This window comes from Thermofilum uzonense (genome assembly GCF_000993805.1).
Classification (GTDB): Archaea; Thermoproteota; Thermoprotei; order Thermofilales; family Thermofilaceae; genus Thermofilum; species Thermofilum uzonense.
This window is the reverse complement of sequence record NZ_CP009961.1, coordinates 111,709-169,379: the sequence shown is the minus strand read 5'-3', so window position 1 is coordinate 169,379 and position 57,671 is coordinate 111,709. Positions and strand designations below refer to the sequence as shown.

Below are 57,671 nucleotides of genomic sequence, written 5' to 3'. Positions count from 1 at the left end.
ATAAATTTTTAGTTTCACTTTACAACGAGCCTAGCTTATAGTGTTTGAATATACCTATGCCCGGGTAGGTGGCTCGAGAGCCTAGCTCCTCCTCAATCCTTAAGAGCTCATTATACTTAGCTGTTCTCTCCCCCCTAGCGGGCGCCCCAGTTTTTATCTGCCCAGCATTTAGAGCAACTGCTATATGCGAGATTGTTACGTCCTCGCTTTCACCACTCCTATGACTTATTATAAGAGAGTAGTTGTTCATAGTTACAAGCCTCGCAGCATTTAATGATTCCGTCAGTGTTCCTATCTGGTTCACCTTCAAGAGAAGCGCATTTGCAGCCCTTGAGGCAATGCCCTTTGATATCCTCTTAACATTAGTGACAAAGAGATCATCCCCTACGATTTGTATCTTTAACTCTTGCGTCGCTATGGCGAAACCTTCGAAGTCTTCCTCGTGGAGAGGATCCTCTATTGAAACAATGGGATACTCTTGCACTAATTCTTTATAGTAATTGATGAGGTTCTCACGAGAATATTCCTTGCCATCAAGATAATAAACATTCCTCTTATCGTCGTAGAATTCTGAGGCTGCAGCATCGAGAGCAAGGGCGATGTCTTTGCCGGGAGAATAACCCGAGTCCTTTATGGCTGCTATCAAGGCATCTAACGCTTCACGTGTGTTTTTCATTGGAGGGGCAAAACCTCCCTCGTCGCCCACATTTATGGCTGAGCTGCCGTATTTTTCCTTCAAAATTTTTCTTAATGAATTATATGTCTCGCTGCCCATTTTCAAGGCTTCACGGAAAGTTTTAGCGCCCACCGGGACTATCATGAATTCTTGTATCTTCAGCTCGTTACCAGCGTGCTTCCCGCCGTTAATTATATTCATTAGGGGAACTGGAAGTAGATAGGCCTGCATTCCTCCTAGGTAAAAGTATAGAGGAACACCATAAGTGCTTGAGGCTGCGTGGGCTACCGCTAGGGAAACAGATAGGATTGCGTTAGCCCCTAGTCTTGATTTGTTTGGTGTCCCGTCAATATCTAACATTTTCTTATCAATGTCTTCTTGGCGGCGTGAATCCATTCCTATTATCTCTCGCGCTATTACCGTATTCACGTTCTCGACTGCTTTTAAAACACCCCGACCGTGAAATTCGCGGGATCCATCTCTCAACTCTAGTGCTTCGTGGGAACCTGTAGATGCTCCTGAAGGTACTATAGCCCTTCCAAAACCACCTGCGAGCGTATAAACCTCTGTTTCAACGGTAGGATTAGAGCGTGAATCAAGAACCCATCGGGATCTAATCTTTGTTATATCAAAGTCATCTTCCCACAAGTAACTTTTGCTTTGCACATGGTATTAAGGAAACCCCTTTTTAACAATTATCCTTCTTAACCTTTATTATTAATCATTGATTTCGTAAAATCACGATGTGACCAATAAAAACAAATAATTTGTTGACGTCACTAAAACCGTATGGGCGAACTAGGAAATACCGTTGGTGTCATTCTTTGCGGGGGTGAGGGAAAAAGGCTGCGACCTTTAACCTATTACTTTCAGAAAGCTATGATACCTATAGGCACGCAGCAAAAACCGCTCTTAGAATACATTGTACGTTTGATGAAGTATCATGGGATTAGAGACATTGTAATGCTTGTGGGGTACAAAGGTCAACAAATAGTCAATTACTTCAATAAAGGAGAGAGATATGGTGTAAGCATTTCTTATGTGTGGGATGACCCTAACTATGGAGGTAACGGTGGAGCCCTCTATAATGCTTACTTGAAGGGCGTCTTAGATAACGCGGAGAACGTTCTAATATATTATGGAGATATTCTCTCGGACATTAATCTCGCTGATATGATCAAGTTCCATGAGGAGAAAAACTTCACTTCAACGCTTGCATTGTCTCCAAATTATCGTGTTGCTGTCGGAGTAGCCGAGCTCGAAGGAGACAGAGTGACAAAACTTGTCGAAAAGCCATTCCTCGGCAAGCCGGTAACAATAGGAGTGCTAGTCGTAAGGAGGCGTGCGCTGGACTATCTGAGTGAGATAGCTGAGAACAAAAAGGATATTGACATTATGGGCGACTTAATAGGAATGTTCCTTCAACGGAATTTACGAGTAGGAGGCTATATAACTTCTAGCTTTTGGTTCGACTTAGGGACTACTGAAGCTTATGAGAAGCTCGAACCCGCAGAGGTCGATCAAAGGTTTAGCTTCTTGTTCCAAGAGTAAGTAGAGGATAAAGGAGTGTTTTTTCACCTTTTATTATCCTTGTGATTAATGTATTCGGCAACAAAGAGATAATTTTCGCGTAACTCCAGTTTTCGAAAAACCAGTCAACTAGTTTTCGGTAAGCTCTACCGATTTCAAGGATGCTTCCTATTTCATTCCAGGCCCTCTGTTCATAAACAGTTGGATTATCGAGCCAGACTGCATCAGCGGCGAGTATTCCTAGACTCATAGAGGTAAATATACCACCTCCGTTGATTGGATTAGTGGCTCCTAAAGAATCACCGGCAAAGAGGACGTGGCCACAGACAGGCGACCCGTAAAACCCTGAAACGGGAATCCATCTTGAACGCGGCGCTTCAAGTAGGCTATAATCGGTGAGAAAGCCCTTCGGATTAAGTCGTATAAACTCCTCGAGTAAATATGAGATGTTTTCACCCTTTTTTACAAAGTTATACCTTATACCTACACCTACGTTTGAAACCGACCCATTGTATGGTATTATCCAGGCATAACCACCGGGTGTTTTGGGCGAGGCATACATGTAAACTATTTTTTTGTCCATATTGGGGGTTTCGGCTTTGACGTTAATGCCTAGAGCCAAATCCACTTCGCTGAGTCGGGCAGGACAGTTCACGATTCTCCGAGTCGTAGATGGAAAACCATCTGCCGCTATTATGTACTCGGATTCTATAGATACACCTTTACGCGTCTTGATTAGATATCCATCGGGAGTTTTTAAAACGGAAACGATGTCATCTCCAAGAATCAACTCGGAGTTGCCGGCTAGTTTCTCGACTAGTTCCTTACGGTTTACTGTGAAGCCAGGAATCTTCATCTTGAAAGTCTTTATTCCTTCTATCTCAAGGTGAACTTCCCTAAAGGTGTTTAGCTTACGGGCAAGAGCGATATACTGATAGGCTTTCTTAACAGACGGCTTGTTAGAGATGAAAGATATTGCAGTTGGCTCAGGTAGAAACTCACCGCACACAGTTGGTGTTTCCAGACTTTTTTTCCTCTCTATTCCTATGGCTTTCACACCAAGTTCTTCTAGACGTCTTAACGCAGCGGCGCCTGCTGGTCCAACGCCTATGACTACAACCCTGAGCATCAGCACCCTTAGAGACTATCATTTATTTAAGGATTGATTGTGAATTTTTCAGCTCCTAAGGTAAGCACACTTTTTCTCTCCCGATAACCTTAACAGCGGCCTGGATAACCGAAAGAGAACGTTCCAAAACATCTCTTACGAACTCCACACCTTCTCGGGTAAGCTTGTAAGATCTTTTATCCCGTGACCCCACTTCTCTTGATTTGACTAATCCTGCTTCTTCAAGCTTCCTTAAATAAGGATATATTTGTGAGGGACCTACAGGCGCTCCAATCATTTTCTCAAGGGTTCGCATGAGCTCGTATCCGTGTTTTTCCCCTTCTGCTAGGAGGATTAAGGTGTAAAGTTTTATAGTTGTATTTACTCGGAGTGCCCCCACATCGCTTGAAGATTGTTTCCTAGACATAGGATCCTGAAATATTTCTTGTTTGGGATATATATAAATTTATTGAAATATTGTACGAATCCTTAGACACCTTTTCTCAAAAATAAGGAGGCAAGTACACAATAGCAACCAAACCATATGCCTTTTTTAACATGATCTTTCCTCCTATTCTTTCGAAAAAGGTTGACCTAGGCATTAGCAAGATGGTGGGTAAGATTAGCTCCCACCGTCCTTTCTTACACCCTGTTGCCAGGCAACCCATAGCAGGAGCAACAACACCGAAATATAGCACTAAGAGAGGACGAAGGATGTAGGACGGCGAGAAAAGATCTAGGATTAGCGCGCCTCTTTTAACGACACGCCTCAGATTGTATATGCCCTTAGCTTTATCGAAAAAGTCCCGAAAACTAAACATGGCAGTAGCAAAGTAGAAAGCCCCATCTCTGAAGGGTAGGTACTCGGCAACACCTACAGCCCTATCCATTTTTGGATGCTTCGAGTTAAACCTGGGTAGGATTGGATCGAGGCACACGAGAAAGTCGGATTTTTTTGCAAGATAAGGTATATACTCCCCCTTACCGCATCCGACGTCTAAGATTGTATTAGTAACCATACTCAAAACATATTCTCTTAAAAGCTTGTGGAGACCAAGGCTCATCGCAGTGTTAGCTCTCTCGTAGATATCCTCATCAAAGAGATATCTTAAAACCTCCTCAACTTGAAGCCAAAGCTTTACCGATAATCCGGTAGTCCCCAATAAGTCCACCTCGAATTTATAATCCCAAGGATTTTTTGGTGAGTCTCGTCACTAGTCTCCTGTAGAAATGTTTCCAGAGAATATCTTGCATAATATGCTAGTTTGATTGAAAGCTCTGCTGCATTCTTTAGAATTTTATCTAGTTCCTCTTTAAACAGATTTAGAGCATAAGGATATACCTCTCCACCAGATTCTTCAAGTAGTTTTAAAACGCTTCCACTGCTCTTTTCTCCCTTCTCGATATCGGAAAGATCATCCAAGATCTGGTACGCTGAACCGAGAGATAGACCGAACTTTTTAGCTGTACTTATGATTCCTCCATCTAATCCTAAAGCGTAGAGTGGAAGAACGGAGGAAGCCTCGAATACAGCGCCCGTTTTATAAGCTACTATGTCGATGTAACTGGCGACGCCCCTTTCTCCTTTAAGGATTTCCATATCCCAAATCTGGCCAATAGCTGCCTTCCTCCAAGCATCCATGCTCTCCCGAACCGCTTCTATCCCCGCTTTTGAAACATATTTAATGGCGGTGGCCATAAGGACGTGTGGGTATATTATAGACTTCTCTAAACCATACTTTTTCCAGAAACTTTCCCTCCCTCGTCTGACTTCCGACTTGTCAATTATATCATCGTGTATCAGGGAGGCAGAATGCATGAGTTCTAAGGCAAATGCAATCGGGAGAGCAATCGATGGATCACCTCCAAGACACTCAGCCATAAAAAGAGCCAGTGTACCCCTAAGTGCTTTACCTCCTTTAAGAGCATAGAAAACCTCCTCGTAAGGGATTTCTTTTGAGAGGGTATCCTGAATATATGCTTCAAGCATTTCTCGAAGCACACTCATCCGGGAGTACACTGTGACAGCGTTCAGCATGAAATACCTTTTTCATCACTTTACATAAGCAATATAAGGCTATCCACAAACACCGATTTGTGTTCGATGCGCACTGCCATTTAACGTATCCGGGTTTAAAGGAAATCTTGGATAGGGTTCTTCCCGAGGCAGCAACTGTCCTAACGGGAATAGTGACTTCAGCATTCCCTTTCGACCGTGAGAAAAAGGAGGATTTCATAGATGCCAGAATAGCTCTTGAACTCACTCAAAGATATAATGGGCGAGTTTTCGTCAGCCTCGGCTTACACCCAACCCAAGTGGTTGAAATGAGTGATCTAGAAATTCAGAAATACAAGGAGTTCATTTTCGAGAATAAAGATAGGATAGTGGCTATAGGGGAAATAGGGCTCGACAGGTTCTGGATAAAAAACGAGGAGGAATACAGGCGCTCCGAAAGAGTCTTCTTGGAGATGCTCGAGGTTGCTGAGAAAATTGGAAAACCCGTGGTCATTCATAGTAGAAAAGCAGAGGAGGAGGCTGTAGAGATTCTCTCTAGCTATAAACTAGACGAGAAGGTCTTAATGCACTCTTTCACAGGCAACATGACCACAGCTAGAAAAGCCCTCGACATGGGCTTTTATTTCTCAGTCAATTTAAAAGTCCGAGACACTAAGAACATGCGTAAAATAGCTAAGGGCTTTCCCTTGGAACACATACTTACCGAGACGGACTCACCTTTCCTTGGACCCGATGGGGGCGTAAACACTCCACTCGGAGTGCAATATGTGATAGAAGAGATAGCCAGATTGAGAGAGATCAATTTTGAGGAGATAGACAAAATAACGACTGAAAACGCACTAATATTCTACGGGTTAAGATAGGGGATGTGTAATGGGAGAATACTTTGACAAAATCCTAATAGCAAATAGGGGAGAAATAGCAGTTCGCATAATAAGAACTGCTAAGGAGCTTGGAATAAAAACTGTAGCTGTGTATAGCGAGGCAGATGAAAATTCCCTTCATGTAAAGCTTGCTGATGAGAAAGTCTTTATAGGGCCTTCCGAACCTAGGGAGAGCTACCTGAACATGGAAAAAATTATTCGTGCTGCATCATCTTCAGGGGCGGAAGCGATACATCCTGGATACGGATTCTTATCACAAAATCCTGTTTTTGCGGAAAAGGTTAAGGAGGCCGGTCTCACTTGGATAGGCCCCACACCTGACGTTCTAAAGCTGGCTGGAGACAAGATCTCCTCCCGTAGATTTTTTGCCAAGGCTGGAATACCTATTGTTCCCGGTACACTTGATCCGGTTGGTCTGGAGGAGGCAGAGGCTAAAGCAGAAGAAATTGGATATCCTGTGGTCGTGAAGCCTTCAGGTGGTGGCGGCGGTATTGGCATGTTTGTGGCTTTCAGCCCCGAGGAACTGAAAGAAAAAATCGCCAAAGCCTCTAGACTAGCTAAAGCATACTTCGCGAGAACCGAGGTCTACCTTGAGAAATATTTTCCCAGGGCTAAACATATAGAGGTTCAGATTCTCGGGGATATGCACGGGAAAGTAATTCATCTTTTCGAGAGAGAGTGCAGTGTGCAAAGAAGATTCCAGAAGGTCATAGAGGAAGCGCCTTCCCCTTCGATAACATCTGAGGAGAGAGAAAAGCTCCTTACATTGGCTGTTAAAGCTGCTCAGAGCTGCAATTATGTGAACGCGGGAACCTTTGAGTTCCTCTTCGATTTAAATGAAAGGAGATTTTACTTACTCGAGGTGAACACGCGGATACAGGTAGAACATCCCGTAACTGAGATGATTACTGGTGTGGATATCGTTGAGCAACAGCTAGCCATAGCTTCAGGGGAACATTTACCTTCATCTCTCTCCGACCCCTCCTTCAGGGGTCATGCTATTGAGGCCAGGATCTACGCCGAGGATCCCGCATCGGATTTCGCTCCTTCACCCGGCTCAATAACACGTTTAAGCCTTCCTGCTGGACCATGGATAAGAGTAGATAGCGGCGTCTATGAAGGCTTCAGAGTGCCTGAGTTTTATGATTCACTCCTTATGAAGGTAATAGCTTGGGGCCATGATAGAGAGTCAGCAACAAGAAGGCTGAAACGTGCATTAGGCGAACTTGAGATTAGAGGGTTAAAAACAAATCGTTTATTTCTGATTAGGATACTGGAAGATGAGGATTTCGTTAAAGGCTCCTACACCACCCAAATTCTAGAAAAAAGAGAACTCTTCAAAAACCTGGAGGAGCCTGTGACTACAACAATGATCCAAGAAAGAGCTGAGACGAAGGCGGAACAGACGTCGAAGTCTATCAGTTATTGGAGACTACTTGCAAGAGCTCACGTCTGATGATTCCAAGGGGCCAACTCTAAGGGGTTTTCTAGAGTCGATACTTGAGTGTATTTTTTCATTTTTTCCAGCATATAGCGTGGAATGTGGAATAGAAACGCGTAGGCTTCTGGATCTAAGTACTTAAGATCCATAGCTTTTAGACGCCTTTTAACCTCTTCCTGAGGGATGGACAATGGATCCCTGGAAATCGTGCCTATTGCGAATCCCCACTCGCTATAAAAGGCGGGAACGAATACTTTGTATAGTCTCACATATGGGAAAACTTCCCGTAGAGTGTTTCCAATTATTGTAAACGCATTTATATAATATCTTGTCGAGGTAGCCTGAGTAACCATTACGCCCTCCTTGTTTAGAATCTTCTTGACCGCTTCGTAGAACTCGCGTGTGTAAAGTAAGACTCCGGGTGTATCCTTTATGGGGTCTGTCAAGTCTAGTATTACTACGTCAAATTTTTCCCGTGTTTTTTCGATATACTCTTTTCCATCCATAAAAAGTAGCTCTACACGAGGATCATCGAAAGCGCCCTTATGCCATTCGGGGAGGTATTTCTTAGCCAGCTCTACCAGCTCCTGGTCTATATCAACCATAACCACGTGTTCCACAGTGTCGTGCTTTAATACCTCCCGCAATGTCGCCCCCTCGCCTCCTCCGACAATGAGGACTTTTCTCGGGGTGGGATGAGTAATCATCGCAGGATGTACTAATGATTCATGATAAATGAACTCGTCATATTCGGAGCTTTGGGCATATCCGTCTAGGAAGAGTACTTTTCCAAATGACCCGGTCTTCGCAATTGTTACCCGCTGATATTTAGTCCAGCCGTCAAAGATAACCTCCTTGATTCCGTGAACATGAGCCTCTAGTGGGCTAAGCCACTCGGTATACCATAATACTCCTATTTTCTCAGAACTACTATTGTTCATATCGCTTTTACTCATGCCATACAGGCTTTTATATCTCATCTTTGATCGGAAGTTTTCTGAGTCTAGTGGATGACAGTTCTAAACTGAGGAGACACTTCCTGGGCCATGCCCCAACACTCTTTCGAGACTCAGAGAGTAATCATTATTAACCTTCTCGTTTTTTTCGAATGATTGTTGAACGCCAGTTTGAGGGGTGAGGTGATAGCTTCTCAAGTCAAGGCTAGGGAGTGGGGGGATGATCTTCCTGTTCCTCGAGGAGGCCTTCAAGCATGCTCCTTTGCTCCTCGAGCTCCCTGAGCATTGCATCCATGCTGTCAAGCGCCTTACTGTAGTCTGGCAGGATGTCAGCGTAGGCCCTCAGCGAGGCTATGCACGTGCAAGAACTGCGGCCTAGAAGTAAACGCCGACATAAATGCTGCACTAAACATCGCTGAGAAGACAGGGTACAGCCCGCCAACACCCAGCAAGATCGAAGCCTAAATCCCAACACACAGCGGAGTTACACACCCACCGAGAAGAGAGACAAGAAGTAAAAGATACGCCCATTAGGAGCCAGAGAATAACCCCTAAGAAGGGTAACCGGAAGCCATGCCCCGGTGACGCATGGCGGGCAAGTGTAGATGAATTTGGAGAAGCGATTGAGAAGTATCAGAGTGTTGTAGCCTACATCATAGAGAATCCTCAGCAGTTCCAGCGCTCCTCATCCGGAATTAAACTTAGATAGTATGAGAAAAACTTTTCTTTTACTCATTTCCTCAATATTTTAAAGAATTTAGAATCTTTACGACTTCATTTATCTTACTCAGTGTGCTCTGAGGAGAGATGGGACTGGGTATAACAATGTACTTTACCTTGTATTTTCCAGAGAGCTCGAGGGCTTTCTGTGCAAGCGGAGTACTTGTACTACCTACAATCACTATTAGCTTGCACTCCCCGCTGGCAAGGCTCTGTTCAATGGATGCTATGTCCTGTGGGGTTGCTGGGAGGTCTTCTTCTTTTTGAAGCAAGTACTTTACTTTGACGCCGGTCCACTCTACCGCGTACTGTACAGGCGGTGAGGTAGCGACCGCGCATACCGATATAGGCGTGAGAGAGTCCTGGATCCTTGTTATGTTGTTCAAAATTAGCGTTAAGTGACTCTTGTAGGTTGACTTACAGTTTGGCCTTAGGCCCTCTAATTTACTCTCGACATAGGAAAGGTATACCTTGTAATTGTCCGGGTCATAAATTGGCCAGTGATAGTTCGGCTGACCAGTCATCGGGTTATTCCTAATCTTAATTTGTGGAATTCCGGGAATCTCTATAAGAACTGCTTTTAATTCACCGCGTGTTACAAGCTCGTGTATTTGTGTCTCGAAAGGCGTATGAGCGGTTGATACTATGAGGTCGGCTTGTTTTAGCTTCTCAATATCCGCGGGAGACAATTGATATTCATGGGGGTCTACGCCTGCAGGTGTTATTGAGAAAACATTGTCTCCCTCGCATACGAGTAGATCTAAATCGGGCTTTAGAGAGTAAAACGTTACCGCTATGTTTAAACCACTCTTGGTCTCAGATGTCCTTTCACCCTGTGTTAGAAGATACACCGAGAAAACAAGAAATAACAAAGCTACGAGTATTATAAACACCAGTCTTTCTCTGCTTATGTGCACATTACCTTTTGCATCAATCATAGTTTTATGCACCCACTGTAACCATTACTGGGACAAAGTATATATTTGTGCACATTTATTTAAAATTATCGGGAAGTTTATGCACGAGACCTTATCACTGGAAATCAGGGACTTAACCTTTAGTTATAACTCAGAGCAGATACTGGAAAACGAGAACATAAGACTGGAGGGCTTCGGGCTGTTTACGGTTCTTGGTCCCAATGGAGCTGGAAAAACCACTTTTTTCAAAGTAATCCTAGGTCTTTTGAAGCCATTATCGGGAAGGGTTCTTGTTAACGGCGAAGAAATAACAGGAAACCCCTCTAAGGCTGGAAGATACATGGCTTATGTTCCACAGTTATCGAATATCGATTACAATTATCCCATGACTGGACGAGAGTTTATAGAGGCCGGTTTGAGAGCTAGAGGCACTTGTAAAAAGAGAGACTGTAAGATGATCGTAGACGATTATTTGGCTTTGGTGGGTGCCCAGGAGTTCGCGGATAAGAGAATGAGTTCGCTAAGTGGTGGACAAGTTCAAAGAATATTAGTTGCCAGAGCCCTCTCAATGGAAACTCCGATACTGTTGTTGGATGAGCCTTTCTCGGGAATAGATCCTAGAGGCAAGGATGATATTCTTTCATTTATCAGGAAGGTGAAGCAAAACAAGATGATACTACTGACAACACATGACCCGGTCTTAACAGTCAACCTTAGCGAGAAAATAATAGTGTTTAACAGGGGCGTTAAGGCCGCTGGCCCGCCTGCAGAGATCTTCAGGCTTGACCTGTTGCGTAAGGCTTATGGTGAGAATGTATTGTATATCGAGAAGTGTCTCCATATAATACACTAGGCTCAGGGGGTGGAAGCACAAATGTACCTCGATCTGAATTGGGTTATTGTCATTATGTCAACATCTCTAGCATTTAGTGCGTTAAGTCCCATAATATCCGCGAGGAGACTTAACTTCTTTGCCTCCTCCCTGCCTCACGCTGCACTTTTGTCAATCGCTCTCGGCTACATGATGTCCATTTTTCTTGCTGGGGATCCTACCTTATGGGCGGTGATTGTCAGTATTCCTCTATCATATCTTCAAATGTACCTTGTCCACAGAGGGGTCAATGAGAATACAGCAACCTCTGTATTTGTGGCTTTTACAACATCTGCAAGTGTGGCAGCCCTCTACTATATTTTAACTATGTTCCCTGCCAAAGTTAGCCTGTGGTCATATATTCTTGGCGACCCCCTCTTAGCCTCTTGGGAGGATACTGTCAATGCTGCCGTTACCTCTATAGCTTTAATCTTGTTGACCCTGGCATTTTATGAGAAAGAAGTACTGATTGGTGTTGACAGAGATTACGCTATACTTAACGGAATAAATGCTAAGCTTCACGACTACTTCGTTATAACCCTGTTGACTGTTGCAAGCGTTGGATTGCTGAGAGTAGTCGGTTTTGTGATCGAGCATGTAGTTATGCTGCTGCCCGCAGCCATAGCTGCTACTTCGGCAAGAAACTCGCGAGAGGTCTTGTTGATCAGCATGCTGTCCTCGGCTTTTTCGGGATTCATGGGACTTCTTCTAGCCATTTACTTGAATATTGCTCCCTCTGCTGCTTTCGGGTTAATACTATTCACGCTTTACCTGATTTTTCTCGTTATCAAGGGTGAGAAGTGATGAGTACGAAGGCTAGGTTTGGAGTAAGTATAGATGAGAGGCTGGCCCAAGAGATTGAGAAGCTGGTCCAGGCCACTGAGACAAACAGGTCTCATATAGTAAACTTGGCTTTAAGGGAATTCCTTAATGGAAAATTCCACTTCATGACACCACATACATGTGAGGGTGTATTAATATTATCTTATGAACCACAAATGAGTGACAAGATAGACCACACATTAGAAGACAACAAGGATATGATATTGAGCAGATTGCACATACACTCCTCTGAGGGAAAATGCATTGAAGTCATTTATACGAGGGCCCAGAGCGAGAGAATCCTAGAGCTCGAGAATGGACTACAGAAAAGTGGATGCAAGACCTGTAAATTTGTTCCATGCCACTCATGATGTTTTATCTCTACTGTAGAATACTTCGGCCAGACGTGAAAGCCTTCTCTTACCACGTAATAAAGCTTGATTAGCAGCCTCAACTAGTAAGACTAAAGAGTCATAGCCAACTATCTGTATGCCATGTAATCTCAGTGGTGTCTCAATCTTCTCCATAGACATTATCTCGACAATTATACGCTTTCCTAAGCCTTGAATACCACTGTGCTTGAATCCCGAGTTTCTAGCCGCAACGAGAAGACGTTTAGCTGCTCGCAGATCCCTTGCAACTACATGGAAGATCGGGGGATGAACAGAAAACCAAACGTTGTCTTCATTCGTGGAGGACAATACAAGGGTTAGCTCCTCTGGTTGGATAATGCGATGCCACTTTGCAATTACACGAAGTTTGCCCTTATCGCCTGGATGTGCCCCCGCTGCCACCTGGATTCTACCGCTACAACTGCTAGTTGTGTAGTAATCAGGCGAGGAATTTATTAGATCTAGTAACCACACTATATCCTGGTCGACGCGTCCTTGAAGCTTGTGTTCTTCTAGCTGTTTTAATGCTAGATCCCTAAGTTCATTCCACTTATTTGTGCTCAAGACCCTCCCATCTTAAAGGATGTGATTGCCTCTAAGACTGTTTTTATCATTGAAAGCTCTAATTGTGTTTTGTTTTCGGTTAGTTCTTGTCCCGTAGACATGTTGTCCACGACTAGTGCCACGGCTCCAGCCTTAAAGCCTCGTAGCCTTGCAAGTGCATAGAGAATAGCAGATTCCATCTCTAGGAAATCGATCCCGAGCTGAGCCCACTCATGGGCCTTTCGCTCAACCATGTGGAATGCATCATGCGAAAGCGCTACGCCTCTGAAATATGGTGTGTTAAGGCGCTTAGCCGCGTTTTCTAGTTCAAGGACGACTTCAGGCGTCGCGTAGGCTGGATATGAAACACCTGGGAAATACATCCCTAAGGTGCCCCCTGGAGTATAAGCTGAAGCCTCTATTATTGCCAGCGTGCCCAATCCAGCCTCTTTCCTAATAGCCCCACAGGTACCAGCCCTAATGATAACCTTAGCGCCCAGCATAACTAATTCTTCAAAGACAATGGCAGCCGAAGGAGCACCTATGCCGTGAGTGGCCAGCGTCACCTCCGTACCCTTGTATTTGCCGGTAACCACAAGGTATCCTCTATGAGTGTTAACCACACGTGGATTTTCAAGCAGCTTTGAGGCCCTCTCGACGCGTTGGGGATCTCCTGAGACCACAACTCGTTCGGCAATATCACCTGGCTTCGCCAATATATGGTAAGGTTTTTTCGAGAGAGGATGATAATATGTCATATCGTTTTTAGAGGATAAACCAACCTAAAACTTTTACCGTCATAGAATATCAGGCTATATGTGGGTTTACGCCAGTAGGGAAGCCATTTTCCCCAGGCTGATTTCCAGGAACCAGGATTCCCAATTCTACGAGTTGTGTCAAGTCCGGGGATATGTGTGTGACCCATGATAAGCCATTGATTCCTGAGGTTTAACTTCTCTTTGACCTTTTCCTCCACGAGTAACTTCCTTCCAACCAGGCTGCCAACTCTATCAACTAAGTGGGCGATAGCCCCGTTTGCGATGCCGATATCACCGTGAGTCACCACAACTTCATCGTCCCCCAATTGTATATGGGCCACTCTACGTATATAGATTCTAGATCTTCCCAGATTGATGGAGCCTTCATCGACAATCGGGTCATGTGAGGAAAAACTAGGTGTGTAGATAATGAGGGGTGGAAGCTCGGTTGGGAGGCCGAGCTTTAAAATTTCAAACTTCAGCTGGTATGTGCTGATTCTATAATGAAGATCCTCGAACAGATCGCCCGCCACCACCAGACAGCTTGCCTGCAACAGATGAGACACTTTAATGATCATTGCCAACTGGTGGCAAATCCTCCCGGATCTACAGTGAAGGTCAGACACAAATACTGTTTTCTCACAATTGATCGTTGAGGTCAAATTTTTAACCCCCATTAGAGCATACTTGAGAGTTAATAATTTCTCATTTGACTCAATAAGCTAATTAAGGTGTCATTCCAAGTCAACGACAGATAATATGCCATCACGACACGAAATTAAAGAAACATCGACAGGTATTATTCTACTTATCATTCTGTCATTTCTCATCCTCAATAATATCCATGTATTTAAAGCTGAGCCTTTACCTACAATCAAAGCCGTTATAAACGTAGATGACACAGGTAATGCCACCGTGAAGATCACATTCAAGACACTGGGTAAAACAAAGATTCTTTTTACTCTTCCAAGATTCGAAAACTACACAATATGCGAGAGCTACGGTACTCCACAAATAGTAAACGCTCCCTCATCCGCTTATTTCTACTATAACTCTACGATCAATCTTAATCCTGGAGAAAACGGTACGGCAATTCTCTCCATATGCTATAAATTCCCCTATGCTAGCCTGCTTGCCGACAACCAAGGCTGGTTTATGAGCCCTATGCTTGTATCTACACCTCCTGTCAACATAGAGGTTTATGTCAAAATACCAAACGTTGGCAAAATAACCCTTGAGTCCCCGATCTCAACGGGGATCAATGTAAATGGATATAGAAGATATGTTCTCGCTCCCGGCACTCCTACCGTGATCTCTGGTAGGGTCGTAATAGAATACCTGACACTCTCTAACGTCACTACAGTTGATTTTAATACGAGTGTACGCGACACCACAATTAGAGTCCAGTCGCCACCTTTTTACAAGTCCTTAGCTCAAAGGGTTCTAACCGTGGCCTCAAAGGCCTACGCTAATCTAACTAGCATGACAGGAGTATCCTTACAGGAGCTTGTATTCAGATTCTATCTACCCAAACAGAGCTTGGGAGGTATAACGACTCTAGGATTCGTAATGGGAGAAGACATCAATGCGGGGGGAAGAGGCCCCATTATGTTAAACCTTGGGCTTATAAGGTATGCTCCAGGTTACCTTGAAACTACGATAATACACGAGATGGTTCACGCTTTTCTTGGTAAGGCAGGCGTCGAAGCAAATGACGAAACACGATGGTTCCACGAGGGGCTAGCACAGTACATTTCGATCAGTGTGGCTGAAGGCCTAGGATATAATGTCGCCGAGCTCAGAAACGACATGATAAATGCCTCTCGTACACTTTACAAATACTACGAGGGTAATCTATCCCTGATTCAACACTGGCCAACTGTTCCAGAACTAGTGGGAGACGCATACTTGGCTAGCTTCTATATAATTGAAAATCTAAGCGCAACCTATAATGGCGAAGCGTTTATAAAAAGCCTTTTTCAAGCCATAAGGGATTACGGAAAGGTCAAGACAACCAATGACATTGTAGCTGTCCTAAGTATTGCCGCAGGTAAAAACCTTGCACCCCTATTCCGATCTTGGGGGTTCAAGGATATAAAAGACTGGAACCCTCCAGCAACAAGCAAAGACACGACCTCTGCTCCTAGTTCTAGTACGACTTTCGAGACAGTCGTGCTTGGTATAGGCATCGCGATTGGAGTGATAACTTACTTTCTAAATGAGAAGGTTCAAAAGGAGATAGATATAGCGAGAAGCAAAAGTGTTTTTGAAAAAATTGAGAAAAACGCAGAAAATCACTCGATTTTCTGGACGTGAATTATGGATACTGGACAAGCTTCGGCTGCACTCTTCACACATTCTTCAAGCTCTACGGGTACCTCACCCTCACCGGGGTTACCTCCAACTCTGTACTTGGCAACGATCTGGCTCTTTCCGTCTTCCTCGCTCATCTCGAAAACTTCAGGGCATAAGCTGACACAAGCCATGTCGCTTATGCATTGATCCCTGTCGATAATGACCTTAAGTTTTGCCAACCTTTTTCACCGTGTTTAAGACGTATGGAATAATATAAATTTAACTTGTACCTTTCATTGTACAAAGGATTATGTCAGAGCTGCCTGAGAAACCTTTACTCGAACACGTATATGAGCTACTGGAAACAATGCGTAAGATACTCATTGTTTGGGTAGGAGTTATCGCTTCCCTGTTAGTGCTCCCAGCTCCTCATCTTCTTCCTAGCTATACTCCTTTGGCCTTTTATTTTATGAACCTTACTAAAAGAGTGATGCTTTCTCACGATGAACACCCCATAACACGTCAATTGTCTCTGACACTGGGACTGAACGACTCCAAAGTTATTCTTATTTCACATGGGTGGTTTGATAGTCTCACGGCAGCTGTTATAATGTCCGGGCTCATTGCCGTCACTGTATCAACCCCGATCACGCTTTATTACATCTACAGGTTCTTGGAACCCGGCCTTTATTCCCATGAGAAGAAGATTATAAAAAAAGTACCTATTCGCGGTTAACTTCCTCTTTATAATGGGAGTGGCGTACGGCTTCTTTATTGTAACTCCCCTAACCTTTCTAGTAGCTCTATGGATTGCAAAGCTTGGAGGAGCCTCTCCATACTTTGCAATTCATGACTTCTACCAGAATGTTTTCTTAGGTTCTGTAGCGATAGGATTATTCTTCACGTTTCCGCTAGTTATTCTCGCTCTAAATAAAGTGGGTCTTGTAAATCACGAGACATTGGAAAAGAATTGGCGCTATGTGATTCTACTGACCCTGTCAATTCTAGTTGTAATCACGCCGGATCCAACACTGACCAGTGCGTTGGCAATAGGTTTGCCCTTCATAGTTCTCTATCTACTTTCAATAAGACTGATTAAGAAAAACTCTCAAAAGTTAGTTTAAGTGTCATTGCTTCTCCTTAGAAAGAAATGCGGCATTCGTTACTATTTTTAAGTGGAGCGTTAAACGTTATAAAATAAATTACAATCCCGTGTAAAGGGTAGACTTATACAAAGGAAAAATAAATATATAGGTATGTTCTTAGACTCAAGGGTAGGTGAAATGCACCGCCAAATTTGAGAATTAAGGTTTTTTCGGCTTTACACCCGTTATTATTGCTCAATGGTAGACCAACATTAGATTTTAATGTTATTCGTGACTTCAGGTGGTTTGTATGGGCATAGTTAGAGCTCTCTCGCAAGAATTCAATCCCAAGAAATACGAGGGCGAGATTTTAAACTACTGGTACGAGAACAAAATATATGACCTTATACGGGAAAAGGCTAGGGGAAAACCAAAGTTTTACTTCTTGGACGGTCCACCCTATGCTTCAAGCGGTGTTCCACACGTTGGTACATTATGGAATAAGGTTCTCAAAGATGCTGTTATCCGTTATTATAGGGCTCTGGGCTATAGCGTAAATGACCAACCGGGGTATGATTGTCATGGACTCCCAATTGAGGTTCAGATAGAGAGAAGGCTGGGCTTCAAGTCAAAGAAGGATATAGAAGATTATGGAGTCGATAGATTCATCGAAGAGTGCAAGGGGTTTGTCAAGCAGAACATTTCGTCCTTGAATTCCTACTTCAAAGAGTTCGGAGTCTCCATGGACTGGGAGAGACCATACACGACAATGGACGCTAGATATATAGAGGGGGCATGGTGGCTTGTAAAGAAGGCTGAGGAGAAAAGGCTTCTTGACTATGGATTGAAAGTTGTACATTGGTGCCCCAGATGTGAAACAACGCTAGCAGACTATGAGGTTACAGAGTACACAGAGCTAGAAGACCCCTCAATATACGTCAAGTTCCCCGTTGCTAATGAAAAGAATAGATACATACTAATTTGGACTACTACTCCGTGGACCCTCCCTGCAAACGTAGCAGTGATGGCTAACCCTAAGCTTGTATACGTATGGGTTGAAGTTAGGGGAGATATACTTCTCATAGCTAAAGATAGGTTAGAAGCTGTTTTGAAGGAGGCCGGGATTACGGAATATAAGGTCTTGGAGGAGGTAAAAGGTGTTGAGCTTGAGGGGCTAAGATATCTGCACCCTCTCGCCGACGAAGTAGATGCCCAAAAAGGGCTGGCGGATGCACACAGGGTTGTCCTATCAGAGGAATTTGTCTCGGCTCAAGAGGGGACAGGTCTGGTTCATAGCGCTCCCGGACATGGAGAAGAGGATTACATAGTGGGTCTTAGGTACTCCCTACCCATCGTAGTACTTGTCGATGAGAAGGGGCGCCTCACAAAGGAGGCCGGAAAGTATTCTGGATTAAACGTTAGGGATGCAAACGGAGTGATTATCGAGGACCTGAAAAGAAAAGGATATCTCTTCCACTCTGGAGTCATCAGGCACAGATACCCCATATGCTGGCGCTGTAAAACTCCCCTTGTTCTTAGAGGGACTAAACAGTGGTTTATTCGCGTAACTCATCTAAAGAATAGGTTATTAGAAGAGGCTGAGAAAGTTGAATGGGTTCCGGAATGGGCGGGGTACTCGCGCTTCAAGAACTGGCTTGCCGGTCTTAGAGACTGGATAATCTCACGTCAGAGATATTGGGGTACTCCAGCCCCCATCTGGGTGTGTGAGAAATGCGGGGAGAGGGTTGTAGTTGGCTCCAAGAAGGAATTAGAGGAGCTTGCCGGAGGGAAACTAGAAATCCCAGACTTGCACCGTCCTTGGATAGACAAGGTCACACTTAGGTGCCCCAAATGTGGTGGCATTATGAAGAGGGTGCCCGACGTGCTGGACGTGTGGTTAGACTCCGGAGTTGCTTTTTATGCCAGTCTTGGCTATCCTCAAATCCGTGAAAAATTCAAGGAACTTTACCCCGCAGATTTGATCATAGAAGGGCATGACCAGATAGCGGGCTGGTTTTTCTCACTCCTGCGTAGTGGAATAATAACCTTCGATGAAGCCCCCTATCGTCGAGTCTTGATGCATGGTTTCGCCCTGGATGAGCAAGGAAGAGAAATGCACAAATCGCTGGGGAACTATGTAGAGCCCCGCCAAGTCCTAGAGTATAAGTATGGAAGCAGGGATGTTTTCAGATGGTTTGTCCTGCGAACTACGACCTGGGAGGACATGAAGTTCTCGTGGAAAGGATTGGAGGAAGTATACTCTGATTTGAACATCTTTTGGAACGTCTATTACTTTGCGACCCTATACATGAGCTTAGACAAGTTTAACCCTGAGGAATATCCGGTTGACGCTCTCCTTGACAAACTGTCAATAGAGGATAAGTGGTTATTGTCCAGATTTGAGACTGTTGCTCGTGAAGTTAAAAACGCATTTGACACATTGAACATACATCGTGCTGTAAAACTCATAAGAGATTTCGTGGTTGAAGATCTTAGCCATTGGTACATCAGGCTTATAAGACCCAGAGTTTGGATCGAAGAAGCATCGTATGAAAAAATAGCTGCATACGCTACGTTAAGCTATGTTTTGAAACGCTTACTCGTGATAGCATCTCCTATAATACCCTTTACAACAGAGCGAATCTATCTTGAATCCTTCAGGTATGAGGAAGCGCCTCCTAGCATCCACATGTTATCCTGGCCTGAGCCTCGTGACGACTTCTTAGACCCTGAGTTAGAAAAGAAGATGAGCCTTGCCAGGGAGATTGTTGAAAAAGCCTTAGCATTAAGAATGAAAAATGGAATCAAGATAAGGCAGCCTCTCCCAGCTCTGTATATTTTCACAAGTGATCCAAAGATAACTGAGAGCGTACGGATGATGGATCGTATAATAGCTTCACAAGTCAACGTAAAGAAGGTTGAAGTTCGTCCAGCCGAGGAACTCGTATCCTACAAATCAGTCAAGGTTGAACCAGTTTATCGTCTCCTGGGACCTACGTTGAGAGAGTATACTAGCCTGGTCATCGAGGAGGTAAATAAGAAAAAAGAGGAAGTTGCAAGAAGTTTAGCTGAGAAAGGCTCAATCGACCTAGAGGTGGCGGGAAGAGTCTTCCACCTAGAGAAGAGTATGTTCGAGATCCTGGAGTCTTGGAGGGAACATTACGATGGAGATACGACTACATGGGGGACTATAGTGCTTGACACCAACATTAGCGAGAAAGAACTTGCCGAGGGGCTCGCCCGAGATACTCTCAGGAGAATACAGTTCATGAGAAAGCAGCTCAGCCTTTCCATAGATGAGTATATTGAGACAACAATCTACATACCTGGCGAGTTCATTGAACTCGTTAAAGGCTATGAAGATTACTTGAGAACTGAAAGCAGATCCAAGGCTCTCTTCCTGGTTTCACATGAAGAAGACGTCAAAGGGGATCTTGTCGCTGATTGGGAGATAGGCGATATAAAGATTAAGATTGGGATAAGACGATTCAAGAACCAGTAAGATTTATCAGTAAATTTCTCTTATAACACGTCGACCAAGCCTTGGAGGAGAAGAGAAAAGATTTTCCCATAAAGTTGATAATCCTAGGTTTTGTCCTACTGGCTATAGGTTCTTCCTTGGCGTGGAGTGTTAATTATCATCTTGCAATGCATGAGAAAATCCCTGTTATGATAAGGCTTCCACTGAAAAACTCAACAAGAATTGAGCTCCCCTCGAGTCTTTCCTTAAAGACTTACTATAACCTTACATATGATGGTGATCGCTATGTGAACCTCAGCCTAGTCTTCTTGAACTCTAACTCCACAGAGGTTGGCAGGCTGATAATAAGAGATGCCCAGAAAAATACTTCAGGATTTATTTATTTCGAAGATAAGCCGGCCGCCTTGCTAGTTAATCGAAGCTGCAGTAGCTGTAGCTCTACAGTATTCTTAACTTTTTATTTTGCGAAATACAATGAGGAACTTGTTCTCCTAGAAAGCATTATTTCAGCATTTCTTTCACTAATTGGAGGTGTCTCTCTATTATTCGGCGGCTATCTCTACGTGGCATATAAAAATCGAGATGAGACTACTCCTTCTCAATTTTTCCAAGAAGAACCCGAGCAGCAACAATAACGGGGTCCCAGACGGGAGCAAATGGAGGAGCGTAAGCTAAGTCGCTGAAGAAGAGGTCTCGAACATTTCCTCCTTTACCGATTAAAGCGGCCAAGGCGTCTATTCGGGCTAGAACTCCATCGCCACCAACAATTTGGGCTCCTAGAAGTCTTCCCGTGTTCCTATCAGCTATCAGCTTAACAGTCATGGGTGAGCCACCCGGGTAGTAACTAGCCCGAGAGTTTGCCTTTATAACGACAGAGGCTGGGTTAAATCCCTCTTTTATAGCTCTCTCCTCAGTTAAGCCGGTTCTTGCCACTTCAAGATCAAACACTTTAGTTATTGCTGTTCCAAGAGCACCGGGAAAAGTTGCTTCTATTCCTGATATCGAGGCTCCGGCAACATAACCCATCTTGTTGGCTACAGGTGCAAGAGGGAACCAGTCAGGCTTCCCAGTCACAAGGTTTATTGCCTCAGCGTTGTCTCCCGCAGCATACACGTTTTCAAGATTTGTTCGCATAGAGGGATCCGTGCTTATGGCTCCTGTATTTCCTTTTCGTACCCCGAGCATCTCGGCTATATGCGTTTCCGGCGTTACGCCAGTAGCAAGGAAAACCAAATCAACCTTGTATTCACCTTTGTCCGTTACTATCTTTTCGACCTTCTTATGGCCTTCTAGTGCTTGCAGAGCTTCGCCGAGATGCAGATCTACACCATTTCTGATAAGTTCTGCTTCAATTAGCTGCGCGATATCGGCGTCAAGCGTCGGCATAACGTGTGGCAGCATTTCAAAAAGCATCACGGACTTACCTATACGTCTTAGGTTATCAGCCAGCTCGAGACCTATGTAGCCGCCTCCAATGATAGCAATTCTTTTAGCTTCATCTACAGCTCTGCGTGCCTCTTCGCCACTCTCAAGAGTACGTATTGTAAGAACCCCGCTTAATTCGACTCCAGGAATGGGAGGGATTCTAGGCCGGGCTCCTGTTGCTATTAGAAGCTTTTCCCAACTGAAGGTGTTCTCCGATCCATCATGGAACCTCGCGCGAATGAAACCATTGCCAGCTTCCACGACCTCTGTCTCTGTATATACCTCTATTCCTCTCTCCTCCTTGAATACTCTGAGGGGATAATGAACCAGTTCCTCGATGTCTTTAGCATAGCCTCCTAGAAAGTAAGGTATGCCGCATGGAGCGTAGCTCACGTACTTGCTCCTCTCAAACACCATGACCCTCCACTCAGGGTGTATTCTCTTTATCCTGGAAGCAGCAGTCATGCCGGCAGGTCCTCCACCTATTACGACAACGTTAGCCTTGTCGCCCATACATATCCCTCTGTATACCGTTGTCATTCTTCTCTTAGCCTATTAAAATTTTGGTTAACCATTCCGTTTTTACTGTCGAAATGAAACTCAAGGGTGTTACCGTAGCGTACCCCTCCTTTACGAGGCAGACATCACTCCCTGGCGTTACACAAGAATATGCCTGCTCTAAAGTCCATCGACTCATGTCGCATTCGTCTTGGTGACAAGTGTATACTTCTGTGTGCATTCCCTGCTCTAAAATCGCAACAGCTACCCCCCTAAGGGTCCAGGCGGGAACATTGACGTTGAGGAGGGGGGCTTCCCACTTAGCCTCCGAAAGCTTCTCGAGTATACCGACAGCTACTCTAGCAGCTCTATAGTAAACATCATAATCAAAGTTTTTATAGTCTGACCAAGCACGTGCAACTAAGGAGACAGCTATTCCTTTAAACCCTCTGATAGCCGCCTCTAAAACTGCTCCCACTGTTCCAGAGGATAAAACATCCCATAGTCCTAGGTTTGGGCCGCTGTTCACCCCGCTTAGTATGAAGTCGAATGATTTATCAAATGAGTCGAGTACAACTCCTACAGCTGTAGCAGGCGTCGAGTCTACTATTACAGCACTGTATCTGCCGAAGAGTTCGACTAACTTGTATTTGGTTCTGAAGGAGATAGATTTGCTACTTCCACTTGAATGATTAGCTGTAGTTGCTATGAAAACCTCATGGCCCTGATTGGAGACGGCATCGGCGAGTGCCTGTAGACCCACACTGACTCCATCATCGTTAGTCACAAGTATCCTGAGTTTCTTCACAGCCTCTTTCTGCGGTAAAATAATTTAATGTTTTCCACAAGCGTAGTCTTGTGAGTTCTCGTTACGAGCTTGGAGACGTGATATTGGATAAACTGAGCAGGACCTTCCAGATAAGTCCCGACGATTTTGCTGCTTTAAAAGCGGCCCTTGGCAGAGACTATTTTAAGGTACTCATAGCTACCATCCTGTCACAAAACACAAACGAAAAAAATACCTTTAAGGCAATTAAGAAACTAGAGGAAAGCATTGGGATAAAGCCCCATTTACTAGCCAGCGTTGATGAAAATTATCTTGAAGAAGCCATCTCGCCTGCAGGTCTTCAGTCGACTAAGTCTAAGGCTATAAAAGAGGCTGCAAAGCTTATAGTTGAGAGATACGACGGAGATATAACAAATCTTTTAAAAAAGGGGGAAAAGAGAGTTAGAGAGGAACTTGGGAAGATCAGGGGTATAGGGGACAAAACTATTGATGTTCTCCTTGCAAATTATGGTTACCCGATCGTTGCAATAGATACCCATGTCAGGCGAGTTGCTAGAAGGCTCGGATTAACGCATGCAAAAACATATATGGCAATTCGAGAAGATCTCGAGAAAGTTTTTCGCCCAGAGAAGAGGCTCACTGCCCATTTGCTCCTTATACTTTTAGGTAGAAATATCTGCAAAGCTAAAAGACCTGCATGTCTCGAGTGCCCGCTAAAGGATATCTGTGAATATTATAATTCGCTTAAAGCTAAACATTAAACCCATTAACCCCTGAGATCTTACCTAATTTATGCTGTCAGGTGCTGAATTACTTCGACTAGTAAAGGAGGGAAAACTCGTCATCGAGCCTTTCTCAGAGGAGATAATAAGGGAAAATGGAATAGATCTGAGAATAGGTGAGGAAGTAGCCGTTCTCCTCAATAACCCTGAACCATTAGATCCTGACAAGCTTAAAGAAATAAAGCTAAGCGATTACTACAAGGTTTTCAAGACTGACAGCTTTGTACTTCAACCATACATGAAGGTATTGGTGACAACATTAGAATATATAAAAATGCCTCCCGATGTGGCTGGTCTAATAGGAGTTAGAAGCACTTTTGCCCGTCTGGGCGTATCAATACCTCCCACCTTAATCGATGCAGGATTTGAGGGCGAGATAACAATAGAAATCCACGGTGGAGCCTTTCCAATCATTCTGCGGAAGGGTATGCGGTTTGCCCACGTAGCTTTTTATAGAATCCAGGGCGACGTGATAACCTATAAGGGTAAATACCAGGGACAACGTGGTGTCACCTTGCCGCGCTAGCCATGCTGTATGCAGGAATAGACCTTACTGCATCAAAATCAAGACCATCCTGTATAGCATTTTTAGACAATGAGAAAAACGTTAGAGTATGCAGAGCCTTTGATGACCTTGAGATACTCCATATAATGTTTAGCCTAGAGCCCGACATAGTCGGCATAGATTCTCCTTTGACTTATCCTAAACAAGGTAGACTTAGAGGTTGCGAGAGGATTATGAGAGAGCTTGGAATAAAGTTTTTTCCACCTAGCTTGCCGGCCATGAAGAAGTTGATGTACAGGGGGTCAAGACTCGCTGAGGCGTTGTCTCGAAGGGGTATAAAAGTTCTTGAAGTATATCCGGGTGGAACTCAAGATGTTCTTTGTCTGCCCAGGAAAAGAAGATCACTAGACGAGTTGAGGAAGGGGTTGGAAAAGCTTGGACTGCATATTAAGGATCAAGAAAAGGATGGAGATGTGCTGGACGCGGTAACCGCTGCCTACACTGTGTACGTCTTCGCAAGGGGAGACTACCTTAGACTGATATCGGAAGACTGTGAACTTATTCTCCCTGTTCCGATTTGTCTGCCACGAACTCCCAATCATCCATATTGGTTATAATGTCTTCTAAAATTTTCAGGGCAAGGTCTCGAGGAATAACTAGAAAGAACTTGACCATGTGTTTACAGAAACGTTTGCCCTCTAGAGATTTTCGCCAATCCTCGCAGTTATGCCTAATTATGCATGAGTCTAAGTCTATGTATACATCGTATTCCTTAACCTTACCGATAACCCGGTCTCCAGCCACCGTGTATGTGACAGCCTCATCCTTGATCTCAAGCCCCCTCTCGTACCTTTTATCACCAGCCAACGCCTTGAGAACCTCGTCTACATTCCCCTCTAAAGCAGCCGTTCTAGCCTTACTAGCCGACTTTTCTGGGAGCTTCTGGAAGTATTCGTCCATTTCCTTTAACAGTTGCCGCCTCTCGCGATCAAGCATACCTAGGAGGGATAACATCTGCAGAGCGTTATGCGGCGCAAACCCCCTGAAATGGTTGTTGAAGTACCCTAACAGAAGAGACACGTTTCCTATCAGCTGGTTTATTCTTAGAGCCCACTCCTTGAGCTCTTGCTCGGTGTAGTGATAATAATACCAGGGTCTTTCTCCTCGCCCATGCCATCTAATGTAGGTGAAGTCTGCAGTCACAACGGCCTCTGGGGGTAGGAGTGGCTCGTCAACTATCACGTAGGCGACGTTATGCTCTCGTAATAGTTTAAATGTCCCGTCGTTGAGCCAGCTCGGATGCCTGAACTCGACCGCGAAGCGGTATTCTCTGGGAAGCATTTCAAGGAAATCCTTGAACCAGGGAACATCATTTTTAGGTCTGGGTGGAAGTTGTATGAGAATAGCTCCCAGCTTTCCGCTGCCGCCCAGCTGGTTTATAAGCTTGAAAAACAAGTCTAATTCTTCTGTGATTAGTTTCGGGTTTAAGAGCTTTTTATGTGTTATCCCACGATACATCTTTAGGGAAAAAACGAATCCTCTAGGCGCACTGCGCAGCAATCCTTCGATGAAGCCCTTCCCTGGTAACGAGTAAAAGGTGGAATTTATTTCAACAGTATTGAATACACGTGTATACTGGCTGAAAAGACCCCTCTCTGTTTTATAAAAAGGTCCTATCCAGTCATCATAGTCCCATCCCGATGTTCCTATGAGGATCCGCCCAAACAACATATCCATTTACTTATCGTCGATGTATAGCTAAATCTGTAGCGGCCATCATTACCATCACTTTCGTTCTACATCTAGCGAGAGGCAGACTTAATAGTCTGTCTTGAATCCTAGGAATGTTGACGGAAATTGAGCTACCCTGCTGAGGAGGACAGCGGGCCAGTTGAGTACAAATCGATCTTAGTTGATTTGGGAGATGATAGGGTCGAGAAGCTTGCTTCACAGATGAAGTACAGGCTGTTTGAAGGCGGTGGAGAAGCCATATATGTTTTAGGCATAAATGACGACGGCACTGTACGGGGTCTTACCCCTGAGGAGGAGAGAGCATCCCTAGAGATATTAGAGAAGGTTGCAAATAAGGTCGGTGCAAGTACGAGAATACTTGAAAGAAGGGAACATGGTGGCAGAATTGTTACTCGTGTACTCGTGAGGATTTCACGCGAGGAAAATCCTCCTTCTCAAGTGAACATTATAGTTGTCGGGAACGTCGACGCTGGCAAGAGCACGACTGTTGGTACGCTCTGTTATGGGTCTCTAGACGACGGTAGAGGAAGTAACATGAGAAAGGTAGCCAGGTATGCCCATGAAATATTAACAGGGAGGACATCCTCTGTGGTCATAAGATTGCTAGGGTTTGATCTCAACAATAGACCTGTCAACTGGAGCCTTCCCAACCCACTTGATGAGGCACAAATATATCTTTCCTCAAAAAAGATTGTTTCTCTCGTTGATGTTGGAGGTCATGAGAGATATCTTCGTACGGCTCTGAGAGGATTACTGTCAAAGTTCCCTGATTATGCAATGCTCGTTGTTGCTGCGAACACGGGACTACAAGTAATGGGGCGAGAGCACCTTGGAGTTTGCGTGGCCCTTAAGATACCTGTCTTTATCGTATTTACCAAGGTAGACCTGGTCAGCCCTGAAATCGGTGACTCATACCTTGATGAGACTCTTAATATACTCAGAAGACTTGACAAGAAACCCATGCTGATTAGAAGATTGAGTGATGTGTACTATGTTGCTCCTCTCATGACCTCTGGGCGTGTAGTTCCCATCTTTAAGCTTTCGAATACAACAGGCGTTGGACTTGATCTTCTAACTGAGTTCTTGAACTTGTTGCCTCCGCGTAAGAGGTGGAGTGAACTTGTTAAAAAGCCCCTTCTTGCCTATGTAACCGATATTTTTGAGGTAAGAGGAGTTGGCACCGTGATTGCTGTTACAGTAGAAAGAGGAACGGTATACGAGAACTCTAATTATTTCATAGGCCCATTACATGATGGCACTTGGCGTAAAACTCGCGTTAAATCAATACATGTAAACCGCGTCCCCGCTTCAAAGGCCAGAGCTGGTGAAGAGGCCACTCTAGCCATAACGGACATCGATCGAGAAGAGGTCGAGAAAGGACAAGTCTTGACAGAGACCCCGCTTCATCCAGCCGTAAGCCTCGTCAGCGAGATTCTCGTCCTAAAGCACCCAACAACTATTAAAACTGGGTATCAAACAGTTCTTCACATTCATTCGATAAGAGCACCGGTCGAGTTTACCTGGATGGAGAAAGAGCCCATGCGAACGGGTGACACGGGCCTGGTACGCCTTACCTTCTTGAAGGGATACTGGTACGTAGAGGAGGGGGAGCAGTTTATTCTGCGAGATTCGAGAACTAGAGCCATAGGCACAGTTTACAAGGTCGAGTAGGAGTACCTGTAAATCCTTTTATATCCCCTACACATAATTTTCCCTGTATGAAGCACTTATCGTCAGGGAAAAATCCCCCAGAGGATATATTCGTGGTCATCGAGATTCCCATGGGTAGCAATGTCAAGTACGAGCTCGACAAGGAGAGCGGTGTGCTATTTGTAGACAGGGTTCTCTTTACCTCAATGGTTTTCCCCTTCAATTATGGTTTCATCCCATCTACACTTGAAGAGGACGGTGACCCTGTAGACGTCGTGCTTCTCAGCTATGATTCCTTTGCGCCAGGCAGCGTCGTACGTGCCAGACCTGTAGGTCTTTTAGAGATGGAGGACGAGTCAGGACCGGACAGCAAAGTTATAGCTGTGCCCCACGAAAAAATAGATGCTCGTTTCGGAAAAATCAAGGATATCAACGACGTTGATGACAGCGTGAAGAATAAAATCCGCCACTTCTTTGAGCATTATAAGGAGTTAGAGCCGGGCAAATGGGTAAAGGTCAAGGCATGGCAAGGCAAGGATAAAGCCATGGACTCGATAAGAAAGGCTATGGAGAGGTTTAAAAATAAGCATTAAGAACTCAATCTAAAAATTTAAGCTTAAGTTTTTAATCTTCTTCTTTTTAAAGAATATTAGGTGTATACTCATCAGGCACATAGTCTTTATGTTTGAGGTTCATCAACCCTACAGGCTTGCAAGAAGAATTACCCGTCGCCTGGCCGAGAAGGTGGCCTTAAAGGGTAAAGTTGATCACGCGGATCTCGAGGAAATTTATTTTGACCAGACTCTAAATCGAGAAGTTTTCGAGAGAGTAGCCCGGAGATGCTATCTGCCAGCAAACGCAATTATCCTTCAACAGATCGACTTCTTTAAGAATCAAGGAAAAAACTTTAAGGTATCATATAGTGTTTCCGGGGTTTTGCTAGAGCAGGCTGAGCGCTGGATGCCAAGCCTTCTTGAAAGCTTTAGACAACTCGCAAGCACGGGAATGGTCGAGTTTTTAGACCAGACTTATTTTCACAGTCTAAGCTTCCTGATAGCTGAGGAGGAGTTCATCGATCAAATTAGAATGCATCGTGAATTATTGAAATCTTATCTAGGTGTTAGCCCGATTAGCGTCGAGAACACTGAATTCATCTATAATAATTACATCGCGAAAATATTCGATAAGCTCGGCTACAAAGTGGTACTCACAGAGGGAGTTGAGAAGATTCTCATGTGGCGAAGCCCGAACTACGTCTATAAGGCTAAGGGACTAAACCTACGGGTATTGATGAGAAATTACCGATTATCTGACGACATTGGATTTAGATTTGCTTCTAGGTGGTGGAGTGAATATCCACTGACAGCCGACAAGTACTCCGCCTGGCTCGCCGCAACGCCAGGAGATGTAATATTAATTGCAATAGATTACGAGACTTTTGGAGAGCATTTTCCAGCTGAGACAGGAATATTCGAATTCCTTCGTTGGCTACCCGGCGAGATCCTTAAATGGGAGCACCTAACGACCTCTACCCCCAGTGAAGTCGTAGAGAGGGTGCCTCCACGGGACGAAATAGATGTTCCTGAGAGTGACACAATTTCATGGGCAGACCTAGAGAGGGATTTAACAGCTTGGACGGGTAACTTTATGCAAGACTATGCTCTCGATAGGCTTAGAGATTTATGGCTTCAAGTCAAAGCGACGCGCGACGAGAATTTACTACGTCTCTGGAGATTGCTCTCCATAAGTGACCACTTCTACTACATGTCAACAAAAGGAGGAGGACCCGGCGATGTTCACTCCTATTTCAGCCCTTACAAGTCTCCGTTTCAAGCTTACATGATTTACTCAGACGTGTTGGCTGACCTAGAGTATAGAACTCTTCAAAGACTGGAGCAGGACGAAGACTCTCGTTACAGGTGGGTTTGGATGAAGCGTGTAGATGCAGGAAAGGAGTTCATGTTCTACCTTGATGTTGGTAAGCCACTAAACCTCGTTGCATGGAATGTTTTTTCGTTTATAGATGCGCTTGAGAGGGCTCCTCTTGAAAGCGTGGTTTTCCACCAGACCCGTGGTGACTTTAGCCGCTGGCTTAGCTTTAGCGTTGGGGAAAAAAACCTCGGTGAGAAACTAGAAAAGGTTAAGATAGATAAGGAGGATGATCCCAAAGGTAGAATTTTGGAGATTCTATATGAAAGAAGAAAAAGCCTATTTGGATTCTAATTCACTATCAGAAGATCTCACATCTATTTTTCCTAGAAGATGTCAAGGCTATTTGAAAGTGCTCCTATTTTTCATCCAGAAGTATTTAGAGGACCCCTCACAAATTTTCAGCGCTTATACTGTAGAGAAGGAAGTTCTAGGTATCTCAAGAGCACGCCCAATTTTGGAGCGACTGGTTCGCAAAGGATTCCTCCTGGTCTTTGACTACAATGGCATCTCGTACTATGGGCTCAATACGGAGAATCACGCTGTGAAAAAGCTCTTAAATTTCTTCAAGGAGCTTTAATCCTGTAATTATTTTTGATAATTTTAGAGCTGGGAGTAACGGGCTTAAATATGCTACTGGGAGTACTGGGAGTAGATAGGGAGCCAACCATAATAGATTTGTGGCTTTGGAAGTAACTAAGTCCATGGCTATGTGTGCTAGAATATATAGGGATGCAAAAAGGTGTTCACGATCTCTACGACCAGGACCAAGAGTCCAGGCAATAAGAGTTATCGAGTCCATTAGTGGGGGGCTATTCAGGATAAGTAAAGGAAGCGAAAAGACATAAGGCTTAGCGAGTAGAAGACTGTTAACCATTATAAGGGTTCTGCCAATCAGGAAAAGTAGCATACGAATCCCTTCGTTTTGGAGTTGCGGGGGGAGAAATTGAAGGACATCGATGAGTCCATATATGAAGATACTTGTTCCGAGGATAATGAGAAGTCCTCCTCTCATCATAATACCCAGCTGGTAAGCGCGTAAAGAGTAAAGCACAGCTGCTAGTAGTGATATGAAACCTAGATATGGGAGTAGTCTAGCTGAAAGCTGTACTAGGATTATGTCATGTCCCTCCACGCTTAGAATAGTAAGTATTCCAAGGACGATAATAGTGATTCCGGAAATAGTCTCGTTGTGTCTCACAAGAAAACTTCGTGAAATCTTGGTTCCTATGCTTTTACCTAGAAACTCTGTCAGTAGACCCATAATAAAGAAGGGGGTTGTAACCCCCGCCGAGTAGACTAGTACGGTTATTATAGAGTCTCCTGGTTCTTGTAGTGAGCCAAGCCAAACCATGGAAAACGCAGCGACCAGGATTGTTGCGGCGCAGGGTGCAGCTACAAGTGAGAATAGGAAGCCGAGTAAGAGAGAGTTTAGAATGGACACCTTCTGAAATCTAGGCTGTATTGAAGGAATCCAGGCAAATAACACTCGCAACGGAGACATCATGAGGACACCTAAACTGACTAGTGTTAAGCCCATTCCGACAGCCAATGTAGGTAGATTACCCGTTAGCAGGCCTTGTAAAAGGTTACCGCTGTACGAGGCTAGGATACCGTAAATCAAAAAACTAGCCGTGATTCCCGCGATAAACGCTAGTGTAGTGAGCAGTACACGTTTACTTCCTGACTTAGCGACCACACTTAAGAACACTGGTATGATAGGTAGAAAACAGGGGGTGAAGGCTGTTTCAACTCCAAGGATGTAAAGTAGTGCTAAAAAAGAGGGCTCCATCTGGATCCCTAAGCGTACTTTCGCCTTCCATAGTATACGAGGAAAAAGCTAACGGCCACTAGAACCGCCATGATAAGGGTAAAGCTAAAACTGGCCTCTGGACGAACCCATACAAGTAGGACTCTAGTATCTCTTATGCTTCCTGATTCAACAGTGAATACAATATTGTAAACTCCTTCTCGTACATCAGGGGGAACATTGATCTGAAGCGAAAAACTACCTGTCTCTCCAGGCAGCAATGAGAGCCTTTCAGGTTGGACTGTTACCTGGAGCTTCTCGGGATTAAAGGACGTGTATAAATTTAAAGATTGCAAGGGATACGTGCCCGAGTTAACAACATTTACTTTATAAGTAACGGTGCCGCCCGGAACTGTGATTATGAGGAAGTCCTGGTTGAGTATTCTAAAGCTGTAAGATCCCACTACGTTGACAAGGATCTTTTTAGCTGTATAACTTGTAGTCCCGTTGGCTTGAACGATAAGCTCGTATAGACCGGGAGCTGTTTGTGATGAAGCGTTAACCAGGAGGTTTACCTGTCTTGATTCTCCCGGTAAGAGGTACAAGGTTGAGGCCGCCTGACCTGAAACTGTTAGAATCGGTCTTATTCCCTCATTATTTGATGAAGCTTTTAGAACAGTCACGGTTGCCATATTGCCGTCGTTACGTATAATCAGAGGTATTACTGTTGAAGAGCCCCCGGTAATGTTAAGCCTCGAAACCCCCACTGTCAAGTTGAGTAGATCATAGCGGCTTTCCACGCTCACATCAAGTTTTGTTATGAAACGGCTACCCGAAACATCAGTATATATTGACACTGCGTATAGGCCAAGTTTAGCTGAGGGAGGAATGTAAAGGATGAGAAAAAGCTGCCTAGTAGCTTTTGGAGCCAGAGTTAACCCTGAGACAGTTATGCTGTTAGCGTCAACTATAGACGCAACCCAGCCTTGAGGAGGTTCTACTGTTAGTGCCATTTCAGCATCGAGGGTAAACGGGTTTCTGAGTGTGAAGGGTATTTTTAACTGGGCTCCGGGATATGCCTTTATACTGCTTGCAGGCAACTCGATAAGATTCCATTTTTTAGGCTGTACTTCAAAAACATAGTCGATTGTTGCTGTGAGGTTTTCCCAGGAAAGGCGAACCCTTACAAAATTTTTGCCGAAGGCATCCATAGGTACTTGGAGGTTTAGGAAAACAGTTTTCTCCCTCCCAGGTTCTATCATGATATTGTCTACGCGTAATCCTCCAGGAAGGGTGAGATAGCCTACCCAGGATGTAGGAGCTTCTATTTTGAAGTTAACCGTCAAAGGGTCTAGCCCTTTATTTTCTAGCTTGATTGTAAGGTTTAGAATGTCACCCTGTAGGACAGTGAGCTGAGTTGTCTCGGTGTAGACACTTATTGCTTGTTCTAGGGTAATCGTTCCTAGACTGCCCGCTTTCTCTTGCGTAGCAACTAACATTATTTCTCTAGGTGCATAGCCTTTAAGATAGGCGCGAAGTACATAGGTTCCAGGTGGCAAACGTAGATTGAATGTTCCGTCTTTATCTGTGAGTGTTGAGGTTACTAGGAGGTTGTTGCTGTAGACAGAGACTTGTGCACCAGCTATAGGATTCAACTGAAGATCAGTCACACGTCCATAGAAGTATAGTGTCTGGCTGTAGCTAGGCGGTATAACTACAAGCATGACAACTATTACCAGTAGCCCTCCAAGTGATTTAATCCGCATAGACCCACCTACTACGGTTTTGTTTTTCTCACTTAATTATCTATTGTGTAGGTCGAGCCGAGGTGTATTTTTATAGCGTGGCAGTTTAACAGTTAATGAAAATGAAACTCTTCGTGGGAACTTCCGGCTGGGTCTATGACTGGAACCCTGACGGAATAGAATGGTATGTACGCGAGTCTGGTTTTAATGCCATAGAGCTCAATATGAGCTTTTACAGTTTTCCAAGAGAGGAAAATGTCGAAGAATGGTCAAAAAAAGCTCATGAGCTGCGTTGGTCCGTCAAGGTTCACAGGAGTATCACTCACATTAGAAAGCTTAACGAAAAAGCTCTTCCAACCTGGAAAAGATTTCTTGAAAGGTTTAAGGACCTTGAAGAAAGTATTGATTTCTACCTTTTCCAGTTACCACCTAGCCTTACCTTTAATGAAAAAGTCGTGAAGAGAATCGAGCTATTCAGTGCAACATGTGAGAAGATTGCGATAGAGCCAAGACATCTTTCTTGGTTCACCATGGAAGCTCTTAACATACTTAAGGATAAGGGCGTTTATGTCGTCACACCGGATTCGCCGCTATTCGAGGGGCTGCCCAGTATGGGCGTTATAAACATTAAAGGCATCGTGTACGTACGAATGCATGGAAGGCTTACATGGTATAATTATGGATACATGGATGAAGAACTTTACGAGGTTGCTGATAGGATAGTCGAAGCCAAGCCTGTCAAAGCCTATGTTTTCTTCAATAATAACCACGACATGCTGGGTGATGGTAGGAGGCTAATAGAAATCTTTCAGGAAAAATATGGTACGGGGCTTGCCTAGGACCAGAAGGCGTAAAGCCAGCACTTGACAAAATGATCTTTCTCGACCTCTATTTCTGGCGGCTCTTCCCGCTTACATTTGTCAGTTGCAAACGGGCATCGGGGCGCAAAACGGCATCCGGGTGGGGGATTTATAAGGCTTGGAGGCTCACCTGGTGGAACATCTCGGAAACGTTTCCTGTTCTCAGGGTCTGGGTCAGGAATCGCGGAGAGCAGTGCACGCGTGTATGGGTGGAGCGGATTGCGTAGAACAGATTTTGTAGGTCCACGCTCAATTAAATGTCCAGCATACATTATGAATATCTTCTCGCTGAAGTACCTCGTGGTTGACAGGTCGTGTGTTATGTAGATGAAGCTGATGTTTCGTTTCTCTTGAAGCTCCCTCATGAGGGTGAGAATCTCGACCCTTACTGAGGCATCGAGCATGGAGACGGGTTCGTCTGCTACAACTAAACTGGGTCTAAGTATTAAGGCCCTGGCAATAGCAACCCTTTGCAACTGACCCCCGCTAAGCATGTGCGGGTATTTAAAGGCGAAGTCTTCTACAGGGGTTAGTCTAACCTCCTCTAAGGCTTTAAATACCATCTCCTCTCTCTCCTCCTTACTACCTATCTTGTGGATAATTAGAGGTTCTTCCAGGATACGGTAAATCGTCATGAACGAGGGCATGGCGCCGTAAGGATCCTGTTGTACGAGGCCGGTCTCCTTCTTATACCACATTAGGTCTTTTTCATCTAAGGTGGTTATGTCTCTACCCTTAAAGATTAGTTTACCGCCTGTGGGTTTGTATAGCCTCAAAATAGTTTTTCCAAGAGTTGTCTTACCGCTCCCCGACTCTCCGACCACAGAGACAGCCTCAGCCACACCCAGGTCGAAGGAGACACCGTCCACAGCGCGTAGAGGTATTGGTTCGGCGAAGAGGCCTCTTCTAACCTCAAACCACATCTTGAGGTCCTCCGCTTTTAAAAGAACCTTATCCTCGCTCATAACCTATCACCTCTTTCCTTCATGAACAAGCCAACATTTTACAAGGGATCCCTTGCTTGTCTCAGCCAGTGGGGGTTCTTCCTTAATACACCGTTCATATGCAAATGGGCACCGGGGATGGAAGCGACAGCCAGAGGGTGGATTGATGAGGCTTGGCGGAGTCCCTGGGATGTACTCGAGTTTTTTGTCTGTTCGTAGAGTGGGGACGCTGGCCATAAGCTTCTCAGAATAGGGGTGTTTGGGTGATACATAGAATTCGTCGGCATCTGATAGCTCTACTATTTGTCCAGCGTACATCACAGCGACCCTGTCTGCGAGTTCGCTTGTTAGTGGGACGTCATGTGTAATAAAAATATAGCTAATATTCATCTCTTGTTTTATCCTTTTTAAGAGGTTTATAATGTTAGCTTGTGTTATAACGTCGAGCGCCGAGGTAGGCTCATCAAGTATGACTACGTCGGGGTTTGTCACCAAGGCCATCGCTATGACGGCTCTCTGCCTCATTCCACCGCTTAACTCGAAGGGATACCTGTCAAGGAAACTCTCGTGGATTCCGACTAATCTCAAATACTTTTTAGCTTCAGCGAGGGCTTCTTCCTTACCCATACCTTTGTGGATCATAAGTGGTTCGGCAATCTGGAAACCTACCTTTATTACAGGGTTCAAAGCGTTCTGTGACCCTTGGAACACATAAGATATCTTCTGCCACCTTACGCGTTTCCTGAACTCCTCCTCATCCATCTTCATTACATCGGTTCCATTAAGGCTTATTACGCCATCAAACTTCTCGACATTTCTCGGCAAGAGCCGTATTATGGCCCTTGCAAGTGAGGTTTTTCCACATCCAGACTCGCCAACAATAGCGATTGTTTCACCGCGCTTTAAGTCGAAGCTTACCTTGTCTACAGCTTTTACCACACCCTTCCTCGTTCGATAGTATAAATATAGATCCCGAACGGATAAAACAATATTAGCCATCACATTTTCACCTCTACATTTCTCGGAGTCTTGGATTAACGATCCGGTCTAGCGCGAAACCGAGTAGGGCGAACGAAAGACCAGTGAATATGAGGAAGGCTGACGGCTCTAGAACCCAGTAGTAATAACCCTTATAAAGTGCTCCTTGCTCGTAGGCATTGTTTATTACCTTCCCCCAAGTGGGTAAGGATGGATCTCCTAGTCCGAGTAAAGCCAAGGCCGCCTCTAGAAAAACGTATCCAGGTACAGCCGAGATGAGGCCAGGGACTATTGGTGGTAGTATCTTTGGAATAATATATAGAAATATTATCCTAAGGTCGGACGCGCCATATGCTTTCGCGGCCTCAATGTATGGATATTCCTTTATCTGCATCACCAATGCTCTAGTAGACTTAATTCCCGGTCCAAATATGCTTAGAATAATTACGACCACGAGGAGAGTCCATATGTTTAAGCCATAAAAGACTGAAATTAATATCAAGAAGGGGAGGAAGGGGAGCACCATGTATACTTCCGTTACGCGCTGAATCAAATTATCTAGAAGACCTCCAAAATAGCCACTGAGAGTAGCAATTATCATCTCGACAAAGGTTGTTACGAGCGATGCTGTCAAACCGAAAGCAAGCGCTACAGGAGCGCCCCACATTAGCGCAATTTCTAGCGGTCTACGTAAGTGATCTGTTCCGGCAATTCCATAAACATCACCATAAACAATCATCCTGCAGTCAAGATCTGCATTACCAAAGACGGTGGCGTCAATGATAACTTTATACGTTCCCTTCTCAACCTCTAAGTTCCCCTTCTGTAAAGCCTCCTTTGTAAACTTACCGAAGAGAAACTGTATGTTAGTTATTAGATCACTGGGCTCGACACCGTAGTTCTGGCGAACATACGAGACGAGGGCACGCGTGATAGGATCAATTACAAAATAGAGACTGTACTTGTTGTCTGTCATGTAGTAATCGCCAAGATTTATTCTATCACCACTAGGCTTAACCCAGGTGATTGTAATGATTGGAGCTCCGGTGGTTTTGGAAAAGTTGCTCGAAAAGAACATATTGAGTTCGGAGGGGAAATCATCATACTCGTAGTTGAAGGTGAACTCTATGTGAACCTTTCTCATATTTGTGCCGACAACAGGAGCTGATGACTTAGCAACGTTTAAACTGATCTCGCGTGAATCAAACTTCATCGTCTTGGGAAGGTTTTTCCCAACAAAAAACTGTATCCATTCAGGCGGGGCTAAACGTGGGTTTTCTATCCACATATCGCCCTCTCCACGCCACATTGCTATTGCCCTATCCATGGGTATAGTCACGATAGTATATATTGAAAACACAACAAGTAAAAGGAGCATTATAAGGCCAAGAACCCCTGATTTATAGCTCACCAGCTCTCTCAGAGTATTGATTATCGATTTTGCAAACCCTCTACTTGAACTCATAACCTTTCACCTATATTGAACCTTTATCCTAGGATCAAGCCACCCGTAAATCACATCCAATATCAGTACAGTAATCATTAACAAGTAAGCATAGATTACGGTTATTCCAACTATAACAGGAGTGTCAAAAGAAGATATAGCGTTGTATGTCACTAGACCTAAACCAGGCCAGTTAAACACTGTCTCGGTAATAATTGCACCGCCCCACGACCCTATAAGAGACAAGGCAAAACTAGTGATTATGGGTGGAAGCGTAGGCCTTAAAATGTATCTTGTTTCGATAAGGCGAGGCGGAAGCCCCTTGGCCTTGGCCGCCTCAACATAGTCCTCCGTAGAGAATATAAGGAAAAATGTACGGTTGCCATAAATACCTAGGAAGAGCCCGGAAATAATCCATGAGAGCATTGGAAGTATCATGTGTTTGAGCACGCTTAAAGCATAGTCCACTGGATTCTCAGGCGGTGGAACATCCACTAGCCCCCCGGGGGGCAGTACATGCAGCCAGGAATAAAATATTAAGATTAAGAATATACCGTAAAACCATCCCGGGATTACGGAAGTAGGAGATAAAGCCACTGTTGCCTTGTCTAAAAGGCTTCCATAATGACGCGAAAGATACAATCCGACAAACAGATGTAAAAAGAAGTTGATTACAGTCACTGTGGTGAAGAGAAGCACAGTGTTAGGTAGCCTCTCGAGAATAATGTTTCTCACCAACATTGAGCCCGTGTCGCTTCGCATGGTTAGGGCTTTGCCCAGATCCAATGTTAGCGCATCCCTCAAGTATATCAGGCTCCTTACAAAGAAAGGCGTATCAAGGCCTCGCCGGTGAATCTCTTGTTGAACTAACTGCTCAATCAGCTTTGCCCTCTCCTCACCTGGGAGATTACGGTATTGTGGATTCTGACTTATGGCTTGACCTATAGACATCCGTATGTCACCTATGACAATCTCATCTACTTTACCACCCATGTTCGCGATGAGAATGGTTGCATATATTGCAATGACCACTGTCAAGTATAGGACCACGGCGCGCTTGACTATGTATTTAAGGAAGCCCCATGGGATCATCTACTTCACGCTTTAAACATTTTAGACGGATACTCTTAAAAAATTTTACTTTAAAGAAAAATATATAGATTACAAGCCAAAGCTAAATAAAAAATCAGAAAAAAATATATTTCACGATTTGACTTGAGTTGCCTCCTGTGAAGTTTTTTCAACGGTTTTTGGCTTTCTAAGACCCATAGCGAGTGCCACGATCGCGAGGAGGAGGCTGACGACGCTAAGGGCTAGAGCCATGTTCAGTGTGGACTCGATTCCGCTTACGCGGCTGCTAAGGTTGTTGACCTTGTTGTTGACGTCGGTTATTCCTGCTTGAAGCGAGCCTAACTTGGATTCAAGCGAGCTTTGTACCTGAGTGAGGAGCGTCTGGAAGTAGGCTATCTGTGAAGTCACCGTGAATGGTTTCTCGACAAGTACTGGTGTCGCGACATCCTTGCTCAGGGTAATTGTAAGTATCCTGTAGCTTCCAGGGGTCAGTTTTCCAGTATCTTCGCCAGATAGTTTCACAATCCAAACGCCGTCGGCTTGTGGGGTTGCAACACCCTTGGCATATACGTTACCCTGCGCGTCTAGCACCATGTACTTGACGAAGTCTATGCGCCCGGTCGGGTAGGGCTTACCACCGACGTTAATGTTGAGAGTAAATGTAGCCTCGGCGCCTGGCACCACTATATCGGGAACCTTTACACTGACTTCTGGTATCGGTGGAGTGGCAAGGAAGGACCATCGATCCGCCTTGTCGGGGAAGTTTCTGTTAGCCTTCAGCACAGCTATGTGAGCGTTGTAGTCTACCTTGTCAAGGTAGAAGGGACCAGCACTGACATAGAAGTGGCCGTGGGCCTGGTACCAGTTCTTTAAAGCCGTGTACCTTGCGTTGACTTCGTCTGGCTTAACGTAGTTAGACATGAAGGCTTTAAATGGTATGTATCCCTCACTCTGGGCCTCGCTTAACATCTTTGAGAGTATATCGAGGCTTGGCCCGCCGATATAGTTCATCCACTCAACGTTCATTTCGCCAGCTTTATCTGCACTGAACGCGAGGAGGCCCTTCTCCTCCGCCCTTATTCCAATAGCAAGCATGTGCCATGGGTTGGATGGCCAGCCCGCGAAGCTGAAGACTATGGCTTCCGCGTCTAGCGCTGTATAGTTCACGTAGTACTCTATGACTAGAGGACTGGTGCTGACGATTCTCCAACCTCGCATCATATCCCTCCATTGCTGGAATGAGGCTATCGCAGACTTGTCGTAAAGTGGGCTGGAGGGGTCTACACGTGCGAAGGTAAGAGGCCAGCCTATCAGCCAGTCGGCGAGAGTCATGGTTGTTCCGTCGTGATATTTAATCTTGCCTAGAACGTCACCATAGTTTGCGACAATCTTTACCTGGGCGTACTTCACTCCAGCTTCTCCTGAAGTGATGACTTTCCCAGTTTTAACGTCGTAAGCATACCACGCATCCGCTGGGACTTCGACCTTGTCAACAAAGGTGAGTTTGAGCCAGTCACTGCTGGACTGAGTCACTATACCCTTCAGCGCGTACACTTCAGCCTTAACAAGCCTGTTAGCCATTTGGAGGCCTGTGTAGGGGTTTGTCCTGTAGGCGTAGTCGTCCACTGCCATTAAGAGCACCGAGTCGTAGACCCAGTTGGTGCCGGCGACAGGGTTCCAGGGATCAACTAAAACCTCACGCATCCCAGCCTTTATGGTTCCTCCCTCCTTGCCAACGTAGCGAAGGGTCATGGGCCATAGGTTGTTGTCGAAGCCTGCTGAGAAGTCAGAGGCGCACTGAACCTCCTTGCGGTAAACCCACGGGACTATTTGGTCTACAAGCCATATGCGTACAGAGTCTTTAAGGGCGAGCTCAGCTGCCTTAGCTATTAGTTGGGTTCTCTCCTCCATTGAGGTAAACTGGCCGTTCCAGAGCTTAGTTGCCACCTCGTAGAAGATGGGGTCCGGCTTATAGGCTTGCCAGAGTGGCCCCATATAGCTGGCTAGAGGAGTATAGAAGAAGCCAAAGTTGCTGGCAGAGTCACGCTCGACGGCGGTCGTAATCCATCCACCAGTATAAATATTCCATTTCCCATCAGCGGGGTTTCCGCGTATCCACAGCGGAGCAAGGTCTCGGCTGGTTCCGTACCTCCTTATGACTGTGAAGCCTAGCTTTTGCAACTGATCCGCTACATAGTCGCCGATCTGCTTCCTCTGGTCTTCGGTGCGTATAAGGATCGTTATCTCGACGGGGCTTCCCTTGTAGTACCACTTTCCATCTTTAAATGTGGCGCCAAGCTTGGACATCTCCTCGAAGATTACGGCCTTGGCCTTGTCGAAGTCGTAGCTATACTTTGCTTCAAGGGACTTGGCTGTGTCAGCTATCCTAGCGTAGTCTGGGAAGACGTTGACGATGGGTAGCCATTTGGGTACAGCTAAGCCACCCATTATCTCGTTAGCTATGTAGTTTCTGTCGATGAGCCAGTTCATGGCCTCGCGTATCCTTGGATCTGAGAAGGGGTTGAGCTTTCCAGTAGCTGGGAACTCGGGGCCCACAGGGTTAAAAGTCAAATCAAAGTAGAGACCGTAAGAGTACGTGTACTTTAGGTTGGGGTCGCTCTTAATTTTCTGCATAAGAGCTGGGTCGGCGCGTATGTCGGAGAAGTAGATCTGCATGTCTCCCTTGCTGAGCATGTCGATGACTTTGGCTGGGTCTTTCTCGGCGAAGAAGTCGACCTCATCTACCCATGGACCCTGGGGTTGGGCTCTGAGCAGTGGTAGCAGTATTGATAAGGCTAATAGGAGGACAATAACAAGTGCTACCTTGTTTTTCATGGGTGTCGTTAATACAGTGTAATGATAAAATATTTTAATTTTTCGCTCCTATTAAGAGACATTTGTTATTTTCACTGCGCTTTCCAATGTAAAAGATTGAGTAAAAAATATTTAACATGATAACATATATTTGTCTTTAACGTAGAAGTAAGGTAGAGCTTGTAATGAGAGTAATTACATTAATAACGCTTTTTGCAGTGGTCTGGATCTTTTTTTCCCTAAGCACCATCTATACAAACAGTCCTTCACCTTTTAATAGTTTGAGCGGAGCTATATCGGGCCAGTATATCGCCGTTGGAGGTTTTACGGGTTCGGCTTTGAGCCCTCTTCCGAGCGTTTTACTTCTTTCCCCGGAAGGAGGGCTTCTTTACCAGTGGGTTTCTAGAGGTATGATTCTATCTTCAAGAGAAATTAATGGAAGCTTTATACTAAGCGGGTATGGTGGGAGCCCTGGTGAAGGTGTAGAGGGGCTTGTCTTATATCACGACAAGGACAAAACCAAAAGTTTTCGTCTGAAAGGTTCTACTGATATTTTCCTATCTGACGCCACATATCATGATGGGGCTATTATGGTTGCAGGATATTTTGCACAGACTCCGAGAGGGGATCTAGATGTACTTGTAGCACGCTTTAACCTGGAAGGAAGGCTCCTGGGGTTGAGATGCTATGGTAGTGTTGATTATCCGGACATTGCGAAGCGGTTGATATTCGACGGCGAGAATATTATGGTTTTAGGGGAGACGTGGGCTTATAATGTTTCTCAGGGCGACGTTCTTCTCTTAAAAGTAAGGGACGACTTGACTTTAGTTGATAGCTGGAGTATTGGAGGGGCCGGGATAGACAGCGGAGAGGATGTTGGAGTCACACGTAACGGGGATTACGTAATCGTAGGCTATACCATGGGGGGTGAGGGAACCCAGGGCTTCCTGCTTAGAGTGTCGCGTATTGGCGGTATTTTGTGGTTGAGAGGCTATTTAAGCCTGGGAGAGACTTACCTTAAAAGGGTATATGTGGATCCTGATACTGGTCGAGTGTATATTGTTGGTTCAGGTGTTTTTGAGGAAGGGAGGAAAGATCCATTCCTGCTTGTCGAAGACGAGATCGAGGGCTGGATCTTCAACGAGAGCAGGCTTGAAATAGTGCGCAGTGAGCCAAGTCTCGACTTGACGGGAGACATAGGAGGAAAGCATTTCTTTTTATACTACCCGGGCGGTATAATAGCTGGGAGCCTTAAGGGAGACGTTGCAGTAAACTATCAGCTCAGCGGTCCCAGTATCAACTCGACGTTATTCTTGGATGATACAAGTGAGCTTAGCTATTACTCAAAATCCATCTATGGGTGGAGATTGCTTAGAGGCGTAGTTAAGGAGCGGCCCTGTCCCAAAATACAGGTGGTAGAGACCGACCCTAAAGTTTCACAGGTGTCAGTTAGTACTTCTACGGTTAAAATAGAGAGGAAAGCTTTTAAAAGAGAATTTGATCCTGGACTTGCTCTTCGAAGAATACTAGAGAGAAATGTGCCTCTCGTACTGTTGTTGCCTGTGTTTATTGTCTTCTTGCTAGTAATCTATTATGCCTTGCGAGGTTCTATTTTAAAGCGTGATTGAGAGGTTGGGCTTTCGTGAATATGAGTTGAGAAATATGTTTATTCTCCTTTAGTGCTTTCTCGAGAAGCCTATACCTTGTAATTTTTTCTCCTTCAACAAGATATGCCTCACTACCTTTTTTTCCGAGGGCTAGAAGCTGGTGAAGCTTGCCCTTGAACTCGAGCTCTTGAAATTTGAGATTTTCTAAAAGCCCTATGAGATTAAGAGTTTTGGACGCATAGGCTCTAAAAGTTTCATCGATTTTTCTGAGAGCTGAAGGTACTCCTAGAGCCCTTGCTGCAAGATAATCCGTTAAATCAAAGCTTACCGGAGGCATTTCCCCCGATGATATATCTTTTTCTCGAATAAAACTATTTATGATTTCCTGTGTACAGTTTGGGTGATCTATTTTTCCGGCCGGGATTGGGAGTTGATTCGCATCGGAGATTATACTGGCTGATACAACTCTTGAGAGGAGTATCCGAAGGTTTCTATCTTCAAGAAGGCTAGATATCACACAGTCCACGAGAAGGTAAAATGAAGTGTTCTTTCCCTGGAAGGAAGCATATGGATACCAGAGAAAAATCTTATCGTGAAGCTTGCGTAATGCTTTTTCCGAACAATAAATGTATTTCATTTTCCATTTACACCCCATGTAGCTATCTTATAACACTGAAAAATTAACGAGTGCTAAGCTCATTAGCTCTTCACGTAAAGCCAACATTTAACGTAATGACCTGGCTCGACCTCTATTAACGGTGGAGAAACCTTTTTGCACTTCTCCATACTAAACGGACATCTTGTGTGGAACCTGCATCCAGATGGCAGGTCTATCGGAGATGGTGGCTCGCCACCGATCTCTAGACGTTTTCTGAGACGGGTATATTTTGGATCAGGGATTGGGATGGCACTTAAAAGGTATTTCGTATATGGGTGAAGAGGTTGCTCGAAGAGTTCCTCGGAGGAAGCTACTTCTACGATGTTTCCTAAATACATTACCGCTATTCTATGGCTCATATACTTAATAACTCCCATGTCGTGAGAGATGAAAAGATAAGTTATCTTCTTCTCGGCTTGTATACCCTTCAGTATATTGAGGATCTGAGCTTGAACAGAGACATCAAGGGAGGATGTAGGCTCGTCTAAAACAACAAAAGATGGATCTAGGAGAAGTGCCCTAAGAATAGCTACTCGCTGTCTTTGGCCACCGCTAAGCTCGTGGGGATAGCGGTACAAGTGTTCTCTTCCTAGACCGACCTCGTTAAGTCGCTGCGTTATAAATTCTTCAGGGTCAGATAAATGTATACCGTGTTCGTATAGAGGTTCGGTAAGAGTCTCCAGTATTGTTAGTCTGGGATTAAGAGAGGTATTGGGATCTTGGAAGACTATTTGGGCTTCTTTTCTGAATCTTTTAAGCTCTTCACCTTTCAGAGAAGTTATGTCTTTGCTCCTGAAAAATATATGACCGCTGGTAGGCTCGATGAGTCTTATTATTACTCTTCCGAGTGTTGATTTGCCACAGCCACTTTCGCCAACCAAGCCTAGTGTCTCTCCTTCCTTTATTGAGAAACTAACATCATCTACCGCTTTGAGTGTCTTAAAAAGTGAGCCTCTCACGCGGAAGTATTTCTTAACGTTTTCCACTTTTATTAAGTCCGTCATGCTTTTTCACCTCTTCGAGTATAACCAGCAGTGGACAAAGTGTCCTTTTCCCAGTTCTACTTTGGGGGGGTTCTGAGTACGGCAGATTTCCATTGCGAAAGGGCATCTAGGCGCAAAGGGACAGCCAGGTTTCACATCTATGAGATTTGGAACTGTTCCTGGAATCGACTCAAGCTTTTCAACTTTCTTTAACGGGTTAGGGACACATTTTAAGAGAAGCTGTGTGTATGGATGTTGGGGTGACTCGAATAAAGTATATACGTCAGCTGTCTCAGCGATTCTGCCCCCATACATTACATAGACTCTATCAGCTATTTCAGCAACAATGCCCAGGTTATGTGTGATAAGCAGGAGACTCATCCCATATTTGTTTCTAAGTTCTCTTAGGAGATCTAGAATCTGGGCCTGCACTGTCACGTCGAGATTTGTCGTTGGTTCGTCAGCAATTAGTAGTCTTGGCTTGTTGGAAATTGCGGTGGCTATTACAACCCTTTGTCTTAGACCCCCACTGAGCTCATGCGGGTAACTTTTAACACGAACCTCTGGATTTGGAATCATAACATCCTGTAAGAGCTGAATAGCTTCATTCCAAGCTTCATCCTTTGAAACAGCCCTATGTTCAAGGATTGTTTCGACTATGTGTTCACCAGCTGTGTAGAGGGGGTCAAGCGCACTCGAGGGATCCTGGAAAACGTACGAGATTTCGTTTCCCCTAACGTCACGTAACTCGCTCTCGGTTAGTTTCAATAGTTCGACTACGCTCCCATTCCTTCTTCTGAAGTATATTCTTCCGGACTCAATCCTCCCAGGAGGCTCGATGAGACGAGTTAGTGCCCGAGTAAATACTGTCTTGCCGCTCCCAGTTTCTCCCACGAGAGCAACGGTTTCCCTTTCAAAAATGTCTAAATAGGCGTCGGATACTGCATGAACTACACCTGCATATGTATAAAATCTGACGTTGACGTCGCGAGCTGCTAGTATCTGATTCTCCTTTAGCTCCAAGCTCATTCTCTCACCACTATCTTGGATTTCAATTCTATAGAACGTCTAGTCTTAGGATCGAAAACATCTCGAAGAGCATCGCCAACAAGGTTCCAGCCTAGTGATATTAAAAGCAGTGCTGTTCCAGCCTCTACGACGATCCACCAACTGCGTTCGGGAAAGTATTGCCCTGCCTGGGAAATTATTAGACCTAAATCGGGTACAGGTGGTTGGGGACCTAATCCAAGGAAAGATAAGGCTGCAGAGCTTAACGTAGCGGTCGCAAAGTCAAAGGTTATCATCACTAACAGGGGAGACATTATATTTGGGAGCAAGTGACGGAAGAGGATCTTCCTTGTCGAGAGGCCCAAAGCTTTGGCCGCTTCTATGAAACCTTGCTCCTTTATCGTTAGTACGGATCCTCTCACCACTCTAGCGTAGGGCGGCCACCAGACGAGTATGAGAGCTAGAAAAACCGAGAGTAGATTCGCTAGATTAGGCGCATCCGTGGGATCCAGAGCAAAAATAGAGGCTACTATTTGTGTAAAAGATGGATTCGACATCATGAAATCTCTAAGGGATAATCTAAGCGTTAAGCTGAAGGCAATAGCTAGAATCAAGCCTGGAAATGCAAGCATCATGTCAGTAAACCTCATTATTACCTCATCTACAATCCCGCCCGAGTAGCCGGAAAGAAGACCTAATAGTATCCCTATAATCGCGCTTGTGAAGACAATTATAATACTCATTACGAGTGATATTCTGAAACCCCTTATTACAAGGCTTAAAATGTCACGTCCATAGTGGTCTGTTCCAGCCCAGGGAAGCCCCTCACAGTTACTCCAGCAGGGTGGATGGGGTAGTTTTCCAGCTAGATCGGGCCTTAGAAGTATAGGGTAGACGTTGTAAGGCTCCCAAGCAATAAAGGGACCGAAGATGGCTAGGAATAGCGTAACCATTACTAGGATAAGACCAGTTAGACCGATTTTCGAGGAAGTAAAAACGTATATGGAGAGCTTTGTCTCGACAAGCTTAGATTTATTCTTAGCAAGCCAACCCGGTTCAAGCTTATCTCTTAATTCAGCATACGTATCCACAATCCAGCTTCCAAGCCTGTAAAAAATATTCACATTCACCACCCTATCAGTATCTAACTCTTGGGTCTATCAGTGCATAAATCAAGTCAACCAGGAAATTCATTACTATATAGATAATTGAGAACATGAATGTACCAGCAATTATTATTGGAAAATTCAACCTTGTTATACCCTGATACATGTAGAGACCCATTCCCGGAATGTTAAAAACGGTTTCAGCAATAATAGCTCCCGTTAAAAGCCCTGCAAAGTCCAGTCCAAGAATAGTAACTATGGGAGCAAAAGCGTTCTTTAAGGCGTGACGCCATATACGGTTACTTGTTAAACCTCTAGCCTTTGCGAAGAGTATGGTCTCTGAGGCTAACGCATCGAGCAAGCTATTCCTGACTATTCTTGCTATGAATCCTCCTGAGAGCAACCCTAAGGCTAAGCCAGGTAACCACATCCTGGAAACTGTATTGGCGACTACACTAAAATCGAGGCATATGATTCCTCCGAATAGAGGAACTTGCCCCACTGCCCATATCAAGTATCCGAGGATTGGAATAGTATTTCTGATATTTTCAAGTGTAGCTACGCATCCAGGTGAGAGAGTAGGGACGCCTGCTAGGAGGGACGCCCTAATATACACATAAAATACGAGAATTAAGAAATAGTAGAGAACAAAGGCTGGAATGGAGCTTCCTAGCAGAGCAAATATTCGTACGAAGAAGTCGATGAAGCTGTCTTTCTTCGCGGCCGCTATTATGCCGAGAGGAATACCGATGAGTACTGTGAAAAACATTCCGAATATTGCTAGTTCAACTGTGATGGGAAACCTCTGAGCTACTTGCAAGACTACAGGAGTACCTCGTACAGGGTCAATTAAAGACCCTGTTAGTAGTTTTTCAACCAAGAAGGCAAACTGTTCATACCATGGGGCATCAAACTTGTAATCTTTTTTGAGCTTTTCGAGAGTTGATGGATCCATTAGTTTTTCACCTACCCATGCTCTGACAGGATCCGTTGGAATAACGTATGCTATGAGGTATGTTATGAGGAGAGCACCTATTACGCTGGGAAGAAACGTTATTAACCTTCTGACCAGATAAGTGCCTAAGCCCATCCCGTATACACCAGGAAAAAAATATTTTTCTTTTTTACGGCTTGAAACCGTATAACTGTTGCCAGAGTGTAGTGTTCCAATAGTACGGATTATATTTGAGAAGGATGTAACTATCCTCTTTATAGTCTGCCACGTAATAGGGACCTGTGGATACGGGTTTCGTAGAAAGAAGCTTAAAGGTAGCGTCGTTTTCACCGACACCAACGTACTTAGCCCAAGCGGAAGGGTTCCGTCCATTGTTGGAGTCGGCTAAAGCTGCCTGATACTGATTTCCTAGCGCGTATTGCATTGGTATGACAGACCCTACACCTGTGACGAAAATCTGAAGTATAGGTACATAGGGGGCCCTCAATTTGAATTTAACGACTCCAGAGGTTGGACCTGTGTAGCCGAAGAAGCTTAGAAGCTCATTTAAGCTATGAATTTCCGCTGATTTACCCTTATACATTGTTACTAATCCTTGGCTTTTAGCTATACTATCTAGCTCGTTCTCCGTGAGGACTGATGAGGCATTAACATCTATGTAGCTGTCGATCATCCATTGTGGTCCACCTGGTAAGTTGAGCCTAACAGCCCTCCAGGCACTGAATAAGGCGTCCACCGCCGATATTGGATAAGTTTTGTTATTCCAGGGATCATAAGCTTTAACGTTACCCCTAACGACGAAGTATAGATCAGTTAGATCCTTGCTGAAAGCCCAAGCCACTGATAACTCTGGTATCGGTTCTGTATCCTCTTTCCATGTTGTAACTAGCTTCCCATAGACTTGCCAGAAGATCTCCCAGCCGAAGCTTTCATAGGATTTAGCTGGGTCAAAGGTGTCAGGCCAGCCAATGTCGCCGATGACCATTGTCTCAGGATTGTTTTGTATGTTCTGAACACCTGTATCAGCGACAGGAGCATTAGGATCCTCCCAAACTAAGTCGTATCGGGCGAATGTGGCTAAAGGATAATACATGTCGTGAACCCAAGAGCCATAGTTTTCCCCGGTGATCTGCTGACCTATGATAAGGAGTGTGGATTGCCTGTTAAAGTAGATTACAGCAGCCTGTATTACAGCCTCTCTGACATTTTCCTCAAGTATCCTTTGTGCCACTTTGCATAATGCGCTAAGAGCCACGTCTTTAAGGCCACCTGTTCCCAGAGTGACCATATTAACAGGGTTTTGCCAGTTAGAGTTTGTGGTATCCCAGTCGACTACATATCCCACAGTTATTATAGGCTTATTTGTTGGACCAGTGTACTTGGCTCCGGTTCCCTTCTCTCCTACCACTACAATGTATTTCTCGGTTTCAATCGTCATATTTACCGAGGATAAGTAATTACCCACATTTGCAGGAGGGACATTGGCGTGATATTCTAGATCCTTGAACTCTGCTCCTCCCCATACGAAAGGCATCAAATAATCGTCTGGATCCATGTAATCGGGAATCCATCCTAGAAGCATTACCTGATGTTCAAAATGATCAGTTAAGTCCAGGTACTTAGGCCATGAATAGCTTTCTACAGTAACCTTGAAGCCTAGCTGGCTCCACGATTGTTGGAGTAGAGTTGCAATTTGCTGGCGGGCGGTGTTACCTTCGTTGTAAGTTATCGTTATAACATATTTTGAGGGATCAAAGCCTTTAGCTTTCAAGCTGCTTATTATCTGCTGAGCCTTGTTCATGTCATATTCATATTTGTTTATACCGAACTCCGTGTAACCTAACATCCCCTTAGGGATGATGGTATAAAGTCTTGTGTACAGACCACCGAAAACTTGTTTTAAAATAACATCGTAAGGTGTTGCATAGGCCAAAGCCTGTCGAACTTCAGGGATATTGAGTGGTTCTTTCATTGGATTGAGCCCTATGTATTGTATTGTCAGTTGAGGTTTGTCTGGACGTCGAACTAGATGTAGGTAGAAGGAGCCAACCTTGGTATTGTTAACGTCTGGCCATCGTGAGGGGGTTACGACTGCTATATCGAAAACGCCTGTCTTATACATGTTTATCCTTGTTCCTTCATCGTTCACAATTATGTAGAGAATCTGTTTGTGGAAAGGCTTAGCCGTTGTCACTGCACCTGTAGGAGCTTGCTTTTGCGTTGAGAGGTAGAAAATTAATGATGCGACCACAAGAAACGCTACAACGATTGCAAGAACAAGGCGTGCCTTCTTCGCTGTTTTATTCTCAGACACAGAGGGCCAAGCTGAAAGCAAATATATAAAGTTTTACTTAGAAATAATGAATTTATGACATGTCTTGAGAAATAGTTGAAAAAGATTTTTGACGGATGTAAAGTTGATAGAATGGCATAAATACAGAAACTCACTTATAGAGCTTTCTCGAGCATTAAGAGGTATTTCTTCGTTTCTCTTCCAAGTACGTAGCCGCCAATGTCTCCTGTGGAAGATATTACCCTGTGGCAAGGTATAAGTAGCAATACATGATTACTTCTGAGAACGCTAGCAACAACCCTGGGAGTCGTTGAAGCTTTTTCAGCAATAGCCTTGTACGTGGTTAACCTTCCATAGGGAATTCTCATTACTTCTTGCAGCACTCTAATCCTGACCGTGGACCCCGTAACAACTGGTTTGAAACTGAACGATCTTCTTATACCCTGGAAGTATTCGTGGAGCTCCTCTTCGAGGAGTGAGGCATGTGTGCCTGCTTCAGCGTTCTTCGGGGGATTAACTACTCCACTCTTGTGAAGAGCATGAACCATGTGGCCTTTTAACAAGAAGCAGAGCTCGCCAATGGGGGTCTGCATGCACTTATACTCGAACATTGCTGTCTCTGGAGAAATACACCTTTATTAACTCTCCTATAACGACGATTTTATACTGAGACTTGAGCTTGGTTATAGCTGCGGTTATTTCTTCACGTGTATATCCTTGATCGAGGAGATCTTTTATGAAGACGCGTCCAACATTATTGTATATATCCCTTCTAGCTAAATCTAGGATTAACCTGGAAAGTATTTCTAGATTAAAGGGGTTAGTCATCGGGGATGCATGCCCAGATTGTAGTGATAGTCGTCTTAAATAACTAACATCATAAGTAGGGTGTGCTATCGATCATTGCTCAAGAGCCACATAAAAAAGGATTTATTGAGGGTAAGTTTGGATTGGATGTGTCTGCTAGGGAGGTCGTGGTCGAGGAGTCTGTTTTTAAGGAGATTCTTCCCGTAAGTGTAATAATACCTTCGTTTCGGGGAAGCGATAGGCTCGTAAAACTTGTTAGGGACTTGCTTAGCAATAATTATCCCAGACTCGAGGTAGTTGTTGCGATAGATGAACCTTCAGAGAGTATAGTTAAAGAAGTGTCTCGGTTAAAGAGTTCAAATGTTAAATTTATTTTAAACTCAGAAAGAATGGGAAAGGTTAACGCATTAAACAAGGCTATCAAAGTGTCTGCTGGCGAAATTCTCATATTTTTAGACGATGATGTTGAGATCGCCGACCCCTTCTTTGTTGAGAGAGTCGTGGAAGAGATGAGGAACTATGATATCGCTGATATAAGGAAGGTAATTGTTGCAGAGAACCTACTAGGTAAGATGATTTACATCGAGTATACTGCAGTGAATTTTGCTAGTAAGCTTATGGCACGTCTTGCTCAGAGAACAGTTGCTGTTAATGGGGCTGCCTTTGCCATCAAACGCAAAGCGCTTGAGGAGTTAGGTCTTTTTAGACCCATTATCTCGGAAGATTTTGACCTTGCCATTAGGAGCTTTCTTAGGGGGCATAGATACGGATACATCGAGACAACATATGTTTTAAATTACCCTCCGGAATCTCTTAGGAAATGGTTCAAACAGCGGAAGAGGTGGGCTGTGGGCGTAGCGGATTGGCTAGAGAAATACTATAAGGTGGGTTTTGAGGCGTTAGTTAAAATGCCTCACGTGATAATTCCTGGACTCATACTTTCCCTGCCATCGATCGTCTCTAGTGTACTTCCCTTCTTCCTTTATAATTATACCATCCTGAAGGGGTTCTACCTTCTCCTGCTCTACATGTCATCACTTGTTAGCCAAGTAATACCCTTTGCAACCCTGATTTCGGTGAACTTACAGGTCGTGTATCTTATTCCTCTCATGGTAACACTAGGCTTCTTCACGCTGTGGCATTACATAGCATCCAAATACGTCGGCATGAAGTCCTATGTATACCTTTATCCAGTCTACTTTCTTGTTTACCAACCTCTATGGTTTACCATTCTTCTAGCAGGCCTTATAAGGGTCGTTGTCCTGGGCCGAAAAGACCTGCAGGACTGGGTAGTCTAAAAAGGAAACTTCGTCGATTGTTGAATGCCTAATCGGCAAAGCTTAAATACCGTACAATATGTAGCAAAGACCAAGCGGTGTGAGATTGTATGATGATCGTAGTACAGAGAGCCCTGGGTGCATTCATTTCACCGAATCCCTTGGCTTCCCATGACAAATTTGCACATGCGGTTTCCAATGCACTTGCCCTTAACAGTTTAACGGGACCCGCCTTCGAGGTAAAAACTGGGGAGCTTGAACTAGAGTTTGACTCTAAAACGCTCGTCGCTTTCGCGGGGGATTCAGAGGTATATGTCGACGGTAGGAGAGTCGAGCCCTGGGCAGCCTACTTTGCTAAAGAGAGGGTAACTTTGAAAACTACGGGAAGGGCATATATCTCGGTTCGCGGGTTAAGGGGAAGCATTAGAAGAAAACAGGTTTTGAAAAGCGGAGAAGCTTACCCCCTAGAACAGTTGAACGGCATTAATGAAAGCGATCTAAGAGCGCTAAGGGTTCCATCCACGCTTCGCTTTGCTAATGGAGACTGGCTCGAGGCAGTCGCTAGGATTCAAAGACACCTGGGAATGGTTTTGGAGGCGGTTAGGAAGGGCGCTGAACAAGTAAAGGTTCGCGTTGGTGGCGGAGAGTTTGAGGTGTGGGTCTTAGAGCTTTCCTAGAGCCTTCCAGGTGTTTTCATGCCAAGTAGAATAGAGGATCTTCTTAGAAGAAGAAGTGAGACTCAACGCGTGAGCGAGGAGCGAGCGAGGACGTTGCACGAGCAGGGAAAGCTTACAGTTATAGAAAGGCTAAACTTGCTACTCGATCCTGACTCACTCATCCCTATCGGGAGGTATGTTCTCCATAGAGCAACTGGTTTCGGAATGGAGTTAAGGAAAGCTTATGGCGACGGTGTAATTGCTGGGCTGGGATCCGTTAATGGTAGACGTGTGGCAGTGTATGCTCAGGACTTCACCTTTATGGGTGGAAGCGTAGGAGAGATGCATGCCTACAAGATAGCCAGAACAATTGAGACAGCCGTGAAGCTGGGCATCCCGGTAATAGGACTTAACGATTCGGGCGGCGCGCGCATACAGGAGGGTGTTGATTCCCTTAAAGGCTACGGAGATATCTTCTATAGGAACGTTATGGCCAGCGGTGTTGTTCCGCAGATAGTCGCAATACTGGGTCCTTGTGCTGGAGGAGCAGTTTACAGTCCAGCTTTAGCGGATTTCATCATCATGACGAGGAAAAGCTACATGTTCATAACGGGACCGAAAGTTGTGAAAGCCTCGATTGGTGAGGATATCTCGACGGAAGAGCTTGGGGGAGCTGAGGTTCATGCTTCAAAGAGTGGGGTTGCACACTTCGTAGTTGAAGACGACAGAGAGGCTGTAAATCTAATCAAGAAACTCATCAGCTACCTTCCAAGTAATAACGCTGAAGATCCTCCTTTTCTCGAGACTAAAGACTCTCCTTACAGGGAGGATCCTACGCTCGATTCAATTGTTCCAGAGGACCCAGCAAAGCCCTATGATGTTAGAGAGATTATCGGTAGAGTTTTCGATTATGAAAGCTTCCTGGAGGTGCACGCGAACTTTGCTCAAAACGCTGTTGTGGGCTTCGCCCGGCTTGGAGGGCATGGGGTGTGCGTCGTAGCGAACCAGCCTGCAGTTATGGCCGGCAGCCTTGATATAGACTCCTCCGATAAGATCAGCAGATTCGTTACATTTTGCGACTCTTTTAATTTCCCGATCATCACCTTTGTTGATGTTCCTGGGTTTTTGCCCGGAAGCTTTCAGGAACATCACGGCGTGATAAGGCATGGTGCAAAAATCATCTATGCATATGCGGATGCTACGGTACCTAAAATAACAGTTATACTCAGGAAGGCTTACGGAGGAGCATACATTGCTATGGGAAGCAAGCATCTAGGTGCGGACTTCGTTTTAGCTTGGCCAACAGCCGAGATAGCAGTGATGGGCCCTGAGGGCGCCATAGAGATAATATACAAGAAAGAGCTAGAGAGCGCCGAGAACCCCGAGGAGCTCGCAAAAACATTCGTTGAAAAATACCGTAACGAGATCGCTAATCCATATGTGCCCGCCAGCAGAGGATATGTTGACGACGTTATTATCCCTCGAGAAACGCGTGCCTACCTTTACAAGCTTCTAACATTCCTTATGGATAAAAGGGAAAAACAGCCGAGGCCGCCGCGCAAGCATGGAGTCCCGCCGGTGTAGCGCATGGAGTCCTCTAAGCGTGCTGTGATCTTAGCCGCGGTACTGGCGTTTCTGCGAATTAAAGAAAAATCAAAAGAGAAGACAATAATTATTGAGGAGAGCCGTCCAATCAGCGCGTGGAGACTTTCCAGGAAGTTAGACTTGTTTGAAAACGATGTTACTTGTTTCGGGTGACCACTATGAAGAAAAAATTTCTAGTAATACTTGACGGCGAAGCCTTTGAGGTTGAAGTTGAGGTTGAGGAGGGTAAAGGCTCTTTGGAAACACTCCTCTCAGTGCTCCAGACAGGAGTAGTCAAGAAAGTCGAGTCACCACCCCTAGGTAAGGGCGTTATCTCGTCTCCCATTACTGGAAAAGTTGCGCGAATAACGGTGAGTAAAGGTGATCATGTGGGTCCAGGAGATGTCCTCGCCGTGATTGAGGCCATGAAGACACTCGTAGAAGTAAAGTCAAATAACGAGGGCATGGTTGTAGAGATATATGCCAGGGAAGGAGACGTCGTTAAGCAGGGAGAACCCCTTTTCAAGGTCGAGTAACAAGCTTAGGCCTAATCCTCAATAGATTCTTTGATGCTACGCTAGTTTTTCAAAGCACCCTGAAACCCAACTAATGAAGATAACTGCTAAGGGTCAGGAGACATTACGAGGTTTACTGGGAAACTTCTAGCTAGGCCCGCGGATACCAGATAACAAGTCCTTGAGAGAACAAGCTTAAAATAACCTTGCAAAGTATTAGAATTATATGGGCCAACTGGAATTTCAAGGTGTTCTTATAGAGCATCTATCCCATGCGGCGTTTAAGATCTCGGGAAGTGGAATTACAATATATGTTGACCCATTCGAGATAGAAAAGGAATCCAGAGATGGTGATATTATCATCTGTACTCATGACCACTATGATCATTGTAGCCCCGAAGACGTGCATAAGGTCTCTAAACGGGAAGGAGTTATAGTCGCGAGCGTTAACTGCAAATCAAAAATAGAGAAGCTTGGCTTTACTCATCACCTGCTGGAACCTGGAAATAAGATCGAGGTTAAAGGTGTCACTATTGAAGCTGTCCCTGCCTATAATATCGGGAAACGCTTTCATCCTAGGGACTACAAAGGTATAGGAGTCATTATAGGCATTGGTGGTATTCGCATATACCATGCAGGAGACACAGATTATATTCCGGAGATGAAGGATCTGAAGGGAAAGGTTGACATCGCATTGCTTCCGGTGAGCGGTACCTATGTCATGACAGCTGAGGAAGCAGTAAAAGCTGCGCTGGACATTGAGCCGAAGATTGCAGTACCAATGCACTATGGCGTAATAGTTGGCTCTACTGCGGACGCAGAGATGTTTAAGAAAAAGCTTGAAGGAAAGGTAAGAGTAGAAATAATTTAGCTATTTTTCTATTTTCAACAGTTTTTATGACTTTAACTTTAAGAAAGCCGTAGACAGGTTTTTGTGCAAAGTGCCATGATTTTTTAAGAGCAAATCATGATGGAGGCCTACCCGGTTTTTCAGGGTTTACGCAGGACTCATTACATTAGAACCTTTGGAGACTATGTAGAGCTTCTTTGGGACAATAAGGTAACTCATTACCTGTGGAGTGGCGAGCTAGGATTCAGAACCTTAGGTAACAGCAATTTCCTTAAAGCGGTTTATGAAGACCCCATGCCACTGCACTTAGAGTTACGAGAAAATTTCCTAGAAAAACGTCTAGTTAAGGCACAAGAGCAACTCGGAAGAGTATTGGAGGGAAAAACAGTTATGGCCGACCTGAGCGGAGGTAAGGACAGCACCGCCCAACTCATTCTTCTAGACAGACTAAGAGAAAAGATAAGGTTCAATTTAATTGCCGTTTACGTTCATATGCCTTATCTAGAGCCCCTGGAAAACATATCCTTCGCGGAGAGAGTAGCCGAGAGGATCGGGGTGCCTTTCTATTACAAGGAGGCGGATCGAGGAATGATCAGGTACTTTCTACAACGTGATAGTCTTCCAAAGAGGGGAGACCGGTGGTGTACCTACTTGAAGTCAAAAGCGCTCCGAGAGGCCCGTAAAGAGCTTAAAGCTGACTTCGAGGCTAAGGGTGATCGAATGCTTGAATCGGGTAAGAGAATGAAAAAATTGAAAAACATGGCCATTAAAACGAGTTTCATACATGGAAAGACATTGAATCTCATTTATGATTTCTCAGCTGCCGAGACGGCAAAGATAGTGAAGGAGCATCATCTTGTACATCCTCACTATCTACAAGGAATACCCCGCGTCTCGTGCAGGTTTTGCCCGTATAGAGGACTGTACGAGATCCAAGCATCTAAGAATCAAGAGGTTGAAGACGAAGGATTCCTCGAGGACTCTGCCAGAACTCATTTCAGAAGATACTACTCTATGATTGTTCCATGGGACATTTTTTGGGAGCTATCCTTATGGAGGTTCCAACCAAGTCTCGCACGTTTAAGGCTTCAAGAAATGAGAAACGTTGATTATGGTGAGTTTGTGTCCATCACGGATGTTAGGAGGATGTTAGCTAGTATGTGGGAGGTTCTATGAGTTCGAGGAGAGGATTCTGGACGGAGTTGCTCGCGTTTCACATACTGGAAAGTTTGGGCTTCGAGATACAAGAATATAGACACAGAATAACCCGTTCGGGTGTAGAAGTTGCGGAAATAGACGCTTTAGCAAGGAAAAACAACGATTTGTATGCAGTTGAGGTCAAATCGGGAAGAATATCAACCACCGATATAAGACAGGCCTTTGCTAATGCACAGCTTATAGGCGCTAAGCCCTTGGTAGTTGCTCGGGGCTTCGCGGATAAGAGCGCGGAGGCATACGCGAACGAGTTAAAGGTAGAAGTCATTCTTATCCCGGATTATTTACACTTTATCTCAACCGAGGAGTTAATGGCTGTAATGGAGGAAGCTATACTTAACTCACTCGATAAACTTCTAGACGTCAACTTTAAGGATTTGAGTGAAAAGGAATTAGGGGTTATACGTTCACTTGCCACAAGCAAGAATCCGGAGGAGGCTTGCCGAGCTCTGGGGATGAGCCTAGAAGAATTCTCAACAGTACTTGGCCGTCTAAGGGAGAAAGGAGTACTGGTAAGTGACTCCTCCTTTACACGTCTAAGGGTACAAGCCAGGCTTGTTTTACTCTTGAGGAAAGCTTTCGAGCATTGAAGAGGCGGCTACTTTACCCTGTCGAGGACTATAGCAGGACATACCTTCTTGACCCCCTCCATTTTTCCAATGTCTTCAATGATATTCATCAATTCTTCTGCGGATTTGGCCCAGATCTCCACCATAATCATGTGGTC

58 protein-coding genes (1 of these 58 running past the window's edge) are annotated in these 57,671 nt (G+C 44.7%); 28 read left to right on the top strand and 30 right to left on the bottom strand.

Annotated features, from left to right (window positions below):
* Positions 1 to 19 precede the first annotated feature (19 nt).
* Complete coding sequence (gene eno, locus MA03_RS00915; protein WP_052884842.1) at positions 20 to 1,324, bottom strand: phosphopyruvate hydratase; 1,305 nt, start codon at positions 1,322 to 1,324, stop codon at positions 20 to 22.
* A 141-nt stretch (positions 1,325 to 1,465) separates the two neighbouring features.
* On the opposite strand from eno, the gene MA03_RS00910 reads away from it, so the two are divergent.
* Positions 1,466 to 2,227, top strand: a complete 762-nt coding sequence (locus MA03_RS00910) for a nucleotidyltransferase family protein (RefSeq protein WP_052883475.1) — start codon at positions 1,466 to 1,468, stop codon at positions 2,225 to 2,227.
* On the opposite strand, the gene MA03_RS00905 is transcribed toward MA03_RS00910, so the two are convergent.
* The 4 genes from MA03_RS00905 to MA03_RS00890 form a co-directional block, all read right to left on the bottom strand.
* On the bottom strand, positions 2,205 to 3,335 hold the full coding sequence (locus tag MA03_RS00905; RefSeq protein ID WP_052883474.1) for an FAD-dependent monooxygenase: 1,131 nt from the start codon (positions 3,333 to 3,335) through the stop codon (positions 2,205 to 2,207). The genes MA03_RS00910 and MA03_RS00905 overlap by 23 nt on opposite strands.
* A gap of 55 nt (positions 3,336 to 3,390) precedes the next feature.
* The gene (locus tag MA03_RS00900) at positions 3,391 to 3,741 is read right to left on the bottom strand and encodes a PadR family transcriptional regulator (RefSeq protein WP_052883473.1); all 351 of its coding nucleotides are present in this window, start codon (positions 3,739 to 3,741) and stop codon (positions 3,391 to 3,393) included.
* Positions 3,742 to 3,817: 76 nt separating this feature from the next.
* Positions 3,818 to 4,477, bottom strand: a complete 660-nt coding sequence (locus MA03_RS00895) for a class I SAM-dependent methyltransferase (RefSeq protein WP_052883472.1) — start codon at positions 4,475 to 4,477, stop codon at positions 3,818 to 3,820.
* A complete protein-coding gene (locus MA03_RS00890; RefSeq protein WP_052883471.1) occupies positions 4,453 to 5,352 on the bottom strand; it encodes a polyprenyl synthetase family protein in 900 nt (299 codons plus the stop codon). The genes MA03_RS00895 and MA03_RS00890 overlap by 25 nt, the downstream gene beginning before the upstream one ends.
* A gap of 59 nt (positions 5,353 to 5,411) precedes the next feature.
* Here MA03_RS00890 and MA03_RS00885 point away from each other — a divergent pair, with 59 nt between their 5' ends.
* Both MA03_RS00885 and MA03_RS00880 read left to right on the top strand, forming a co-directional pair.
* Entirely contained in the window at positions 5,412 to 6,194 is a 783-nt protein-coding gene (locus tag MA03_RS00885) for a TatD family hydrolase (RefSeq protein ID WP_052883470.1), read from the top strand.
* A gap of 10 nt (positions 6,195 to 6,204) precedes the next feature.
* Entirely contained in the window at positions 6,205 to 7,671 is a 1,467-nt protein-coding gene (locus MA03_RS00880) for an acetyl-CoA carboxylase biotin carboxylase subunit (protein ID WP_052883469.1), read from the top strand.
* On the opposite strand, the gene speE is transcribed toward MA03_RS00880, so the two are convergent.
* Positions 7,662 to 8,597, bottom strand: a complete 936-nt coding sequence (gene speE, locus MA03_RS00875; RefSeq protein WP_052884841.1) for a polyamine aminopropyltransferase — start codon at positions 8,595 to 8,597, stop codon at positions 7,662 to 7,664. The two genes, MA03_RS00880 and speE, sit on opposite strands and share 10 nt — an antisense overlap.
* A gap of 300 nt (positions 8,598 to 8,897) precedes the next feature.
* Between speE and MA03_RS09045 the strand changes: the two genes are divergently transcribed.
* Entirely contained in the window at positions 8,898 to 9,077 is a 180-nt protein-coding gene (locus MA03_RS09045; protein ID WP_191118619.1) for a zinc ribbon domain-containing protein, read from the top strand.
* Between the two features lie 275 nt (positions 9,078 to 9,352).
* On the opposite strand, the gene MA03_RS00870 is transcribed toward MA03_RS09045, so the two are convergent.
* Positions 9,353 to 10,249: a metal ABC transporter substrate-binding protein gene (locus tag MA03_RS00870; protein ID WP_219731641.1), complete on the bottom strand. Its 897-nt coding sequence runs from the start codon at positions 10,247 to 10,249 to the stop codon at positions 9,353 to 9,355.
* 100 nt (positions 10,250 to 10,349) lie between these two features.
* On the opposite strand from MA03_RS00870, the gene MA03_RS00865 reads away from it, so the two are divergent.
* From MA03_RS00865 to MA03_RS00855, 3 genes are read left to right on the top strand one after another with little or no spacing between them, the layout of a single operon-like run.
* Entirely contained in the window at positions 10,350 to 11,102 is a 753-nt protein-coding gene (locus tag MA03_RS00865; protein WP_052883467.1) for a metal ABC transporter ATP-binding protein, read from the top strand.
* Positions 11,103 to 11,156: 54 nt separating this feature from the next.
* Positions 11,157 to 11,924: a metal ABC transporter permease gene (locus tag MA03_RS00860; protein WP_219731640.1), complete on the top strand. Its 768-nt coding sequence runs from the start codon at positions 11,157 to 11,159 to the stop codon at positions 11,922 to 11,924.
* Complete coding sequence (locus tag MA03_RS00855) at positions 11,924 to 12,313, top strand: CopG family ribbon-helix-helix protein (RefSeq protein WP_052883465.1); 390 nt, start codon at positions 11,924 to 11,926, stop codon at positions 12,311 to 12,313. Before MA03_RS00860 ends, MA03_RS00855 begins: the two co-directional genes overlap by 1 nt.
* Here the strand turns inward: MA03_RS00855 and MA03_RS00850 are convergent.
* From MA03_RS00850 to MA03_RS00840, 3 genes are read right to left on the bottom strand one after another with little or no spacing between them, the layout of a single operon-like run.
* Positions 12,308 to 12,898 (bottom strand): tRNA(Phe) 7-((3-amino-3-carboxypropyl)-4-demethylwyosine(37)-N(4))-methyltransferase, encoded by a 591-nt coding sequence (locus MA03_RS00850; protein WP_052883464.1) that lies wholly within the window; start codon positions 12,896 to 12,898, stop codon positions 12,308 to 12,310. The genes MA03_RS00855 and MA03_RS00850 overlap by 6 nt on opposite strands.
* Positions 12,895 to 13,593: a purine-nucleoside phosphorylase gene (locus MA03_RS00845; protein ID WP_191118617.1), complete on the bottom strand. Its 699-nt coding sequence runs from the start codon at positions 13,591 to 13,593 to the stop codon at positions 12,895 to 12,897. The genes MA03_RS00850 and MA03_RS00845 overlap by 4 nt, the downstream gene beginning before the upstream one ends.
* A 38-nt stretch (positions 13,594 to 13,631) precedes the next feature.
* A complete protein-coding gene (locus MA03_RS00840; protein ID WP_191118616.1) occupies positions 13,632 to 14,168 on the bottom strand; it encodes a metallophosphoesterase family protein in 537 nt (178 codons plus the stop codon).
* 226 nt (positions 14,169 to 14,394) lie between these two features.
* Between MA03_RS00840 and MA03_RS00835 the strand changes: the two genes are divergently transcribed.
* Positions 14,395 to 15,951 carry a M1 aminopeptidase family protein gene (locus tag MA03_RS00835; RefSeq protein WP_052883461.1) on the top strand — a complete coding sequence of 519 codons (1,557 nt, stop codon included), beginning with the start codon at positions 14,395 to 14,397 and terminating at the stop codon, positions 15,949 to 15,951.
* On the opposite strand, the gene MA03_RS00830 is transcribed toward MA03_RS00835, so the two are convergent.
* On the bottom strand, positions 15,930 to 16,169 hold the full coding sequence (locus tag MA03_RS00830; protein ID WP_052883460.1) for a ferredoxin: 240 nt from the start codon (positions 16,167 to 16,169) through the stop codon (positions 15,930 to 15,932). The genes MA03_RS00835 and MA03_RS00830 overlap by 22 nt on opposite strands.
* 71 nt (positions 16,170 to 16,240) lie before the next feature.
* Here MA03_RS00830 and MA03_RS00825 point away from each other — a divergent pair, with 71 nt between their 5' ends.
* From MA03_RS00825 to MA03_RS00810, 4 genes are all read left to right on the top strand, one after another.
* Positions 16,241 to 16,666, top strand: coding sequence for a twin-arginine translocase subunit TatC (locus MA03_RS00825; RefSeq protein WP_052883459.1), 426 nt, complete (start codon positions 16,241 to 16,243; stop codon positions 16,664 to 16,666).
* Between the two features lie 13 nt (positions 16,667 to 16,679).
* A complete protein-coding gene (locus MA03_RS00820) occupies positions 16,680 to 17,054 on the top strand; it encodes a twin-arginine translocase subunit TatC (protein ID WP_052883458.1) in 375 nt (124 codons plus the stop codon).
* Between the two features lie 271 nt (positions 17,055 to 17,325).
* Complete coding sequence (ileS, locus tag MA03_RS00815) at positions 17,326 to 20,517, top strand: isoleucine--tRNA ligase (RefSeq protein WP_052883457.1); 3,192 nt, start codon at positions 17,326 to 17,328, stop codon at positions 20,515 to 20,517.
* Between the two features lie 41 nt (positions 20,518 to 20,558).
* Entirely contained in the window at positions 20,559 to 21,131 is a 573-nt protein-coding gene (locus MA03_RS00810) for a hypothetical protein (RefSeq protein ID WP_052883456.1), read from the top strand.
* On the opposite strand, the gene MA03_RS00805 is transcribed toward MA03_RS00810, so the two are convergent.
* Entirely contained in the window at positions 21,085 to 22,434 is a 1,350-nt protein-coding gene (locus MA03_RS00805; protein ID WP_052883455.1) for an FAD-dependent oxidoreductase, read from the bottom strand. The two genes, MA03_RS00810 and MA03_RS00805, sit on opposite strands and share 47 nt — an antisense overlap.
* A gap of 34 nt (positions 22,435 to 22,468) precedes the next feature.
* Positions 22,469 to 23,227, bottom strand: a complete 759-nt coding sequence (surE, locus tag MA03_RS00800) for a 5'/3'-nucleotidase SurE (RefSeq protein ID WP_052883454.1) — start codon at positions 23,225 to 23,227, stop codon at positions 22,469 to 22,471.
* Between the two features lie 50 nt (positions 23,228 to 23,277).
* On the opposite strand from surE, the gene MA03_RS00795 reads away from it, so the two are divergent.
* From MA03_RS00795 to MA03_RS08535, 3 genes are read left to right on the top strand one after another with little or no spacing between them, the layout of a single operon-like run.
* The gene (locus MA03_RS00795; protein ID WP_052883453.1) at positions 23,278 to 23,967 is read left to right on the top strand and encodes an endonuclease III domain-containing protein; all 690 of its coding nucleotides are present in this window, start codon (positions 23,278 to 23,280) and stop codon (positions 23,965 to 23,967) included.
* A gap of 31 nt (positions 23,968 to 23,998) precedes the next feature.
* Complete coding sequence (dcd, locus tag MA03_RS00790) at positions 23,999 to 24,514, top strand: dCTP deaminase (protein ID WP_052883452.1); 516 nt, start codon at positions 23,999 to 24,001, stop codon at positions 24,512 to 24,514.
* 2 nt (positions 24,515 to 24,516) lie between these two features.
* A complete protein-coding gene (locus MA03_RS08535) occupies positions 24,517 to 25,110 on the top strand; it encodes a DUF429 domain-containing protein (RefSeq protein ID WP_191118615.1) in 594 nt (197 codons plus the stop codon).
* On the opposite strand, the gene MA03_RS00785 is transcribed toward MA03_RS08535, so the two are convergent.
* Positions 25,052 to 26,224, bottom strand: coding sequence for a DUF72 domain-containing protein (locus tag MA03_RS00785; RefSeq protein WP_191118614.1), 1,173 nt, complete (start codon positions 26,222 to 26,224; stop codon positions 25,052 to 25,054). The genes MA03_RS08535 and MA03_RS00785 overlap by 59 nt on opposite strands.
* A gap of 126 nt (positions 26,225 to 26,350) precedes the next feature.
* Between MA03_RS00785 and MA03_RS00780 the strand changes: the two genes are divergently transcribed.
* The 3 genes from MA03_RS00780 (at position 26,351) to MA03_RS00770 (ending at position 30,118) form a co-directional block, all read left to right on the top strand.
* Positions 26,351 to 27,916, top strand: a complete 1,566-nt coding sequence (locus tag MA03_RS00780) for a GTP-binding protein (protein ID WP_052883450.1) — start codon at positions 26,351 to 26,353, stop codon at positions 27,914 to 27,916.
* A gap of 47 nt (positions 27,917 to 27,963) precedes the next feature.
* Positions 27,964 to 28,488, top strand: a complete 525-nt coding sequence (gene ppa / locus MA03_RS00775) for an inorganic diphosphatase (RefSeq protein ID WP_052883449.1) — start codon at positions 27,964 to 27,966, stop codon at positions 28,486 to 28,488.
* 88 nt (positions 28,489 to 28,576) lie between these two features.
* Complete coding sequence (locus MA03_RS00770; RefSeq protein WP_236944890.1) at positions 28,577 to 30,118, top strand: alpha-amylase; 1,542 nt, start codon at positions 28,577 to 28,579, stop codon at positions 30,116 to 30,118.
* A 262-nt stretch (positions 30,119 to 30,380) separates the two neighbouring features.
* Here MA03_RS00770 and MA03_RS00760 read toward each other — a convergent pair whose 3' ends face one another.
* Positions 30,381 to 31,616 carry a cytochrome c biogenesis CcdA family protein gene (locus MA03_RS00760; protein ID WP_052883446.1) on the bottom strand — a complete coding sequence of 412 codons (1,236 nt, stop codon included), beginning with the start codon at positions 31,614 to 31,616 and terminating at the stop codon, positions 30,381 to 30,383.
* 8 nt (positions 31,617 to 31,624) lie between these two features.
* Positions 31,625 to 33,340 (bottom strand): carboxypeptidase regulatory-like domain-containing protein, encoded by a 1,716-nt coding sequence (locus MA03_RS00755; protein ID WP_052883445.1) that lies wholly within the window; start codon positions 33,338 to 33,340, stop codon positions 31,625 to 31,627.
* 95 nt (positions 33,341 to 33,435) lie between these two features.
* On the opposite strand from MA03_RS00755, the gene MA03_RS00750 reads away from it, so the two are divergent.
* Positions 33,436 to 34,158: a DUF72 domain-containing protein gene (locus MA03_RS00750; RefSeq protein WP_052883444.1), complete on the top strand. Its 723-nt coding sequence runs from the start codon at positions 33,436 to 33,438 to the stop codon at positions 34,156 to 34,158.
* Here the strand turns inward: MA03_RS00750 and MA03_RS00745 are convergent.
* From MA03_RS00745 to MA03_RS00725, 5 genes are all read right to left on the bottom strand, one after another.
* Entirely contained in the window at positions 34,155 to 35,144 is a 990-nt protein-coding gene (locus MA03_RS00745) for an ABC transporter ATP-binding protein (RefSeq protein WP_052883443.1), read from the bottom strand. The two genes, MA03_RS00750 and MA03_RS00745, sit on opposite strands and share 4 nt — an antisense overlap.
* A gap of 6 nt (positions 35,145 to 35,150) precedes the next feature.
* Positions 35,151 to 36,122 carry an ABC transporter ATP-binding protein gene (locus MA03_RS00740; RefSeq protein ID WP_052883442.1) on the bottom strand — a complete coding sequence of 324 codons (972 nt, stop codon included), beginning with the start codon at positions 36,120 to 36,122 and terminating at the stop codon, positions 35,151 to 35,153.
* 13 nt (positions 36,123 to 36,135) lie between these two features.
* The gene (locus tag MA03_RS00735; protein WP_052883441.1) at positions 36,136 to 37,566 is read right to left on the bottom strand and encodes an ABC transporter permease; all 1,431 of its coding nucleotides are present in this window, start codon (positions 37,564 to 37,566) and stop codon (positions 36,136 to 36,138) included.
* Positions 37,567 to 37,572: 6 nt separating this feature from the next.
* Positions 37,573 to 38,637, bottom strand: coding sequence for an ABC transporter permease (locus tag MA03_RS00730; protein ID WP_052883440.1), 1,065 nt, complete (start codon positions 38,635 to 38,637; stop codon positions 37,573 to 37,575).
* A gap of 111 nt (positions 38,638 to 38,748) precedes the next feature.
* Entirely contained in the window at positions 38,749 to 41,451 is a 2,703-nt protein-coding gene (locus MA03_RS00725; RefSeq protein ID WP_052883439.1) for an ABC transporter substrate-binding protein, read from the bottom strand.
* 260 nt (positions 41,452 to 41,711) lie between these two features.
* On the opposite strand from MA03_RS00725, the gene MA03_RS00720 reads away from it, so the two are divergent.
* Entirely contained in the window at positions 41,712 to 43,058 is a 1,347-nt protein-coding gene (locus tag MA03_RS00720; RefSeq protein ID WP_191118613.1) for a hypothetical protein, read from the top strand.
* Here the strand turns inward: MA03_RS00720 and MA03_RS00715 are convergent.
* The 8 genes from MA03_RS00715 to MA03_RS00680 all read right to left on the bottom strand — a co-directional run bounded on the left by MA03_RS00715 (position 43,039) and on the right by MA03_RS00680 (position 50,868).
* Positions 43,039 to 43,674: a hypothetical protein gene (locus MA03_RS00715; protein ID WP_052883437.1), complete on the bottom strand. Its 636-nt coding sequence runs from the start codon at positions 43,672 to 43,674 to the stop codon at positions 43,039 to 43,041. The genes MA03_RS00720 and MA03_RS00715 overlap by 20 nt on opposite strands.
* 62 nt (positions 43,675 to 43,736) lie before the next feature.
* Positions 43,737 to 44,699 carry an ABC transporter ATP-binding protein gene (locus MA03_RS00710; protein WP_052883436.1) on the bottom strand — a complete coding sequence of 321 codons (963 nt, stop codon included), beginning with the start codon at positions 44,697 to 44,699 and terminating at the stop codon, positions 43,737 to 43,739.
* Between the two features lie 6 nt (positions 44,700 to 44,705).
* Positions 44,706 to 45,707 carry an ABC transporter ATP-binding protein gene (locus tag MA03_RS00705; RefSeq protein WP_052883435.1) on the bottom strand — a complete coding sequence of 334 codons (1,002 nt, stop codon included), beginning with the start codon at positions 45,705 to 45,707 and terminating at the stop codon, positions 44,706 to 44,708.
* The gene (locus MA03_RS00700) at positions 45,704 to 46,810 is read right to left on the bottom strand and encodes an ABC transporter permease (protein ID WP_052883434.1); all 1,107 of its coding nucleotides are present in this window, start codon (positions 46,808 to 46,810) and stop codon (positions 45,704 to 45,706) included. The genes MA03_RS00705 and MA03_RS00700 overlap by 4 nt, the downstream gene beginning before the upstream one ends.
* A gap of 13 nt (positions 46,811 to 46,823) precedes the next feature.
* Positions 46,824 to 47,882, bottom strand: coding sequence for an ABC transporter permease (locus MA03_RS00695; protein WP_052883433.1), 1,059 nt, complete (start codon positions 47,880 to 47,882; stop codon positions 46,824 to 46,826).
* 34 nt (positions 47,883 to 47,916) lie between these two features.
* Entirely contained in the window at positions 47,917 to 50,061 is a 2,145-nt protein-coding gene (locus MA03_RS00690) for an ABC transporter substrate-binding protein (protein WP_052883432.1), read from the bottom strand.
* Positions 50,062 to 50,195: 134 nt separating this feature from the next.
* Positions 50,196 to 50,651, bottom strand: a complete 456-nt coding sequence (locus MA03_RS00685; protein WP_052883431.1) for a methylated-DNA--[protein]-cysteine S-methyltransferase — start codon at positions 50,649 to 50,651, stop codon at positions 50,196 to 50,198.
* Positions 50,638 to 50,868: a hypothetical protein gene (locus tag MA03_RS00680; protein ID WP_052883430.1), complete on the bottom strand. Its 231-nt coding sequence runs from the start codon at positions 50,866 to 50,868 to the stop codon at positions 50,638 to 50,640. Before MA03_RS00680 ends, MA03_RS00685 begins: the two co-directional genes overlap by 14 nt.
* Positions 50,869 to 50,996: 128 nt before the next feature.
* On the opposite strand from MA03_RS00680, the gene MA03_RS00675 reads away from it, so the two are divergent.
* From MA03_RS00675 to MA03_RS00645, 8 genes are all read left to right on the top strand, one after another.
* Positions 50,997 to 52,145, top strand: coding sequence for a glycosyltransferase (locus tag MA03_RS00675; protein ID WP_191118611.1), 1,149 nt, complete (start codon positions 50,997 to 50,999; stop codon positions 52,143 to 52,145).
* Positions 52,146 to 52,234: 89 nt separating this feature from the next.
* A complete protein-coding gene (locus MA03_RS00670; protein WP_191118610.1) occupies positions 52,235 to 52,801 on the top strand; it encodes a 5-oxoprolinase subunit C family protein in 567 nt (188 codons plus the stop codon).
* Between the two features lie 18 nt (positions 52,802 to 52,819).
* Positions 52,820 to 54,364: an acyl-CoA carboxylase subunit beta gene (locus MA03_RS00665; RefSeq protein WP_052883427.1), complete on the top strand. Its 1,545-nt coding sequence runs from the start codon at positions 52,820 to 52,822 to the stop codon at positions 54,362 to 54,364.
* Between the two features lie 3 nt (positions 54,365 to 54,367).
* Complete coding sequence (locus MA03_RS08530) at positions 54,368 to 54,538, top strand: hypothetical protein (protein ID WP_191118609.1); 171 nt, start codon at positions 54,368 to 54,370, stop codon at positions 54,536 to 54,538.
* Between the two features lie 5 nt (positions 54,539 to 54,543).
* Positions 54,544 to 54,900, top strand: a complete 357-nt coding sequence (locus MA03_RS00660; protein WP_191118608.1) for a biotin/lipoyl-containing protein — start codon at positions 54,544 to 54,546, stop codon at positions 54,898 to 54,900.
* Between the two features lie 205 nt (positions 54,901 to 55,105).
* Positions 55,106 to 55,750 carry an MBL fold metallo-hydrolase gene (locus MA03_RS00655; RefSeq protein WP_052883425.1) on the top strand — a complete coding sequence of 215 codons (645 nt, stop codon included), beginning with the start codon at positions 55,106 to 55,108 and terminating at the stop codon, positions 55,748 to 55,750.
* A 96-nt stretch (positions 55,751 to 55,846) separates the two neighbouring features.
* Positions 55,847 to 56,905: a phosphoadenosine phosphosulfate reductase domain-containing protein gene (locus MA03_RS00650; protein ID WP_191118607.1), complete on the top strand. Its 1,059-nt coding sequence runs from the start codon at positions 55,847 to 55,849 to the stop codon at positions 56,903 to 56,905.
* Positions 56,902 to 57,534 (top strand): hypothetical protein, encoded by a 633-nt coding sequence (locus tag MA03_RS00645; RefSeq protein WP_052883423.1) that lies wholly within the window; start codon positions 56,902 to 56,904, stop codon positions 57,532 to 57,534. Before MA03_RS00650 ends, MA03_RS00645 begins: the two co-directional genes overlap by 4 nt.
* 8 nt (positions 57,535 to 57,542) lie before the next feature.
* Here the strand turns inward: MA03_RS00645 and MA03_RS00640 are convergent, their stop codons facing one another.
* Positions 57,543 to 57,671, bottom strand: partial view of an Lrp/AsnC family transcriptional regulator gene (locus MA03_RS00640; RefSeq protein ID WP_052883422.1) — the 3' portion only. It continues 291 nt past the right edge of the window; 129 of the gene's 420 nt are visible here — the last part of the coding sequence; the start codon falls outside the window, past its right edge; the stop codon is at positions 57,543 to 57,545.

What these genes read in the sequence shown, in the direction of transcription:
- ileS (WP_052883457.1), top strand. Translation starts at nt 17,326, where the DNA reads ATGGGCATAGTTAGAGCTCTCTCGCAAGAATTCAATCCCAAGAAATAC.
- MA03_RS00705 (WP_052883435.1), bottom strand. Translation starts at nt 45,707, where the DNA reads ATGAGCTTGGAGCTAAAGGAGAATCAGATACTAGCAGCTCGCGACGTC.
- MA03_RS00825 (WP_052883459.1), top strand. Translation starts at nt 16,241, where the DNA reads ATGTCAGAGCTGCCTGAGAAACCTTTACTCGAACACGTATATGAGCTA.
- MA03_RS00665 (WP_052883427.1), top strand. Translation starts at nt 52,820, where the DNA reads ATGCCAAGTAGAATAGAGGATCTTCTTAGAAGAAGAAGTGAGACTCAA.
- MA03_RS08535 (WP_191118615.1), top strand. Translation starts at nt 24,517, where the DNA reads ATGCTGTATGCAGGAATAGACCTTACTGCATCAAAATCAAGACCATCC.
- MA03_RS00860 (WP_219731640.1), top strand. Translation starts at nt 11,157, where the DNA reads ATGTCAACATCTCTAGCATTTAGTGCGTTAAGTCCCATAATATCCGCG.
- MA03_RS00820 (WP_052883458.1), top strand. Translation starts at nt 16,680, where the DNA reads ATGGGAGTGGCGTACGGCTTCTTTATTGTAACTCCCCTAACCTTTCTA.
- MA03_RS00900 (WP_052883473.1), bottom strand. Translation starts at nt 3,741, where the DNA reads ATGTCTAGGAAACAATCTTCAAGCGATGTGGGGGCACTCCGAGTAAAT.
- MA03_RS00650 (WP_191118607.1), top strand. Translation starts at nt 55,847, where the DNA reads ATGATGGAGGCCTACCCGGTTTTTCAGGGTTTACGCAGGACTCATTAC.
- MA03_RS00715 (WP_052883437.1), bottom strand. Translation starts at nt 43,674, where the DNA reads ATGAAATACATTTATTGTTCGGAAAAAGCATTACGCAAGCTTCACGAT.
- MA03_RS00760 (WP_052883446.1), bottom strand. Translation starts at nt 31,616, where the DNA reads ATGGAGCCCTCTTTTTTAGCACTACTTTACATCCTTGGAGTTGAAACA.
- MA03_RS00750 (WP_052883444.1), top strand. Translation starts at nt 33,436, where the DNA reads ATGAAAATGAAACTCTTCGTGGGAACTTCCGGCTGGGTCTATGACTGG.
- MA03_RS00695 (WP_052883433.1), bottom strand. Translation starts at nt 47,882, where the DNA reads ATGGGCTTAGGCACTTATCTGGTCAGAAGGTTAATAACGTTTCTTCCC.
- MA03_RS00745 (WP_052883443.1), bottom strand. Translation starts at nt 35,144, where the DNA reads ATGAGCGAGGATAAGGTTCTTTTAAAAGCGGAGGACCTCAAGATGTGG.
- MA03_RS00855 (WP_052883465.1), top strand. Translation starts at nt 11,924, where the DNA reads ATGAGTACGAAGGCTAGGTTTGGAGTAAGTATAGATGAGAGGCTGGCC.
- MA03_RS00645 (WP_052883423.1), top strand. Translation starts at nt 56,902, where the DNA reads ATGAGTTCGAGGAGAGGATTCTGGACGGAGTTGCTCGCGTTTCACATA.
- MA03_RS00730 (WP_052883440.1), bottom strand. Translation starts at nt 38,637, where the DNA reads ATGATCCCATGGGGCTTCCTTAAATACATAGTCAAGCGCGCCGTGGTC.
- MA03_RS00670 (WP_191118610.1), top strand. Translation starts at nt 52,235, where the DNA reads ATGATGATCGTAGTACAGAGAGCCCTGGGTGCATTCATTTCACCGAAT.
- ppa (WP_052883449.1), top strand. Translation starts at nt 27,964, where the DNA reads ATGAAGCACTTATCGTCAGGGAAAAATCCCCCAGAGGATATATTCGTG.
- MA03_RS00785 (WP_191118614.1), bottom strand. Translation starts at nt 26,224, where the DNA reads ATGTTGTTTGGGCGGATCCTCATAGGAACATCGGGATGGGACTATGAT.
- MA03_RS00910 (WP_052883475.1), top strand. Translation starts at nt 1,466, where the DNA reads ATGGGCGAACTAGGAAATACCGTTGGTGTCATTCTTTGCGGGGGTGAG.
- MA03_RS00770 (WP_236944890.1), top strand. Translation starts at nt 28,577, where the DNA reads ATGTTTGAGGTTCATCAACCCTACAGGCTTGCAAGAAGAATTACCCGT.
- MA03_RS00865 (WP_052883467.1), top strand. Translation starts at nt 10,350, where the DNA reads ATGCACGAGACCTTATCACTGGAAATCAGGGACTTAACCTTTAGTTAT.
- MA03_RS00735 (WP_052883441.1), bottom strand. Translation starts at nt 37,566, where the DNA reads ATGAGTTCAAGTAGAGGGTTTGCAAAATCGATAATCAATACTCTGAGA.
- dcd (WP_052883452.1), top strand. Translation starts at nt 23,999, where the DNA reads ATGCTGTCAGGTGCTGAATTACTTCGACTAGTAAAGGAGGGAAAACTC.
- MA03_RS00880 (WP_052883469.1), top strand. Translation starts at nt 6,205, where the DNA reads ATGGGAGAATACTTTGACAAAATCCTAATAGCAAATAGGGGAGAAATA.
- MA03_RS00660 (WP_191118608.1), top strand. Translation starts at nt 54,544, where the DNA reads ATGAAGAAAAAATTTCTAGTAATACTTGACGGCGAAGCCTTTGAGGTT.
- MA03_RS00755 (WP_052883445.1), bottom strand. Translation starts at nt 33,340, where the DNA reads ATGCGGATTAAATCACTTGGAGGGCTACTGGTAATAGTTGTCATGCTT.
- MA03_RS00710 (WP_052883436.1), bottom strand. Translation starts at nt 44,699, where the DNA reads ATGACGGACTTAATAAAAGTGGAAAACGTTAAGAAATACTTCCGCGTG.
- MA03_RS00740 (WP_052883442.1), bottom strand. Translation starts at nt 36,122, where the DNA reads ATGGCTAATATTGTTTTATCCGTTCGGGATCTATATTTATACTATCGA.
- MA03_RS00725 (WP_052883439.1), bottom strand. Translation starts at nt 41,451, where the DNA reads ATGAAAAACAAGGTAGCACTTGTTATTGTCCTCCTATTAGCCTTATCA.
- MA03_RS00685 (WP_052883431.1), bottom strand. Translation starts at nt 50,651, where the DNA reads ATGTTCGAGTATAAGTGCATGCAGACCCCCATTGGCGAGCTCTGCTTC.
- speE (WP_052884841.1), bottom strand. Translation starts at nt 8,597, where the DNA reads ATGAACAATAGTAGTTCTGAGAAAATAGGAGTATTATGGTATACCGAG.
- MA03_RS00835 (WP_052883461.1), top strand. Translation starts at nt 14,395, where the DNA reads ATGCCATCACGACACGAAATTAAAGAAACATCGACAGGTATTATTCTA.
- MA03_RS00655 (WP_052883425.1), top strand. Translation starts at nt 55,106, where the DNA reads ATGGGCCAACTGGAATTTCAAGGTGTTCTTATAGAGCATCTATCCCAT.
- MA03_RS08530 (WP_191118609.1), top strand. Translation starts at nt 54,368, where the DNA reads ATGGAGTCCTCTAAGCGTGCTGTGATCTTAGCCGCGGTACTGGCGTTT.
- MA03_RS00805 (WP_052883455.1), bottom strand. Translation starts at nt 22,434, where the DNA reads ATGGGCGACAAGGCTAACGTTGTCGTAATAGGTGGAGGACCTGCCGGC.
- MA03_RS00905 (WP_052883474.1), bottom strand. Translation starts at nt 3,335, where the DNA reads ATGCTCAGGGTTGTAGTCATAGGCGTTGGACCAGCAGGCGCCGCTGCG.
- MA03_RS00890 (WP_052883471.1), bottom strand. Translation starts at nt 5,352, where the DNA reads ATGCTGAACGCTGTCACAGTGTACTCCCGGATGAGTGTGCTTCGAGAA.
- MA03_RS00680 (WP_052883430.1), bottom strand. Translation starts at nt 50,868, where the DNA reads ATGACTAACCCCTTTAATCTAGAAATACTTTCCAGGTTAATCCTAGAT.